We start from the raw sequence: 53,228 nt of genomic DNA, 5'->3' as shown, positions 1-53,228 counted from the left end.
CGGCTTGAAGAAAACCATTATGAATCCCCATAACAGGAAAGTCATGAGTATCCCCCCCATTTGATTTTGTTTTCCTCCGTCTCAAGGATAGAAATATTTCCGTAACTGCATGAATGCTATGTCAATAACGCCTGACAGACCAGGTTGGCAACGAGCTTGCATAGATTAATACTGAAACAAGACAGTAAATGACCCTGACCCAGGATAAACAAAGAAGGAGTCATGGATAAGCAGCCTGAAGACCGGAAACTATGTATCAATTGTGGCCGACCTCTGATCCGCCATAAAGGAGTCTGGCTTTGTGCCAAATGCAATCCCAGGGCAATTGATACTACCAATATCTTTGTAGATGATATTGAGACCAGCGAGCATGTCTTCATCGAATGCCCCGGGGCCACGATTTATGACTCCGAAACTGGTGAGGTAACCGAAGGCGTCAAGTGGATTGATGACGATGATGCCAGCCAGGGTTACGAGATAGTCGGAAAGGCTATCTACTCTCCGAACCACAAACCGCGCCGACGCATCAAGGTCGAGGCGGCTGGAAAGATTCGCCGCTGTCGGGCATGTCAGGATTACACGATCCGTTTACGTCGTCCAGAAGGACGTGATTTTTTCATTCCGTCGGTGAAACATCCTCGCCGGAGCAAGCTAAGGCCAATGAACCATGTATCGTATGAACCATAATTCAAGTTGCTCAGCAGTTGCACAGAATGGACCAAAGACTGGCTTGAATATGGAACTCAAAATCCAATCGATGATTGCCGGCTGCCGGGCTACCGACAACTCAAATGGGGGTTGCAGGTCGTCTCCTGCACCCTGGTTAAAAGATAGAATGATAACAGGATCAATAAGATCGGAACAGAACAAGATAAACGGGAGGTACTAAATCCATGAAGACAATTTACACCATCAGTCTGGTCGCAATTTTGATCGTACTGGGAACTGTGGCCGCTGCTGAGCAGACCGTTAAACTCGGTTTGATCTCCCCGCAATCTGGTTCCTACTCGGTTTACGGACAAGATCAGCAACGTGCTGCTGTGATGGCGGTCGAAGAAATCAATGCCGACGGTGGCATTCTGGGACACCAGGTTGAACTCATCATCATGGATTCAAAATCAAGAGCGGATGTGTCGGCCGAAAGTGTTTTTGAACTCATCAAGAATCAGAGGGTCGAGGCTGTCTTTGGCGGTGTCTCCGGCGAGGCTACCGGGATCGTATCCGATATCTGTCAACGTAGCGAAGTAGTCTTCATGGCTCCGGTTGCGTTTGCCAATACCGATGGCGGCAAGAAATCTCACCGTTATTCGTTTCAGGGTGGTTTCAACCCGAGGATGGCGGCCCGAGCTACAGCTGACTACATGAACCAAAATTTGTCCGGCCAGAAGCTCTGCTATCTCGTAACTGATCAAAGATGGGGATGGTCAACTGAGAGCAATCTCCGGAACTGGACCCAGACCAGGGATGAAGTCGATCATAAAAGATTTCTCATTCCTCCGGGGACCAACGGACCAGCCCTTGAAAACATCCTGGATCAAGTTCGTGCCTGTCAACCAAAGGCTCTGATTTTGGTCCAGTTGGGTGATGATCTGGTCGCGAGCCTCAAGATGATCTCAGCCAATGGCCTGAAAGATAAACTTGAGGTAGTTGCGCCAGTTGTCACTTTAGATCTGGCCGAAGCCGTCGGGGCCGATGCTATGGCGGGTGTTGTCGGTTGTACCGACTGGACCTGGTGTGTTCCCTACAAGTATAATCACCCTGAGGGCATCGGCTTTGTAGACCGCTTCTCTGAGCGTTTCGGTCGCTACCCGAGCAGTCTGGCGGCCAACGCCTATACCTGTCTCAAAGAATATCAGATTGCTGTCCAGCAGGTTGGTTCGTTCGATGCCCCGGCTGTGATTGAGAATCTTGAGGGACGCCAGTTCTCATCACTGAAGGATCAGCAGCAGTGGCGTAGTTGGGACCACCAGTGTGTGCAGTCGGTCTACGTTGTCCAGGGCAAGCCGAAGAATGAAGTGCTTGCCGATGGTTACCAGCTCGACTTCTTCAATATTCTGGACAAAGTGTCGGGACAATCCGTTGTTGCGACACGTGAGGAGTGGAACCTGCAGAGAGAGCGGGCTGGCCTATCGACCAGCCTTGAGCCACTCGAAGCGTATGCTGGGGAATAGGAACGACATCAAACGTTGAAATACAACGCGGCTCCTTCAGTTTGAAGGAGCCGTTTTCTTATTAATGGTGTTGCACTTCGTTTGTGAAGTTAGGGAATCCAGTCTTCGAATCCGGAACTGGATGCCGGATCAAGTCCGGCATGACAGATTGTGATTGGTGGGCGGTTGAACTTTGTTACCGGGTGCCCGGCTCAAACTTGGGCCGGTTCGGAGGGCGGCAGATGCCCTCGTCTGACCCTTTATAAAATTGCTTGCATGACAGTGTGCCGGCACTAGGCCCGTTTCTTCTGTAACAGAACGAATAAATGGCCGGACCCGGGACATGAGGCATCCTCCACTACTCGTGACCAGATTGGCTCGAATCCACAGTCTGCCAACATAGCCAAATTGGTCTCGACATCGTAATGACTCCAATACATCTTCACGCCCATATAGTCCTCGACAATGTCATCATCCAGATCATCCGCTCCCAAACACAGAAGAGCCAGCCCGGATGGCTTAAGGAGACGAAAGAACTGCCTAAAGATAGTCTTGTGTTCTTGCCGGGGCACATGGATGATCGCATAGTAAGAACAGATCGCGTCGAAGGTAGCATCCTGAAAACTAAGTTCAGTCATATCTTCGCAGACGAATTGGGCTTCGGGCACGAGTTGCTGCGCCAATTTGATTTGTGCTTCGGAGAAGTCAACACCCACTACTTCAAAGTGCTGACTCAGCAACCGGGTAATGGGTACGCCGGCACCGCAACCAGCATCGAGAATACGTGCACCTCGTGGCAGTCGCTGGACCAGCTCCTCAAGTAGTTGTACATCTCTGGAGTTCTTGGTACGAGCCGCAAGATACTCATTGGAGATAGTGTTGTACCCGGCTTTGACAATGTCTTTATTGATTTTCGTCATGCTCTTATCTCACTCGTACCAATGGCTGGGTGGCCCACAGCTTGCTGTAGGTTCCCTTAGCATCTCACCTTCCCCTAAACTCTACTATGTCTATATCCAGAAGTACATCTTTGTTGCCCTCGTAGCAGTTATAACTGGACCAACGCCAATCTGCCAGAGATGATACCAGACCTGCTCTCATTGGATTGCCATGACAGTACTTGATTTTCTCCTTAACTACTTCCGGCGTCCGACAATTGTGATCATAACAACGGCGCTGCCACAGTACCCGTTTCTTCCCTGACTGAATCGACGTTTGCTCCGAAAAAACTCTCCTCGCCGACAACGATTTCATTTCTCCGATTACTCGCCCAAGTTGTGTACCGTCCGGTGGCCACAGAACGAGATGCACATGATCAGGCATGATAACAAAGCCCAGAATACGGATATCGTATTTCTGTGCGACGCGGCGAAGTTCTTCCACCGCAATATCCCGTATGCGCGGAGTGGAAAGGCAGGGAAGATGGCGATAGCAACTGAAAGTCACAAAGCGGGCTGTACCGCCATCATCTATGTGACGCAGCTTAGTCATTGAGGTAATCTATGTATTTGCTGATCCCACCGCAAGCGGTGGGCCACCCAGCCTGATGCAATTGTCAGGAGGACAAGCCTCCTGACCTACCAAGCCTTGTCATGCCGGGCTTGATCCGGCATCTAGCAACATTAACTTTCTCCGCTTAGGGCAGCGTCACCGGCATGCCCATCATCGGCCAGATAACTCCCACGAACAGGGCCAGAACTACCGTTAGCAACACGCTGGCTGGAATACCGGCAGTGAAGAATTCACCGCTGGTAAACTGCTTGCTCTCGTAAGCAATGGCATTCGGTGCCGCACCTACCAGGAGAAGGAATGGCATTCCTGCCATAACCAGTGAGGAAAACAGTATGACTTCCGGTGATACACCGAGATAGGGAGCGATAACCAGTGCCACCGGTAAAGAAATGGCGATGGCGGCTACGTTCATTATGAAATTGGTCATCAACAGTACAAATATTGACACTCCCATGATGAACACAAAAGACGGGGCCGTCTCCAACAAGCCCAACCAGTTGATGGCCATCCAGCTTGCTGCACCTGTCTGCCACAGACAGAATCCGATGCTCATAGCACCACCAAACAGCAGGATGATGTTCCAGGGAATCAATTCCAGATCCTTAATAGATAGAATCCTGAAAACAAAAAAGAGTATCGTCGAAATCAGGATAATAGCGCTCTTGTTGAGGTTCTCAAGGCCGGGGATAAAGGAGCGACAACTTAGAGTAATGACCGTCAGACCAACAACCACCAAAGTAAGTATTTCGGGCCTGCTCATCGGTCCCAGTTTCTTGCTCAACGCAGATGCTCGTTCCCTCAGGCCGGGAATAGTACTGTGTTCCGGCTTGAAGAAAACCATTATGAATCCCCATAACAGGAAAGTCATGAGTATCCCCACCGGAGCCATGTAATACGACAATTCGAAGAACCCGACCTCGCGTCCCACGATGTCACGGAAAAATCCGATCGCTACTGCTCCACGTGCGGCACCCAGTAACGTGATAATACTGCCAGCCCCGGCCACAAAAGCCATTCCGATAAACAGGCCTTTGCCAAATTTGCTCGGTTTGTTGTCGGCATCATACAGAGCATAAATGGCCGCCAGCAGGGGATAGAGAGCCGCAGCCACGGCTGTGTGAGCCATGATGATTGTCAGCGCCGCCGTCATTACAAATGTTCCGAGGTAGATGCTGCTGGTTTTCTCACCAACCATCATGAGCATTTTATAGGCCATGCGATTAGTCAAGCCCGTCTTTGAAAAGGCCATACCAATGACAACAGAACCAAGAATAAACCACACCGATGGGTCCATGAAATCACCGAGGGCGCGTTTGGCCGAACTCAAGATTTCGTTGCCTTCTATGCCGATGACCGGGGGTCTGATGAGGAAAAGACACTGGGTGACGCCGATTAAAATACTCGTTACGCCGATTGGTACTACTTCAAAAACCCACCAGGTAGCCGCCAATAGGAAAAGTCCAAGCGCCGCTTTGCCCTGCGAAGACAGCTGAAAAACCTCTCCCGCCGGGTCAATTACATCCGGCCAGGGAGGCGAGAAATTGACGCCGCAGAAAAGGCCAACCCCGAGCAGCATCAGACCGATTCTCTTCCAGTCTATCCCTCGCTTCTTGCCTGCCATAAAAACATCATGCGGCATCGGTCCCAGGTCGCCGTTCTTTCCACCGGTGTCGCCTGGCATCAGATATCTTCTAATCATTCTCTATTCCTGTCAATTCTTCCAATTGAGAATCCACCCCTTACTAGAGGAGAATGTTGGCTATTTCGTGAAAAACATCGACACTGCGCACTACTCCGACGACCCTCCCGTCTTCTAAGACGGGAATCAGGTTGAGATCACGCTCTATCATCACATGAATAACCTTGACCAGGTGGTCGTCACTTGCTACTGAAGCTCCTATGGGTTGCATCACTTCGCTGATCACTATCTCAGCCTGCTTCTGCATCGTATGAGATAGTGTACCAGAGGAGACCTCAGCCAGGTTGGGGTCAACGTCCAGCTCCAGCGGAGAACGCTCAGAATGGACCGACAAATGATGAAGGAAATTGGGTTCCAGACCGCTAAGAATGTCACGCCGACGGACGACTCCCAGCAGGCGGTATTTCTCGTCGAAGACAAGTAAGGCTCGCGGTAGAGAGCTACGTCCGTTGATCTCCAGGACAGATTTCTCAAGTTCAGCAACAGCCTGTCGCAGAGTGAACCAATGGGGGATATGCGGATACTTGTTCAGGGGAATCATGATGTCCCCGGCACGTTTTGCAGCCATTCACAACTCCGGGTTTGAAGTACAATTCGTACTCAACTGCACCTACGCGACTGGTAGCCGATTATTAAACTTCGTCTACCGGCGCGTCTCTGTTTGAGCATATTAGGTAAGGGCTGTCGCTTCGTTTGTCAACCAACTATTGACCAGGCCGGCAGATTGGTGAAAACTACGTATCATCCACACATTGTTTGATACCGTTTCTTACTACTTGATCAACCCGTCCACCCACTTCGACAGCAGAGCTTCATCGGGTAATGTCCCATAGCCGACTATCCCCACAATATTAGTACGTGCCAGTCCGGCGACGATCTGACCAGCCTGAGGATGTTCAAAAGACAGCCCATGCCCACCTTCGAATCTGATCGTGGTAGACACTTCATACAGGTTGCCGATGTCCATGGCATAGCTACGCAGTGATATATACTGCTTACCGCTTGGGTCCGGCGCCAGGAAAACGGTGATAGTATCGCCTCCGGACAAGTAGTCGATTGTGTAGACGCTGTTGAAATTAGGAATACCGAGGTAGTTGTACGGATAATAATGAGCCGAGGCAGCTATCCGGTTGCGGTACGGAAAAACAATGAAGAACGGTGGCGTTTCGGGGATTGACTCAATGTTTCGGTCGATCAGCCAGGCCAGAGTAGTAATTGCAATGCTGTCTGCTACCTGCTTAGTTGACAGGGTAATGAAATATTCGAAGTGAGTGAAATAGCGGGTACTACCAACGACATACGATTCTGCTCCCGGCGGTGTAAGCAATACTCCATGAGGCCTGTGGCTGGCATAGAGACCATAGGCGTCCTGCAATTCGGCACACTGAGCGATTTGCACATCAACGGACACTCCGCCCACATCAAATGTGGTTACGGCCACCCCAACACAATTGTACGAAATATAATGATCTGACATTTCCCCCAGGAATTCAGGCATTTCGCCGAGCCGCATGACCTGTATTGATTCTGTGCGTTTGACATTGATCGAATCTACTGCATCGGGAAATAACGCGTCGGCATCAAAGGGCCAATCAGCCAGAGTTTGCAGATTGGGACCAGCTTCTTTGATAGGCGGTGCACTGCTGCTTTCCTTATCATCACAGGAAAGCAGCGCTGCAGCGAATATTGTGCATGTAAGGAGAAGGACTATCTTCAAATGACATATAGAACGAGACTGGCCGTAATTAGCCATAGCATCACCGTGAGCAATATTGGTTTGTCGCTTATCAGCACTTGTGTAGGCGAGCCGCCTTGATCTTCCCGGTGGATGAGATACAGATACCGAAACAGGCCATAGATCACAAACGGAATTGTCACAAACAGGTTGTCGGTGCCAAGCTTGACTGAGACCTCGGTTGAGAAACTGTACAGCATATAAATCACTATGATAGCCGCAGTCACAACCGCGATGAACTGGTCCAGCAAAGCAGAGGAATACATGCTGAGTGTTTTCCTGTGGGCGGCGGAGTCTTCGAGCCAAACCAACTCGTATCGCCGCTTGCCCAAGCCTAGAAAGAGAGCCAGCAACAGCGTGTTTATCAGCATCCAGGTTGAAGCGGGGACATCTATGGCAAACGCTCCGGCATACGCCCGTACAACAAAGCTCATCGCCACTGCCAAAACGTCAACAATGATCAGGTTCTTGAGGTGCAGGGAGTACAGTACATTGAGCGTAAGAAATACAATGGCAGAGTAAAAGAATGCCAGATTCATGAACCAGGCACTGACCAGTCCCGCCACTGCCAGAAATAAGGTCAAAACAATGGCCGTTCCGGGAGTAACCCGGCCAGCGGCCAACGGTCGATTTTTTTTGCGTGGATGTTTCTGGTCCCGTTCGATATCAATCAGATCGTTGAATGTATATACAGCCGATGATAACAGGCAGTAGATGGCGATTGCCAGGAGTGTAAGGCCAACTTTCTCGGGATGGTTGAGTTCTCCGGCAAACACCAGCGCCAGCACCATGATACCGTTTTTCAGCCACTGCGCAGGTCGGATCAGTCTGAGAATATCGAATAGCATGTCGAAGAATACTAAACCTCTTCCTGACACTCAAGTGTTAATCGCCAAAAGGAAGGGCGCGTTCAATGTCAGTATGGAAAACATTAAAAAACTCAATGGCTTTATCTGTGGCCGCATCAATGTCACCGTCCTTGACCGGTACAGTGAGACGCACAAAAGCGGCATCGGTCGGTCGTAGCAGAAGCGAATTTTTCATCAGATCAAACTTAATCCCAAACTCTTCGCGAATACTGCCGCTGCGAGTCTCGAACCAGTAGAACATCAACTGTCGACTGGTCTGGGTTCGGATACTAACGCGGTTTACGCTCTTCGTTCGGCCATCAGGGAGAGGAAGCGAGAAAACTTCCAGCCGGTCAATCTTCCACCCCCCACCCGGCAGGCAATGCTTTGGCGAATGAATCTGGCTACCGTATTTCTGAGATTCAAAGTAAGCAATGAACAACCAGTAAACTGTGCCCTCGGCATCAACGTACCGTCTTAGCGTAGTAGTATCAGCCTTAAGAACGTCATAGCTGAGTTCAGAGAAACGCTGTTCCTCACCAGTGTACTCACCGGAATTGTAAGCCAGGACTCCGAAATCGGCTGGTCGATCAGGTTTCTGCTCACTGAGACGCAGGAAGTTTCCAATGGCTCCACCCAGAACAATTATAACCATAGATATCAACGCTGCCGTCTTCACTTGAACACCCTCCTGAGAATAGCCCCGAACAGGAAAAGCAGAGTGAAGGCGACCACAAAAACCAGCAGCCCCATAATCGAATGGAAAGGCTCTTCGGTTATTTGCCCAGAGACCATAACCACTATAATTGATGTTACCAATACCCGAAATACGTTGCCTACCACGGCGATGGGGATAGTGGAAAGAAAAAGTAGGGTCTTGGCTGTGAAGCGTTTCTGACTGGAATAGGCATAGATTGCTCCCAGAGCCAATAGAGAAACCAGTGATCTGATCCCCGAACATGCTTCGGCAACTTCCAGAGTGTGTCCGGTGACGTGGATGATGTTCCCTTGACGAATAGCATTCATGCCGAGTACGTTAAGAGTGTCGACGGCAACCTTGGTGGCCAGAGCCTGCATGGGAAAGGTGGCAGCGTAGTAGATCACATAAGGAAGTGGTATCATGAACAATAGAAAGAAGAAGGCGAACCAGGTGGTCCGAATGACCTGGGAACCAAAAAGGTAGAGCGTCAGGCCAAGAAGAGCCATGACAAAGGAAAAACGCAGAGTAAAATATTCCGCAGCACCATTGGCAACCACAAACATGATCATGGCCAGCGCCAGTAATACCAGACCGCGCCAATCAGATGTTCGGGGAAGTGTTTTCAGGACGTCTCTTTTCTGCCAAATCAATGTGGCAGAGACGATTGGGATCAGAAAGCCGTGGGAGTAGTTGGGGTCATTCCACCAATCGTTAACCAGGTCGATCAAGGCTGGTATATAAACGATAATGAGTCCAGTCAGAGGAATCAGACTCCAGCGATAGGAAGTGTCTGCGGTGATTGTATTACTCTTTGGTTCCATAATTTTATTAAGATACAGTATTATTCTTTGAGGCACATCCTTTATAATATGTAATCGGCGTTTGAAGTGATGGTATTGAGTTGGGATGTTACATTGCCTCGGCGATTCTCCAGCAAATGCTGGAAGATAAATTGTTTTCCTACACCTTACTATTGACTATAATGTTCCGCAATGAGACACAGACAACAAAAAGGACCACGCCCGCACTTCCTGATACTGCTGAACAGACAGGCGACGAATTTCAGCGAAGACACAGTCCAGTGTCTGACTGAGACTATCCGGTCTGAGGACGGACTATACACCATTGAGGAACCTCGCTCGGCGGGAGAACTGGTGCGTATGACCGAAGTCATCTGTGGCGTTCGGCGCAGTCATCGTCGGCTTCCATCCTATATGACACGCCGTGGAAAAGTAACGGCTCTGGTGGCGGCTGGTGGCGATGGCACGGCCAACAAGGTTGCCGGGGTAGCTCTGGCGGCAGGGTTACCGATGGGAGTTCTCCCGATGGGCAGGTATAACGACATAGCTCGATCGCTGGATCCATCACTGGACATAGACCGGATCTCCACTGCTATTGCGAAGCGCAAGTATCGACAGATTGACACCATACATGTTGATGGGAATCTGGTCGTCGGATCCCTGTCTATGGGTCTCCTGGCTCAGTTGCGAGAGGAACTCACCGACAGAAATGGCCCCCGATTTGCTTTTCGTTGGAAGTCTCTCGGAACCAGGGTAGCCGAAGCGGTCAAGCTACGGCGCTTGATTCTGAAACTGGATGCCTTCCGCTTTGAAATCCGACCGACAGTTTTGAATATCAACCTGTTGCGGTATACTATGGGGCTTGATATTTCTCCGGCTTCTATCCTGGACGATCAACAGGCCGAGGTAATTTTCGATGTCGAATGCGATGACCGAGATTTGGGGAATTATGTGCGCCAGGTGTATAAAGGTAAATACCTGTATGGGAATGAAGTGCGCCTGTTTCGGGGGTCGGTTATTCATCTGCATTCAGTACGCCAGCAACAGGTCTTGATTGACGGCGAGAAAGTTCATCTGTCGACCAACGAAGTGGAAATGCAGGTAAGCAACCAGAGCCTGAAGATATTCTGCTGAGAAAAAGATGCGATTACTGGTTTTATTTCTTTTGACTCTTCTACCCGCAGTGGGATTCGGCGCTACCAACGGCGAGGTTTCCTCGAATACTACTGAAAATGAAGTTGTGTTTGATTCCACCGGGATTGACAGCGCTTTGACACGCGACACTGCCAGTGTTGAGGAGGTACCCGCCAGAGATACAGTTCTGTTTCACCTCGGGCCGCAGTTGACCGCCTATACACTGGCATCCGACTCAATCAACTTAGAGGATCGATTGACTCAGAATCCAACTAAGGCTTTGTTCAAGTCAATGGTGCTACCCGGTTGGGGGCAGTATGGAAACAGGAGCTACTTCAAAGCGGCGCTGTGTGTTGGGCTGGAGGTCTGGTTGATCAGTTCGGCGATCAAGTATGGTTCAGAGGCGTCCGATTTCTATGCGAGCTATGAAGCCGATACCACTGTAGCCGGTCGCAATTCATTCTATGATCTCTATTTAAACCGCAAAGACAGCCGCAATAAATACACCTGGTTTGTATTTATTGTCTCGTTCTTGTCAATGTTCGATGCTTATGTTGATGCCCACCTATCAGGCTTCCCCGACAAACAACGTCTTGGCAATATAGATTTGGAAGTGAGACCGGATTTCGAAGGTGGTATCAAAGCCGCCCTGACTATGCCATTCTAATCATTGAGGATAAACTGACGCAGATCAAGACCGTACTGCTCAGGCTCAATCCGGCGAATGATCCGTCGCTGTTCATTTTCAGTCAGCCTTAGATCGGCCCACTCGGGTTCAGCTAATAATCCCTCGCGGTTGCCTACTATCTGCACCGACGGGCATTCCGCGCAATCATCGTTGTTCGTCAGCACCAACGCAATTTCATCAGTGCTGAGTAGCACCAGCGTTCCGGGAGGATACGACCCGATGACATCCTGAAAAACGTTCAGCAGGAGTGGATCGAACTTAGGTTGCATTTGGTAGCGCATCTTCTTCAGTACCCCGTCGGGAGCGATGGTTCTCTTGATGTATATCCTACCTGAAGTCATTGCATCGAAAGTATCTGCGATGGAGATTATTCTGGAGAAGAGTCCGGGCTGATTATTTTTGTATTTCAATTGTGGATAGCCGGTGAAATTAAGATTGATATGATGTTCAAAGGCACTGCGTGCTGCACGCACCGAATGTGTATCGAGCTTCAGGCCACGGAGCATAGTCTTGGCTCCCAGAATGGGATGCTGTTGTATTTGCATCCAGTCGTTTTCGTCGAAGGCATCCGGCTTGCGGATGAGGTCCTGTGAAAGCTTGACCTTGCCGATGTCATGAAACAACGCCGCATACCCCAATTGGGACAGGCGGGGACGGTCCATACCCAACGTGACACCCAGGGCCAGAGCATACACGCAGACGTTGGTAGAATGAGCATAGGTATAGTCATCGAAATCACGAATGGCGGTTAGTTCAATAAGTGACGAAAAGTCCTCCTCGATAAGATCAGCCAATGAGTGTACAACCCGTCGTATCCGGGTAATGTTCATCTCGCGGCTCTTGGTGGCGCAGACGACGACATCTTCCACCGCTGCTACAGCTCGGAAAAACGTCCTTCGGGCGGCAACACGGAGTTGTTGCCGACGTTCTCGATCATCCTCCGGCTCATCTGGCTCTGATTCGTGCAAAGCGAGCAGTTCAATATTGCCCCCACCCGGGTGCTCAATGTCGAGGGCTGTCTGGCCCGGAGCAAGCGATTCTCTTGTAAACGTTGTAACCCGCGACAGAAAATGTACCAATTCGTCGGTGGAGGTTCCGACACGCGTTCTCACTCCACCAATACCCAAACCATACCATTCCTTCACGACGTCCCTCGCCACGGCCTGCCCCAGCCGTTCCTGGCGCACCAGTTTCTCATTCACAAACAGATGTTCATCGATTACTTTTATCGCGATCTCGCCGGTCGAGCCGGCCATCTCGTCTACCAGCTCCACGAACTTGCGGCACTGATCGTGAAATGTTGGGTGATCCGAACCAACGATGCGGATATTCTTGTAGAGAGCGAAGAGCAGACTGACAAGTCCCTGGTCCTTCTCGCTGGCGAAGGCTCGTCCCGATTCAGCCAATGAAGCTGCAGTTGTCATCAGCGATCCTCCTCGACAAGCTCTGTCCGGACTTGCAGGGCAAGCTGGGCTCGACGTCGGATGTCCGGGCGCCAGCTGGAAAGCAACCGCTGGAGTTGTTTCTCTGCTTTCTCGCTTTTGTTATGTGACAGGGCTTCAAAAGCGGCTTGCCGATTGAATGATTTGATCTGTAGTCGAAAGGGATTGAGCGGGCGAATCAATTTGAGTAGGAGATGAACGGCTCGCTCACCACCCAAACGGGAATATGTCTTCATCAAACTTCCTTGGTCGTGTTGGTCGATGAGTAGAAAATCGGGATCTTCGATAATCTCGGCAATGGTATCGAAGGCTTCCTCCGCCTTTTGGGATGTAAGCGTGTCGATTGCCTTGTGTCTGATTTCGGGGTCGGCATCAAAAACCGCCTGACCGAGCAATTCGAATGCCATAGGATGGTTGGTCTGGTACAATTGGCTTACCAGTTCCAGTCTGACCCGCCGTTCCTCGTGTCCTGCGGCATGTTGCAATATTCGAATCGATTGTTCGTTCCCAATCCTGGCCAGAATTGCGACCGTATTGCGCACGACGTACCACCGCTTGTCATAGACTCCTTTGGCCAGCAGGTTTGGTCTTTCGCGGCCTTTCTGAGCCAGGTAATCACATAGAGCCTCTCTGTGGTGGCGATGGTCGCATTCACCCAGGAGATCGGCAATAGAGCTCAGTGCTTCCCAATTAAAGCAATTCAGAATTGACAGCAAAGAGTTCCTGTCCACGTCTTTGTTCTTGTTGAGGGTTTCGCCCAGCAACGCCATGCTCTCACGGCTTCCCATTGTAACCCGAGCGTCTTTGAGACGATTGCTGTGGGCTGATTGTTCAGACTCAAGCTTCTCTTCCAGTTCTGTCAGATACTTGAGAAGATCGCTTGCCGAGGTCAGCAAGTTGGCCTGAACAAGTTCGATAAGCACCTTTTCACATATCATGATCGTCTCGCTGAATCTGGTCAATTCCGAATCCTGAAGTAACATTTCCTTGAGCAACTCGACAACTGATGTAGCGTAGTCAAACCTGGCATCCTCAGCCAGAAGCTTTTCGATTTCGCGCTCCTCAGCCCTGGAGAATTCCGCCTCGGTATTGAAGTCAAATAGCGACGGTATCGCGGGGCCAGTCTCCTCGGGTCCCGAAAGTCCAATCATATTGAGGACGTCCTCATCCTCCGCAGTATTCTCTTCCGGAATGCCGGAGTCAGTGAAGATGTTCTCATAGGGAGCCACGGCAGGGAAGGCATCGTCAGGAATATCTGGCCGCGACCATCGCCCCATCTCCATCATCTCCAGTGACGTGCTGTCAAAAGACAACAGGTCGTAGTCCTCAATGGTCTCGAAGGAGAACCCTGGCAGATCAGCTTGCCAGAGCAATTCGGCCATGTCCTCGCTATCATTCTCTCGATTGAGGTGTATCTTGAAGATAGAAAGCAACTTCAGAACCGTACCTATTTCGAGTTCGGACTCGAATGTGAAATTCTGAATACCGTTTTGGAAAAATAGGTTGGTTAACCCATCCTCCCCCTGAACATTTTGCAGGATAGGCTCGTCGTCCACCAGTAGGCTGTCCTTCTCGACTCCTACTGCCAAGGCACCATGATCGTAGACAAACTCAGATAACCGTTCTGCAAACGACTGCCTCAAGGATTGTGGTAGGGTGTTATCCTCCGGGTACATCGAGACAACCTTGATGACCTTCAGGAAATCCTTGAGGATCGCTTTTAGTTCGGCGTTCTGCTCAGTATTCGTAAGAATCGTCATAATCCTCTGACCTATATGCTATTTCTTTCTTTTCGGCAGATTCCACCCTGGAGTGAATCTTATCAGAAAAAAAGCCCGACCATCAGGTCGGGCTTATCTCGTATCAGAGGCAGTGAAGCTTAGAGCAATTCGATCTTATCGCGGTTTTTCCGAACCGATCGAGTAGCATTGCGGGCATCGAAAACGCCTCGCGCGTGATCAACTATCCACTGGTAGTTATAAGACGAATGGTGTGTCAGAATAACCGTGAGATCCGCTTTCTTGACCAGTGCTGCCGTTAATCTGACAGACTTGCGAGAGGTGTTGTTCCACGCTATCTCAGGCACGTGCGGATCGTTATAGACCACCTTGGCCCCACTCTTTTCCAACAGCGTGATGACATCAAGAGCCGGAGATTCTCGCACATCCTTGATGTCTGGCTTATATGCCACGCCCAGTACCAGAATATTGGATTTGTTGAGAGCTTTGGCAAAGCGCTGGTTCATCATTGAGGCAATACGTTGGGTCACCCATTCCGGCATCCCGGAGTTGATATCGCCGGCCAACTCAATAAACCGTGCGTAGTAGTTGAGCGACTTGAGTTTCCATGACAAATAATGGGGGTCGATAGGAATACAATGTCCACCCAGACCTGGGCCGGGATAGAACGGCATAAATCCGAACGGCTTGGTAGCGGCGGCGTCAATGATCTCCCACACATCCAGTTTGAGCCGGTCGCACATCAGGGCCACTTCGTTGACCAGTCCGATATTCACCGAACGAAACGTATTTTCGAGCAATTTGACCATCTCTGCCGCCTGGGTAGAGGAGACAGAATGAATATTGGGCATAGTCTGTTCATAGAATATCTTGGCAGCTTTGGTGCAATTGGGTGTTGTTCCACCTACTACTCGTGGAGTATTCTTAGTAGTATAACGAGGGTTTCCGGGATCGACCCGCTCCGGCGAAAAAGCCAGAAAGAAATCTCTGCCTACCTTTTTGCCGCCATCCTGCAACAAAGGCAGGATAAGATCCTCAGTTGTGCCGGGGTAGGTAGTTGATTCCAGCACCACCAGAGCACCCTTCTTCAGGTTTGCCTTGACGCTTCTTACAGCCGACAGAATGTAACTAACGTCGGGATCCTTGGTTTTCGACAGGGGGGTGGGTACACAGATAGATATAGTGTCCATTTTGGAAATCTGCTTGAAATCTGTGGTAGCCTTGAAACGACCAGATGAAACCTCCCGCTTGACTGTATCGTGTCGGATATCATCAATATCAGACCTTCCATCGTTGAGCAGCTTGACCTTTGATTTTGATATATCAAAGCCGGTAACTCTAAAGCCACCATGAGCCAACTCCATAGAGAGGGGTAAACCGACATAACCCAACCCTACAACACCAACTTGTGCTGAATGGTTTTGCAGTTTCTTGATCAGCCTCTGATAGGCATCAACATTTCCTTTTGTCTTCCTGGCCATCCTTGTTCTCCTGCCATCTCAGTGGCTAACTGGAGGATAATCTTGTGATCCAATATTCGAAGGTGTTACGCAAAGTCGTCTTGATACTATATCGGGGGTTGTAACCCAGCTCTTGAATTGCTCGCTTATTATTGCCGCGCAGAACCGGAATATCACTCTTACGGAGACGTGACCGATCCGTAACAACACGGACCTTTTTTGAAGTCAGGCCCAGTAGCATATTTAGTACCGTTTGAATCGTGATAGCCCTTCCCGAACTCAACTGGTAGCATCTTCCGGAACGGCCTTTCTCCGCCAGTAAGCGATAACCCACTGCAATATCTCGTACATCACTAAAATCCCGGCGAGCACCGAGGTCGCCCACCGCCATACGCGGCTTCCGTAGTCCGAGTTCAATGGCCGCAATCTGACGCGCAAAATCTGGTACAACAAAGCTCTCCGCCTGACGCGGGCCGCAATGATTGAAAGATCGAGAAATCGTTACTGGTACGTTGCGTTGACGGGCGTAATACCGGCACAACTGCTCGGCAGCCGTTTTTGAGATACCGTAAGGTGACACCGGATTGAGAGGGTCATTTTCGGTCAGGGTTCGATTCCTCGGTGAAAACGAACCATAACAATCGGCAGAACTAACAAAAACCATTTTCCTGAGCCGAGGAAGCGCCTCTGCGCCCTGCAAAATGCTCAGTGTTCCCTCGACATTAACGCGATAGGTCAATCGTTCCTGTAAGAATGATTTCCCTACCGAAGCCATTGCGGCGAGATGAAATATGTAGTCAGGTTTGAATTTCACTAGCGTCTGTCGGGTACGGTCGGGGTTAAGAATGTCAAGCCGGACCAAATCCAGGTCTCTCTTTATGGAAGAGATATTCGCCGTTGGTTCGCCTTTCATCAAAGCTCCGCCTACGCGATAGCCCTTAGCCAATAGCTCCTCAGCTAAGAATGAACCGGCGAATCCACCAATCCCGGTTATAAAGGCTCGTCGTACCGGCAAAGGTTTACCCAGCTTCCGACAAACGTTTGAAATCGGAATCGACCATCATTTTGACCAATCCCTCAAATGACACTGACAATTCCCAACCGAGTTCCTTCCGGGCCAAGGACGAGTCACCCAGCAGCAGATCGACTTCGGCCGGACGAACGAAGCGCGGATCAACTACTACATAATCTTTATAGTCCAGGTCAAGATGTCCGAACGCTAGCCGGACGAATTCCTCAACCGAATGCGTCTCACCGCTGGAAATGACATAATCCTTAGGTTTGGATTGCTGAAGCATCAACCACATGGCTCGTACATAGTCGCCGGCATAGCCCCAGTCGCGTTTGGCGTCCAGGTTTCCCAGGGCCAGTTTGTCGGTCAATCCGAGCTTAATCTTGGCTGCGCCGTCGGTGATCTTGCGGGTAACAAACTCAAGTCCCCGGCGTGGGGATTCGTGGTTGAACAGGATCCCCGATGAAGCATGGAGGTCATAGCTCTCGCGGTAATTGACCGTAATCCAGTGACCATAAACTTTGGCGACTCCATAGGGTGACCGAGGGTAGAACGCCGTTTCCTCAGTTTGAGGCACTTCACGCACCTTGCCAAACATTTCTGATGATGATGCCTGATAGAAACGGATGCTGGGGTTCACATGGCGAATAGCTTCGAGCACTCTGGTAACTCCAAGTGCGTCAAACTCCGCCGTCAGTAGCGGCTGATCCCAACTGGTAGGAACAAACGACTGGGCGGCCAGGTTGTAGATTTCGTCGGGTTTATATTCCTCCAGAATCCTGATGATTGACAACTGGTCGAGCAAGTCCGCCTGTGCGAATGTGATCTTGTCCTTGATATGTTCTATTCGTTCAAAGGATTCGGTCGAGGCACGACGAACCATCCCAATCACTTGGTATCCCTGTTCCAGAAGAAGTTCAGCTAAGTACGATCCATCTTGCCCGGTGATACCGGTAATAAGAGCCTTCATAGAAAACACGCTTTCTCAAGTAATAGTGGTAACAGTATCGGTTCATTCCGAAACGGCACTGCCAATAATCATAACCCAAAATATAGGTTCGCCAAACGAACCGGTCAAACACAATTGGTCCGGCTTTAACGTTGGTTATACACTGCGCCGCACATCTGGTTGATCAGTATATTCTTATGGTTTCCGAATCGTTACCGTTGTATATTCGCATGGTAGACATGAGATTATTGATAGTATGCTTTTTTCGGGCCGTAGATAAAATCCGAAAACACGTTGGAGGTTTATTGAGACAGCTCATTTCCATATTGATAGCCATTTCCCTGCCATTTGCGGCATGGGCCATCGAACCAAAAGGCAAAGGATACCAAGTGACTGATACCCAACAGAGTGCTGACTCGCTGCTCAACGAAGCGGACGCTACGTTCAAAGCCCGCGACTACAAGGCTGCCCAAAAACTCTATCAGAAGACGTTCGATGTTTCGCAAAAGGAATTCAACGTCTCAGTAGAAACTGAGGCTCTGGCCCAGATGGCTCGGATGAATCTGATCCAGGGGAACAAGGACGAAGGGCGCACCTGGCTCGTCAAAGCTGAAGAAAAGGCGCGGCAGTCTGACCCTATGGGTTGGTCGCGGTACCTCGGGGTACGCGGTCGGTTTGAATGGCAGGACGATGATCTCAAAGCAGCGCGAGCTACATTCGAACAGATGTTTGACTTCTGCAATGCCAGTGCGCTATGGGGACGGGCTGTTGATGCCGCCCACATGATAGCTATCGTGGCCGAAACACCAGAGGAGCAGATCGAGTGGGGACGCAAGGGAATCGAAGCGGCCGAGGCAGCCGACAACGAATCATGGTTGGGACCGCTGTGGAACAACCTGGCCGGAACCTACTGGGACATCAAGAAATTTGACACTGCCCTGACCTGTTACGTGAAGGCGCGAGAATACCACTGGCGATTTTCGGGCGAAATAGCCAAGCTGTTCGCCGATTATCATGTGGGCATGACACATCGTCATCTTGGAAACTACGACGAAGCCCGCCAGTGGCTGCGCCCGGTATTGGCCTGGGCCGAACGCCTTGAAAACCACGGAGCAATCGGGCAGGCATGTGAAGACCTTGGCGAAGCGGACATTGCTGAGGGGAAAAAGGACTCCGGGCTACAAATGCTCAAACGTGCCCGCGAAGAATACAAGCTTGAGGGCTACGATAAATCCTGGCCTGAAATCTGGGAGAATATCAATAAGCGCATTGCTGAAGCGGAAAAGTAACACTCGACGGAAGGCCTGTTGATGGCAGATAGAAGCAGCGAGACGACCAGCGCAGCCTTAGTTCCGATCCTGTATGCGGTCGTTGTGGTCTCCCTGTTTGTGGCTTCGTTTTTCCCTGAGTATCGTATCTGGGGCATCAGTCATTGGGCCTATTTCCCACTGTGGGTTCGGCTGGCGCTGCTTGGGTTGGGAATTCTGGCCGGGATACTAATCCTCAGGTGGCCATTTGGACATGTGGGGACCGCAGACAGCGGCATCGCTACTGATCGCAAGAGATTCATGGCAGTGGCAGTTCTGCTGCTGGGTGTCTATGGTTTATCATTCTATGTCTTCCGGGCGCAGACTCATTTCCTCGGGGACGGTTACCTGTTGCTGGGGTTGCTCGAATCGGGTAACCTGATTGTCAAGCTGAGCAATATCGGCGAAACCATAATCCACACATCGGTGTTCTCACTTCTGCCAGAAACGATGCGAGAACGATCTCTGGTCACCTACCAGACGCTATCGATCATAGCCGGTCTGGTTTTACTCATATGCAGCGTGTGGGGTGCCATGCTTATTGCAAAAAACATATTCTTCCGCCTGCTGTTGTTGCTCGGCCTGATTTCATCAGGGTATATGCTCCTGTTTTTCGGATATGTTGAGCACTACTCGTTCTTTACGGTCTCCGTTATGTTATTCTGTCTCATTGGTATTGCAGTTTGTAAGTTGCGACTCAACCGATGGACAATCCTTCTTCCGCTAGCGATGGCAATTTGGTTGCATTTTTTCGGGATATTCCTGATTCCCGCCGCCGGGTACTTGCTCTTTCTGAAAACCCCGTTTGCCTCCTATGTGATCCGTACGAGAAGGGCCACCAGAGTGCTCGCCGTTGCTCTGACTGTGGTTTTCGCACTTATGGCTCTATGGTATGCCTGTTCTCAAAGTTACTATGCCCTTTTTGCCTTGGTATCACCGATCGCGACCCGGTTTACGGTTGAAGGCTATACTCTATTTTCGCTGAATCATCTGGCCGATTTTGCCAACCTTGTCTTTCTCCTGCTCCCTGGGCTTCCTCTGATGGTAGCTGTATCTGCCAGGCGGTCGGTGTGGAAGAAGCTAACGGAACCGTGGTTCCGCTTTCTGATGATCGCAACAGTCTGTTGTCTGGGAGCGGTCTTCATGTTTGACCCCAAATTGGGGATGCCCCGTGACTGGGATCTGTTCTCCTTTGCCGGCATACCTCTCACCGTTATGGTGTACTGGTTGCTGTTGTCTGGCCCCGACCCTCACAGACATGATCTCAAAGCAGCGGCGTTGTCTGTGGTTCTTGGTCTGTTGGTCCTTGTTCCCAGAGTCGCCGCCGGAGTTGTACCCGAGATGGCCATCAGCCATCTTCGAGATTACATGCAGCTGGATCATACCAAGAGCCGAGCGGTAACGCAGGTTTTGGGTGAGTACTATGAATCAGTCCATAATATCCCCGCTGCCTACGAAGAGTATGATCGCTACTTCCGGGAATACCCTGAGGAGAGTATTGGTCTACAAGCCAAAGATCTGGCTATGGAGGGCCGTTTTGAAGAAGCTGTCGATCTCAATGAACAGGCGATCCGTCTTAATCCGATGTACTCGGGTGGCTACGCCAATCTTGGACATTGCCTTAACAAGCTGGGACACTATGATAGTGCTCTCGTTGTACTGAGGATTGCCGACGGGTTGAATCCGTATCAATCTGCAATCCTCAGCAATCTGTGTTTTGCCATGGTTCAACTCAGGCAATACAGGGAGGCCGAGTGTTATTGCCGGAATGCCATGTTATACGATTCCACTCAGCTGTTGCCTATGGTGGGTATCACTCGAGTGTACCTGGTGCAGCAGCGGACTGTTGAATACGTTAGGATGTTACTGCGACTTATGGCCCGACCGGAGCCGCCTCTGGGCTCAGCGGTGGAATTGGTGGACTATTATCTGTACACCGGGGACTTCTCTAAAGCGCTGGATATCCATCGACTTCACATACAGCCTGCTGCCGACAGTATCTACGTTCGCCGGATCAAGGCCACCTTGCGGAGTCTGGTGGAGACAGGCGAGGCAGATTGATCCCTACGGAACTTCGCCTAATCCTCCGGAAACTCCATTGACAAATCTTTCATTCCTCTTACCTTGAGTCGCAACATGACTGATTCGATTCAACATACGCGTACCGAGAAACTCCTGCTTGAGGCGGCTCGGACATTTAACACTACCCTAGAATACGAGGAACTCATCACTCGTGTTCTGCGGTTGGTCATGACCGCCGTTGGGGCAGAGGCGGCTCTCGTTTTTCGTGTAGATCACGATCGAACCGATATGAAAATTCGTCTCCTCAAACGGGGACAGGATAAGCTATGTGTTTTCCGACAGGAGTTGGGCAGCGGAGTAGTAGGCTGGGTAGCCAACTTTAGAAAGCCAATGCTGATCAACGATGCGACCAGTGATACACGGGTCGATCCGGAAATCGAAACTCGCGGTGAAATTAAGATCAACTCGCTGGTGAGTGTGCCGCTTATTGGCAAAGGTCAGATGATCGGGGTCATTGAGGCCATCAACAAAAGCGAGGGGGAGTTTACAGCCGTCGATCAGGACATTTTGATTGGTCTCACTAACCAGATTGCGGTAGCTATTGACAACGCCCATCTCTATCGCGAAATGAAACGAGAAGCTTTCGAAAAAAACCTGCTTTTCGAGATTGGTATCAAGCTATCCCATTCTCTCAATCTGGATGAAGTACTTCAGGAAATAATACGATCACTCAATAAGGCAGTCGACTTCGATGCCGGCGGCGTGTTCCTGGTCGATCCCGAGCGAGGGGAGATCGGGTCAATCATGACTGAAGGCTACCAGCCCGGCAAGGATTCCGAGTTGGCCCTCAAGATCGGTCAGGGTGTCATTGGCCAGGTGGTGACGACCGGCGAACCGGTTATTGTAGGCGATGTTTCTAAGGATGAGCGTTACATCCCGGCGCGTGCGCGAACCAACAGCGAGATTGTCGTGCCGATGGTTCTGGGGACCAACGGTCCTGACGGCAAAGTCATTGGAGTACTTAATCTCGAATCGGACAAACTGCGAGCTTTCAACCGACGCCAGTTGGCGCTGATCCAGGTCTTTGCTTCTCAGGCGGCTATTTCTGTTGAGCGAGCCCGACTCCATGAGGAAATTCTCAGCGGCAAAAAGATCGAGGAACAACTCAATGTCGCACGCGAGATTCAACGCACTTTCCTACCTCGCGCCAACCCCAATTTGCCGGGATATGATATTGACGGCATCAACATTTCTTCCGGTCAGGTGGGCGGAGACTACTACGACTTTATCACTATCCTGGACACTCAAACCGGGATCGCCATCGGCGATGTTTCCGGTAAAGGAGTTCCGGCCTCGCTGATCATGGCCTCGTTTCGGGCTTCGCTGATCGCCGAGATTCGCAACAACTACGCCATACGTGCCATAGCCCATAAAGTCAACAATCTTCTGTATGAATCAATCACCTCGGGCAATTTTGTTACAGCTATCTACAGTGTTCTGGACTCACGCAATCACATCCTGACTTTCTGCAACTGCGGCCATGATCTCCCTATTCTTTTGCGCGCGGATGGAAAAGTGGAATTCCTGCGAGAAGGTGGACCGGTCCTTGGTGTTTCCCAGGATGCCAAGTACGAAGAACGGCCCGTTTTTCTCAACCCCGGAGAGATTGTTGTTTTCTACACCGATGGCGTGACCGAGGTGTTTGATCGTAGCGGAGAACAGTTTGGCCTTGACCGATTGATCGAACTTATCAAGGCCAATCGCAACAAGCCGGCCGAGGAAATACAAACAATCACTTACAAGGCTGTCAAGGCTTTCGCTGCTCCCGATCACATCTTTGATGACTTCACGATGGTTGTTCTCAAGCGCAATGAATAAGATTCTCCTTTGATTTTGTGCCTAATCTATTATTTTGAACTGAAGTAAAATAAACAGTGTTTACGCGGAGATTCCAATAATGAAGAGACTCTTTCCGATTCTGGTTCTGTTCTCGGTCGTTCTCTACATCGGCTGCGGTGGAGATGATGACAACGGCGGCGGCACTGGTCCTACCACCACCATCCCTAGCCTTCAGGTGAATACAACGGTAACCGCCGATCTGACCGGTAATGCTCTGGCGGCTGCATGGAATACAGTCGATTCCCTGATTGTTGATGTTTCCGGTAGCAAGCCACCATCCAAAGTTGTGCCATCTCAGGCCCTGGTTTACACTCCTGAAGTGACCGTAAAGGCTGTACAGCGCGATGATACTCTATTCCTGTGGCTGCGGTGGACGGATACAACGCATTCGGTATGGCCCAGCGTCTATACCATCAACTCGGCTGTCCCTCTTCGTTTCAATGAAAGGTCGCCCTTGGACGAAGGTGCGGAAGATCAGATGTATGTGATGTTTGATGGGGCCCCCGGTGGCAATTGGGATGTCTGGAATTGGCGAGTAGTAACGACCGGGGGAGCTCATTTTGCTGAAGGAGCCAGTTGGAGCGGCAGTGCTTTAACTAACGATGCAAAAGGAACCGGAGCATCGTTTGTGATCGCCAGAGAGAATCAACCGATTGCCGGAGACGATCCAACCTATGCTCACGAAGATACAAGCGATTTCCATGGATACTTGCTTTTCGACACGGCCAAGATCAGTAGAAGCGATACTATTATTACTGCTGATGAAGATACGGTTTTCTGGCATGAGACAAGTAAATGGGAAATCGGTCAGAAAATACCGGGATTCTATATTGACAACTCCATTAACGCTCCCGGGATTACCGAGGGAAACCTTGGCAGTCGCTGGGATATCCGCACGGTCTCACATTACGATTCCTCGTCTACCCAGTATACGCTCGTCCTTCATCGGAAACTGGATACGGACTACAACGAAGATATTGATCTCTCTGCTGTAGATTCGGTCAAAGTTCGGTTAGGTATTCTAAATGACGAGAGATATCTGATAACCGGTAGTGCCAACCGTGGCTTCTCTGAAGAATTCTGGATCAAGTTCTAAGACCGCTTTGCAGTGCATTCTGCTAAGATTATCTACGTCAAAAGACGCATAAAGAGGTCAGTTCGCTACTGCGGACTGACCTTCTCTTTTTCAGTGCTATAATCGTCAAGAGAAACTGTACGCAACGAAAAAACCGCTGCGAATATCACAGCGGCCTCTCGGTAGATTTTTTGTTGGCAGTGGTTATTCGTAAACGGAAATGCGTTTACCGCTGCGGCCAACCCGTTCAAACTTCACGACGCCGGTGATCTTAGCGAACAAAGTATTGTCCGAGCCTAATCCGACATTGTATCCAGGCTTAAGTCTTGTGCCGCACTGGCGGACAATGATCGATCCCGCTGGAACCGCCTGGCCATCAAAGACTTTGACCCCGCGACGCTGGGCATTTGAATCACGGCCGTTCTTGGAAGAACCGACACCTTTTTTGTGTGCCATAACGAACCTCTAAAGAAACTCATTTGTTTTCGTTTTCAGTCTGGGTCTACACCCACCAACTGTTATCGGCCAGTGACAGCACGACAACAGCCTTATATGATACACAAATTGTCACCGAGCGCAAGCGAAATCTACAAGTGAATATTCTACCGAAAGTTATGTGCATTGAGCAAAATCCTGCCCAACAGCAGCAAAACCTCACTCCCGACTATCCGAAATATACCTTGCACCGCGATTCTGATCGGTTATATTTTTTGTGAATTAACAGAATTGGCCCTGTTCAGTTTTTGAGCAGCAGGCCGATAGAAACAGGAGAGATGTTATATAGTGAATTGGCCAATACTTATGACCGGTGCCGAGGGCGCCGGCGGTGGCGGTGGGATGTTTACGCTGGTATGGTTCGGACTCATTTTTGTCCTGATGTACCTGCTGTTGATCCGACCCCAAAGAAAGAAGCAGAAGGCGCATGAGACCCTGCTTCAAGAGTTAAAGAAAGGTGACAAGGTGGTAACCAGCGGCGGTATGTTTGGAACCATATTCGCCATCGATGAAGAGCGCGGACGAGTCGTCATAAAAATCGGCGAAACCAAGTTCGAGTTCCTCAAATCGTCGATTGCCGCCCGAGTAGACACCTGAGGTAGTTTAAGGAGTTACTGTGGCCGAGCGACCGATCGTCATTTACGGCGACCCGGTATTGCGGAAAGTCTGCGATCCGGTTGACGAGATCAACCAGGAAATCAAAGACCTGGTGTCGGATTTGACCGACGCCCTGAAAAAAGCTCGAGGTCTGGGGCTGTCAGCGCCTCAGATCGGTGTATTGAAGCGTGTATTCATTGTGGATTTAACAACGATTGACATTACCGCTTCCCTCAAAATTTTTATTAACCCGGAAATTGTGGAAGTCAGCGAAGAAGAGGCTGAATATGAAGAAGGATGTTTGTCTTTTCCGGGATTGTATCAGAAGATTTTCCGCCCTGCCAAGGTGAAAGTGCGGGCGACGGATCTTGAAGGCAACCAGTTTGAAATGGAAGCCGAAGGCATGAGTGCCAGGGCCATACAGCATGAGTATGACCATCTTGAGGGAACCCTGTTTATTGATCGTATGTCGTCTTTGGCCCGGACGATGGCAAAGGGCCGCCTGAGAAAACTCAAAGAAGTTTCCTGAGGATCGCTTCACACTTCCGCATCGGCTGTTTCCGTCCCACTACGGACGCTCAGCATCACAGTAGACATACCCAATGAGACTTGTTTTCATGGGCACGCCGGGGTTTGCCTGCAAACCACTGGCCTGTCTGGCAGAAAGTAAACACGAGCTTGTGGCTGTGGTCACCGGTCCTGATGAACCAACATCGCGAGGTCGAAAAACGCTCCCGACAGCCGTTTGTTGCGAAGCGATTGAGCACGGATTGCCGGTGTTCAAACCTGCAAAGCTCAAGAGCAGAAAGCTGAGGGAGTCGCTGGCAGAATTGCGACCGGACTTGTTTGTAGTGGTGGCCTTCAAGATTCTGCCGCAGAAGCTCTATACGCTGCCGCGTCTGGGCTCGATCAATATTCATGGTTCCCTGTTGCCCAAATATCGCGGTGCCGCCCCGATCAATTGGGCCTTGATTAACGGTGAAAAGGAAACCGGCTTGACCAGTTTTGTCCTCAACGATACTGTGGACACTGGAGACATCATTCTGCAGGAAAGAGTGGCGATTGAGCCGGACGACAACTTTGATTCCCTTTATGCTCGGATGTCGGACCGATGTGGGCCATTCCTGCTCCAGACACTCGATATGCTGGACAAGGGCGACTTCGTGCCGGTGATACAGGATCATTCGCTGGCCAGTCCTGCGCCAAAGATCACCCCCGAAAACGCCATGATCGATTTCGGATTTCCCGCCCACAATGTCACCAATTTTGTGCGTGGGTTGTCATCGGTGCCGGGTGCTTATACTTTTTTCCGCGGTAGACGGATGAAGGTGCTGGAGTGTTCAAGCACCGACATGAGTATGATCGACGAGAAGGGCTCGTCAGAGAGGCCGGGGTCGATCATTAAACACAAGAGAAAGCTGCTGGTTCGGTGCGCCGGATCGGTGGTTGAGATATCAAAAATTATGCCCCAGGGCAAGAAAACGATGGATGGTACGTCGTTTGTCAATGGCTACCATCCCGCAGAAGGGGAATGTTTCGGCGAGTTGCCGGAACAGATAGAAAGCAAATTATGAAAAAAGAGATTCTAATCAACTCAACCGACTATGAGCGACGAGTCGCCATGATCGAGGATGACCTCCTGGTTGAGTTACAAGTTGAACGCCCAGACAGCGACCGTATGGTCGGTGATATTTACAAAGGCATTATCAAAACCGTTCTGCCCGGAATGGGCGCCGCCTTTGTCGATATCGGACTGCCAAGAGCGGCTTACCTTCACTCGTCCGACATAGGCAAAGACTACGGTTCTTCCTACGATCCTGACGGTGAAGAAGAGGCTCCTGCCGAAATCGTGCGCAAACGCAAACGGGAGCGAATCGAAGCTGTCCTGAAGAGAAACCAGGAGCTTCTGGTTCAGGTCATAAAAGAACCAATCTCCACCAAAGGCCCCCGGATTACATCGGAGATATCTATTCCCGGTCGCTATACCGTCCTGGTGCCGAATGATGACCATATCCGAATGTCCAAGAAAATCACCAACTGGGGTGAACGCCGTCGGCTGAAAAAAGCTGCCGCGCCGGACAGACCGGAAGGATTTGGCCTGATTATCCGCACTGAAGCTGAGGGCAAGGAGGAGCGTGAATTACGGGCTGATATCAAGCGCGGTCTTAAGCTCTGGGCCAAGCTCAAGAAAAAAGCCGATAGTTCTTCCGCTCCCGCTCTGATCCATAAAGAAGCCGATATTGTGGTATCGATGATACGCGATGTGTTCACCGACGACGTCGAGCGTGTTCTGATCGACAACAAAGCGGATTACAAAAGAGTCATCAGCTTCACCCGCCAGGTAATGCCCCATCTCAAGGACAGGGTTGAGTTATACAAAGGTGCTCAGCCGCTGTTTGATATGTACGATCTGGAAACCGAGATCGACCGCATGATGGACAATAAAGTCTGGATCAAACGCGGAGCATATCTGATTATTGACCAGACTGAGGCGATGGTAACTATTGACGTCAATACCGGTCGCTACACGGGTGGTAGAGACCAGGAGACGACGATTTTTCAGACCAATATCGACGCCGCCCGAGAGATCGCGCGTCAGATTCGTCTGCGCGACATTGGAGGTTTGATTGTCTGTGATTTCATTGATATGTATAGTCGGGAGAACCGGCGCAAGCTACACGAAGAATTCCAGAAGTACTTCCAGCCGGATCGAGCCAAGGGTGCGATAAACCCGGTTACCGAATTCGGGCTGGTAGAAATGACTCGGGAACGTGTACGCCCTTCGCATATGCAGGCTCTCTCCGATCCCTGTCCTACTTGTGGTGGTCGGGGGCGTATTGTCTCGAAAGAAACCCTGGCGACCAAGATCGAACGCTGGTTCCTGCGAGCAAAAGCTGGGGCCAAATACCATCGTTTCAACCTCGTCGTCAGTCCGCATCTGGCCGAGGCAATGGTTGACAACGGCACCAATCGTATCGAGCGCGTTATGAAAATAAACAAATTCAAGATCAATGTCGTGCGCGATACCACTATCCCGGTCCAGGAATACCGTGTTTTCGACGCGGAAACAAATCAGAATATCACGGAAGAATACCTCAGCTAAGTATCACACCGGGAGTGGCTCACGCTGCTCCCGGTATTTCCACGCTACGGCGTTTCAGTGGGCGTCAGACGCCCTCGTCTGCCCCATTTGTTCCCGGTCACTCCACGCTACGGCGTCCTTCGCATAAAGCAAAAAAGAGACCCTTGCCCCCACAAAAGAGTGGCGTTTCGACCCCGAATGTTGCTATATTGTGACTGGGATGAATTCGAAGAATCAATTACAACGGGAGATTGAGGTCAAACTCGATCTCGAATCGTTCACCAATTACCTGAAATTCGTCGGGTTTATCGGGCAGTTGGACAATGAGGTGCGTCAGGTCAACTGCTTCTTTGATACCGAAGATGGTGTCTTGTCGGGCAGTGGTTGGGCGTTGCGAGTACGGACCGAAGCCCAGACCGGGCTGGTCACACTCAAAGGTGACAATTCAGGGTCGGACAAAGTCGCGATCAGGGATGAAATAGAAGCGTCGATTCCGTTTGAAATTGCCGGCGATGTGATAGCTCTCAAACACGACATCCTTGATCTCGATATTGCTCCGATTGTTTATGTCAAAGAGAAATTCGGACAGATCAGCCTGGCTCGACTGGTACGGTTTGAGAATCATCGTCAGCGTAAAGAGTTCCAGTTGGGTGATCATACGTACACGCTTGAAGTAGACACTACGACTTATTCTGATGGTTCGGTAGGTTATGAACTTGAGGTCGAGTTACCGGATGAAGACCGCCTTGATGGTGTGCTCAATGATCTCCGCCGCATGTTTTCTTCTTTGTCGATTCCGTTTACACACCAGACCACCTCCAAATTCGCCAGGGCGCTGAAAAGGGTGGGGGAGTTTTAGCAGGGGGTGTTGGTGGCCCACAGCTTGCTGTGGGATCAGTGAGCATATAGACTGTCTTGATGAATAGAATTTTGTAGGTCAAGCGGCCTGCCTCTTGATTATCTCGACGATGTTGTCAATGTCAAGTGGACAGGCGGCTTGACCCACATGACTAAAAGAAATAGTGTCGGTCGCATATTACAGGGGCAGAAAACGATGAGTCTTGGTCTACATAGAGATTGCGTAAAGCGACTTTCAGAGAAGATAGCAGATTTGCTCGCACAGGTGAAAGTTAAGAATCGGGTGTTTCTTGACTGGGAGTCTGCCGTAACTTTGATTCGGGCTGAGTCAATAATGCCTAAGAGCGGCGACTTGACAAGGGTGTTGGAAGAATACGTGGGTGAGACACCTCTCTTCAGTTTTCTCTATAATCATCTATCAGAGCGGCTTGCCAAGACCCAAGAATACGACTCGAGCTCACTATCGTTATTGCTACAAGAGCTAAAGGGATATGAAGATCTCACAGCAATCGCACAACGGTTGGTCTCCGATTTTGAGTCATTACCTTGGGATTATTGTCTGACGATAAAGTTCGATAATCGTTTTGGTGATTTCTTTGCGCGTACATTAAAGGAGTATTCGCTCGGAGATTCTGTCCGATTAGTAAGCCCGGATGACACCTTTGAGAGAGATTTTCCCCTCGGCGATGATGTAGGGACAAACGATGCTCCGTCCCTTGGTGACCTTGTTGGCATCCCTGGGACAGGTCCCCGAAAGTGGGATCAATCATCTACCTATATTCAAGTAAGTGTAGATGGTTTCATGGGATCATTCCTGACGACTGGAGCGATCTCTAGGGCTACCTCTCTGTTGAAGGCTTTCTGTGGAATGGGGATTGCCTTGCAGTTGTTCGAGGTGAAACATACCTATCGACTTGCTCCAACCAAATTACGGTATACTATTCATCATTCTGAAACTGGCATATGGGTAATGGATCGGAGCGGTGTACTGGAGGCGACCGTATCGGATACTTATCGTGACTTGTGTTTTCGATATGCTGGTGAAGATGAACAACTTGACAGCAAATGGGTCGAATGGGTAAAGGGGAGGTTAGACAAAATAAAATGCGCATTTGAGAACCCGGAAAGAGCTCGGAAGCTCTTGCTGGCGAGCCAGTGGCTCTTTGATAGTTTGGGCGGGACTAACGAACTACTATCATTCGTACAGGCTATGGTAGTACTGGAAATTCTACTCGGCAGCAAAACAGATTCCGAAGCAACGGGCCTCGGTGCCCTGCTAAGGAATCGCTGCGCCTACCTGATTAGCAAAACTCACCAGCAGCGAGAGGATATTCAGGTTATGTTTAAGGATATCTACGATGTTCGGTCTAAAATTGTGCATTCCGGCAAGAGCAACCTGAATATGCGCGAACGAGAATTATTCACTCATCTGCAGAGGATGTGTCGAAGGGTTATTCAGGAGGAAGTTGAACTATTGGTGGGGGATGAACGGAAGAACAAGTAATCTAGATACTTCACCTCCTACATTGGGATCGGCATAAACACCTAGGATGTAGGTTATCACTGAAAAAACAGGCTTGCCTGTCCACACTTCCCCTACAGCTTCACCCTTGTTTCTTTCCCCATCCCCTTCGGTATGACACAAGCACCAAACAGACAAAAACCAATTCATATCCAAAAGCAATACGAAAAGTGCCCCATATTCACTACAATTTCACCGCTTGAAACTATAAGCAAATTCGTCTTACGCACCCAATGCCAGGGAGTTACACCATAACACAAAACGCATATTACCAAACAAAGCCATTTTGAGCCAAGCACCTAATTATGAATTATGTAGCGGCAGACGAGGGCGTCTGCCGCCCATGAGATCCGGCCCAAACACCTATGAAAGGGCACCCATGAAACGTAACAAGGAATAGTGTTAGCATGATTGAGCCGGGCACTCGATGGGAAAGCCGCAAGCAAACAGGCAGAGGTGTTAAGATAAGCATAAAAAAAGGCCGGACAGAGCCGGCCCAAAGTCAGCCTGTTTTAATCCGCTGACCTGATGTCGTGCGAGGATGTTGTCCTCTTAACCAGAACAGTATCAAATTATGTGCCGGCAGCGTAAGTGGCAGTCTATCACCAACATAAGGTTCAACGTTTGTGTCGAACGTATGGGTTGTACCCCATACTTTTTTGGACAAATTCTCCTTTCCTGTTTTGGAAGAGAAGACAAAATCAGGCAGAGTCGGTTTCAAACTTGATTCCTCAAACGACGCCTGATAGCTTCGGCCCAAGAATATGAAACATACTTTGTCCGAAAGGAATTAGCATGTCTGATTTCCAATTCATCCACGCCCGGCAGATTCTCGACAGTCGCGGCACTCCCACTGTGGAGGTGGACGTAATCCTCTCCGACGGTTCTCTGGGGCGGGCAGCGGTCCCCTCGGGAGCATCAACCGGAGCCCATGAAGCGGTAGAGCTTCGCGACGGGAACAAGAAGTTCTTTTTCGGCAAAGGTGTGACCAAAGCGGTCGCAAATGTAAATGAGAAGATTGGGCCAGCGTTGATGAGAGACGATATTGATCCGTTTGACCAAGTGTCGTTGGACAACTTTCTCATCGATCTCGACGGCACCGAGAATAAAAGCAAGATGGGCGCGAATGCCATGCTGGGTGTGTCGCTGGCTACTGCCAAAGCGGCCTCTGAATCACGCGGAAGATTCCTCTACGAATATATCGGGGGCTGCAATTGCAAGATTCTCCCGGTGCCTATGATGAACATCATTAACGGCGGTAAACATGCCGACAACAACGTCGATCTACAGGAGTTCATGGTCATGCCGGTCGGGGCGAAGTCTTTCAGCCAGGCGTTGCAGATGGGTGTCGAGATATTTGGTCATCTCAAAAAAGTCCTGGCCGCCAAAGGATACAACACTGCTGTTGGAGATGAAGGCGGTTTTGCACCCGACCTCAAGTCGAACGAAGAAGCGCTTGAAGTCATCATGAAGGCTATTGGCAAGTCTGGCTACGAACCCGGAAGTCAGATTCGAATTGCTCTTGACCCGGCCTCGACCGAGTTCTATGACGCTAAGACCAAAAAGTACGTCCTGGCCGCTGAAGGCAAGAAGCTGGATTCGTCGGCGATGGTGAAGTTCTATGCTGATCTCTGTAAGAAGTATCCCATAATCTCTATCGAAGACGGTCTGGCCGAAGACGACTGGGATGGTTGGGCGGAAATGACAGCCGAAATGGGAGACAAAATACAGATCGTCGGTGACGATTTGTTTGTCACCAATCCCAAACGACTGGTCCGCGGTATCGCAGAGAAAAGCGCGAATTCGATTCTTATCAAACTGAACCAGATCGGTACTCTTACCGAAACTCTGGACACCATCGACATGGCGCATAAGGCCGGGTTCACGGCCATTGTATCGCATCGATCGGGCGAAACCGAAGACGCGACTATCGCCGATGTCGTAGTGGCCTCAGGAGCCGGACAGATCAAAACCGGTTCGCTTTGTCGTTCGGATCGAATCGCCAAATACAATCAGCTGCTTCGGATCGAAGAACAGATCGGCTGTGTAGCGGTCTTTCCGGGTCTGAAAGCTTTCGGAAGTCTGGCGATATAGAAGGCAACCGGTATCGATATTTTCGACCGTGAAAATTGGGTTGGATTGAAATGGCCACTCTGTAACATGAGTGGCTGTTTTCTATGTTTGAATATTGGTAAACATCCCGCCCGCCGGTCAGGTTGCAAGCAAGCAACCAGGGCTTTCAGGGCTTGTACGCAAGCACAAACCAGCGCACTCTGAAATTGACTTTGCATCAACATAGCCAGATATTGCGACATGTTCGTGGATTATGTCAAAATTGAGGTGGCAGCCGGCAACGGCGGTCATGGATGCGTCTCTTTCCATACCGAAAAGTTTGTCCCCAAGGGTGGTCCCGATGGGGGTGATGGTGGTCGGGGGGGAGATATCGTTGTTGTGGCCGATCCGCAATTGACCACCCTGCTCGACTTCCGGTACAAGCGAAAGTACAAAGCCATCAACGGCAAACCCGGATCGGGCGGACTAAAAACAGGCAAATCCGGACAACATACCGTACTGAGATTGCCGGTCGGGACGCTCGTCAAGAATCTCGAAACCGATGAGCTGATACTTGACCTCGACGAACCGGGAATGCAGGTTGTGCTGGCCAAAGGCGGCAAAGGCGGTCTCGGCAACGACCACTTCAAGTCACCCACCAACCAGGCACCGCGTAAAGCGACCAATGGCAAACCGGGTCAGGCGTTCCATCTCGGATTGGAACTCAAGCTGTTGGCCGATGTTGGTCTGGTAGGACTGCCCAACGCTGGTAAGTCTACGATTCTCGCTTCTTTTTCGGCGGCCCGTCCTAAGATTGCCGATTATCCGTTTACAACCCTGGTACCCAATCTTGGCATTGTCAGGTTGCGCGAGTTCAAGTCGTTTGTGATGGCTGATATTCCGGGATTGATCGAAGGGGCATCTGATGGAAAAGGATTGGGGCATCAGTTTCTCAAACATATCCAGCGAACACGCCTCATTGTATATATCATTGATATCAATGATGAATCTATCGAGGAAACACTTGAATTGCTCAAGCAGGAACTGAGAAGTTTCGACCCGGCCCTGCTCCGGCGTCCTTCGATAGTCGTTATCACAAAATCGGATACAGTCAGCGACGAGGACCTAAAAGAGATTTGCAACGAGTGGCCGAATGACTATATTCCATTATCGGCCGTTGCACGAAAGGGAGCCGACCGGTTTCTTCAAACGATAGAGCGAGCCCTTGATGGACAGTAAGCGGCAACAACGACTAATCGAAACCATTGGGTTGCTGTCGATTCCCGGTGTAGGACGCGGGCGTTTCGGTAAACTGATCCGTGTCTTCGGATCGGTATCAGAGGTGCGCAAGGCATCATTTACCAATCTCTGCTCTGTAAATGGAATATCCCGCTCACTGGCGGAAGTGATTGCGGCACAATTTGACGAAAGCAAGGCAGCCGAGATTGCAAAACGGGTAGAGCGCCTGGGATGGTCGGTACTGTTTCCAGATGATGATACCTATCCACACGCCCTGAGCACTATCGCTTCCGCACCCCCTTTGCTGTTTCGCAAGGGTCTACCGGCCAAACCTGATGACCACATGATAGCAATTGTCGGTACCCGCCATCCGAGCGAGAATGGACGTTTGTTCGCCTTCAATTTCGCCAAACGGCTGGCTGCCGACGGTATTGTGATCATTTCGGGCATGGCTGAAGGTATCGACACCGCTGCTCACATGGGGGCAATCGAAGCCGGAGGGCGTACGGTAGCAATCTGGGGGAGCTCGTTGGATCATGTATACCCGACCACCAACAAGCAGCTGGCTATGGATATTGCTACCTCCGGTGCCACCTACTCCGAGTACTTCCCAGGTACCCGTCCTGACCGTGCTCACTTTCCCGAGCGCAACCGGATCATATCGGGTTTCTCCGAAGGAGTCGTCGTCGTGGAGGCGGGACGGAAATCCGGTGCCCTGATTACGGCTACCCTTGCGCTGGAGCAGAACCGAGAGGTTTTCGCTGTCCCTGGTTCACCGGGAGTAGGCACCAGCATTGGAACCAACGAACTCATCAAGAAAGGCGCGTCCTTGATCACCTCCGTGGATGACATCTATAGCGAATTGCCAACTCTGCGCGGTGAAGTAGTGGCGCGACAATTCAAGACGCTGCCGGACTTGACCGAACCCGAACGCAGGATTATGGAGTTGGTTACATCCGATCCTATTCAAATTGACCAGATTTCCCGGACGGCACAGATACCCATTGAAGAAATAACCCAATATCTTCTGGCGTTGGAGCTGAAGGGAGTCATTCGGGAACTGTCGGGAAAGCGCTTTGTCCTGGCCGAAGAGTTCGCATGCTAAAGAAGACTGCTACCATTGTTAATCGCCTTGGTCTGCACGCCCGCCCCTCAGCGGCTCTGGTCAGCACTGCCTCGCGGTATGAAGCGACCGTTTTTCTGACCAGAGATCATCATTCAGTCAACGGCAAATCGATCATGGGGGTTATGACTCTCGCGGCCGAATTGGGCTCGGAGCTGATAATCGAAGTCGATGGACCTGACGAAGAGGAAGCGATGCAAGCGATTTTAGATGTGATCGCATCCGGCTTCGGCGAAATGGACTGATATTCCCCTTGCCTTTCTTTTGACCCTTCGGTTATACTGCATGGCTGTGAAAATGTTAGTGAAAGCTTGGAGTGCGATAGGATATGAGCGGCAAGAGAAAGGTCATAGAAGGAGTGTCGATTTCCAGCGGTATCGTGCTGGGGACATCCTTTGTAGTATTGCCGGGTGATTTTCATGTCACAAAAACACCTGTCCCAGTCTCCCGAGTAACCGCCGAGACCGACGCTCTTGACCAAGCCATCGAAGCAACTATCGAAGAGCTACGCCAGATGCGGGCATCGGCCCTGCGCAAGGCAGGTGGCCCGGTGGCGAAAATCTTTGATGCCCAATTGCTTATCGCTGGCGACTACGAATTCCTAAAATCAGTCAAGAATCGTATCCGCTCCGATAAACGTAATGCCGCATTTGTATACAACCAGGCGATCAGCGAAGCCACTGCCCCGTTGAAGCAATCATCCGATCACTATTTGAGTCAGATGGCTATCGATATCGAGGCGGTTGCAAGTAAAGTACTTTCGCACCTTTGCGGTAGTGAAACAAAGCTAAGGAAACTCCCGCCCAACACAATCGTTGTCAGCCGGGTTATTACTCCCAACGATATCATAGCATATCGTGAGATGAAAGCCGTAGGATTCGTCGCCGGTGAAGGAGGCACGGATTCGCACATGGCCCTTATTGCTCGGTCGTTCACCCTACCGGTCGTATTGGCACGAGACGACCTGAAAGCGATCCCCAACAGTTGTCGTTTGATTGTTGATGGTACTTCCGGCGAGATTATTGTCTCTCCGACCAGTGAAGAATGGAGCGAATATCAGCGGCGTCGCAAACGTCAGGGACCAACCCTTCTGAAACGAATCAGAAAACTCAAGGTATTTCCTCCGGTAACCACCGACGGTCGTGAGATCGGCATCGCCGCCAACCTGAGCTTACCCGGACCGGCCGACGACCTTCTGGCCGAACAACAGATTCCGGTTGGTTTGTATCGGACGGAGTTTCTCTGTTTGGCCCATCGCAAGATGCCAGACGAGGAGACACAGTACCAGTATTATAGTGCCATTGCCCAGAAATTTGCACCAGCGCCGGTAACACTGCGCGTTTTTGACCTCGGATATGACAAACTTTCGCCAGAATCAAATTGGCCGACTGAGGACAATCCGGCTCTGGGCTGGCGTGGCATTCGCGCTTTACTGGATATGAGCACCGTTTTCAAGACTCAGATACGGGCCATACTGCGTGCCTCCACGCGCCGCAATCTCAGGATTATGCTGCCGATGATATCAGATCGCTCTGAGATTGACCGGGCCAGGAGGCTTATCTCTCAAGTCAGGCTCGGGTTGCGCCGCAAAGGTATCGATCATGACTCTGACATAAAGATTGGTATCATGATAGAGGTTCCTTCGGCGGCGATGACAGCTGCGACACTTATCAAGAGAGCAGATTTTGTTTCGCTTGGAACCAACGACCTGACCCAGTATGTCCTGGCTGCCGATCGTGGGAACCGCCGCGTCGCCGGTCTGTACAACCCCCTCCATCCGGCTGTGCTGAGCATGGTTCGAATGGTAGTGGATGCCTGTCACGATGATGGTGTCCCGGTAGCAGTGTGTGGCGAGTTGGCTGGAGAAATATTGGCCGTACCGCTTCTGATAGGGATGGGAATTGATACCCTCTCCATGAGTCCCAACCGTATCGTAGATGTTTGTCGGACAATAAAAACAATCGACTCAACCGTTATGCGTCATATGACCAGATCAATACTTGCGGCCGAGTCACCAAACGCGCTGATGGATCGTCTTTACGATCTGGAAGCGGCACAAAATAATAGACAAATCAAGACATAGAATACATATGAGGATTGATACATTGAGTATTCTCGACGACGTTGATCAGATCAGGGCGATGGATCCGAGTAATATGTACAATAGCATCTTCGACTTTGCCGAGCAGATGGCTGACGCTCTTAAGATCGGCAAAATGTGGAAAGTGGACCCGGTTGATTTCTACGGGATCAAAAACATAGTAGTGGTCGGCATGGGTGGCTCCGCCATTGGTTCGGAAATCCTGCGCAGCTTCCTCGCTTCCAAGCTCATGGTGCCCTTTGATATTTGCCGGAACTATGTGCTCCCGGAATATGTCGATGATGAAAGCCTGGTTATTGCCTCCTCCTACAGTGGCAACACTGAAGAAACTCTGGCAGCGATTGAGGATGCGATCGAACGCAAAGCTATGCTGGCGACCATAACGACCGGTGGTATGCTCGCGGACCTGGCCAAGCTCAATGAAATCCCTATGGCCAAATTACAGACTGGTTTCCAACCACGCGCCGCCCTGGGATACTCGATCGTTCCGATGTTGATATTCTTTGAGAAAATAGGCCTGGTGAAGGACATGATCAAGGAAGTCGAGCATACCATCACCGCCCTTCAGGAATATCGCGAGAAATACATCGAGGACAACGACACTACAACCAACCCGGCCAAGCTCCTGGCAGAAAAGTTGTGTGGCAAGATTCCAATTATATACTCCGGACCGACTATCACCGATGCGGTGGCCTTACGCTGGAAAGGGCAGTTTTGTGAAAATTCCAAGACGCTAGCCTATATCAATCAATTCGCCGAACTCAACCACAATGAATTGGTGGCCTGGTCGGACAACATCGCACCGCACAAGGATCATCTGGTCGTAATCCTGCTCCGTGATATGAATGATCATCCACAGATCAGAGCTCGGATGAACATCGTCAAAGACATAATCCTGCAACAGGAAGTAGAAGTTATTGATGTTCATTCGCGTGGCGAACGGCTACTGGAACGAATACTGAGCCTTGTCCAGTTAGGTGATTTCACTTCGTACTATCTGGCCATTATCAACAAAGTCGATCCCACGCCGGTAGCTGTTATCGAAGCCCTCAAACAGGCGCTCAGGAACAGCCATTAGCAGGCGTTGCTTGCTTTTTGACAATCTGTGTAGCCGGCTCAAATTCGTTTGGGCCGGCACGCATCGCCTGCTTTCTGGCTAACGCGCAGAGCTGCTTCCCTAACTGGATGAAAAAACAGGTACCGACTGTCGAGACCGAAGAAGATTTCGACCTCAGAACATCAAATCGCGGAGTACCTGGGAACAAAGGGATGAGGTGTATGTTGGATAATTTATGGTGCTAAGACCTGAAACACGGATTGAAGACTACATTCAGGACCACCCCGATCTGGTAGGTTTCTTGATCCAGCACAACCTTCCCTGTGTCGTGTGTGGGGAACCATTCTGGGGCACCCTGGCTGAACTGGCCGACCAGAAAGGGTGGGATGAAAACCGCCTTATGGATCTGATAAGTGATTTCAACAAGTTACTCCCTTAACCACTATCCAGCAACCTACGTGCTTGTTTGGGGAGTCGATCACTAGCAGGGAAGTTGACCGGTCTGTTGAGTGAACTATCTGGCTATCGAATCGATGAAACCGTCGCAGCCGCTAATCCAGATCGAGTTTGAGTCTCATGATTTCAATGCGAGTGTCAAGACGCCTCGCATCTTCGCCCTCATAACCGTTTAGTTCTTTAGTTCGCTCATAGTAAAACAGGGCGGAGTCGTATTGTTGTTTTTGTTCAAAGACGGAGGCAATACCATATATTGCGCGATCAAATCCGATGGAATACTCAATTGTCTGGCGGTAATAATTGAGTGCGTCGTTCAGGTGACCTTCAGACTGAGCAATCCGTCCCAGATTATAATTAAATATTGGATGGGTCGGATTCACCTCCATGCCACGCAAGTAAATCTGTTTTGCTTCCTGAGGGCGATTGTGCCACAGGTGAGTTTGGCCCAGTTCATCGTAAACCATTAAGTTATCCGGCAGGATATCCAAAGCTTTCTCGAGTTCCATAACACCGGGTCCATACTTGCCGTGCTGAAGTAACGTCTGACCCACCAGTGAATGAAACTGAGAGCGATTGCCAGTCGAATCGACTTGGCCTCCCCAGTTTAGAACAACTACAAGTAAACCAAAAAGACCGATACCCCCCCAAAAACGTCGTCTGTTTCGAACGGCCATTGATCCCAACCGACCTATCGCATAAACAGCAAACATGACAGCTACGGGGATGACCGGCTGCCGAAACCTGGCACAAACAAAAAAAGCGCTGATTACCAATGCATACAAACCTATGGCATGAATCGGGACCACGATATTTTTCCGATTCCTATAACCGAGAACACCACCTACGAGTGCTAATGGGAACAACAATCCGGAAGGGAAATTAATCAAGAATGACCAAAGCGTGATGGACATGTAAGAGCTATATTGCCGGGCATAGTAGAGAGGACGGTTGTTAAATATCTCAGAACCGTGCCAAAACATATAGAATTTCTTGGCCATGAGTGTCAGCCACCTCAGAGGTTCATGGAATATGTCCTGGTATGCACTGGTGTACCAGTAGCTTGAGACTTCCCCCTGAGAAAGTTCACGGCCGATCTGAAACTCGGCCTCATCAAGGGACGAAGTCCAGATGTTGTCGTTATAATCACCAATCCGAAGGTTTGGTCCCGGAGCACGAACCGTCAAGCCATCACTGGAGGCCGAATTGCCGATGTAGAAATTGATTCCCCCCTGAGTTGAAATAGGTACGAATTCCCCGCCGACGAAGTAGTTGAAAGCAGTGACCGGCAGAACCGGAATCAGCATCGCGAGCACCAATAGAAAGCTGCGACGAACAGTGCGTTTAAGTCCGGTTCGACCGAACTGTATTATGGACACCAGTGGATACACGATTACAAGCGGGATAATAGTCGGGCGGGTAATGGCTCCGATTCCCAAAACCAGTCCAGCAAGCACAACGTATTTAAGATCGTTGTCCGTCACCGCCCGGACAAGAAGGTATACAGTCAAGGTAAAGAGCAGAACAAATAACGATGTTATAAGGGGTTCCCCCTCGTAATATACAAGTGTGGGGTAGGCGACTACAACCAGGGCCGAGTACAAAGCAATGGTCGAGCCAAACAGGTGTCTAGCGAGGAAGTAACTGGTAAATCCCGTGAGCAAACCAATACCACCCTGCCATGCAATTACCGTCCAGGATGAAATACCTGATATGTGGTACCACAGAGCCAGAAGATGCGGATAGAGAGGTGCTCGGAAAAACGCAGTGGAGGTGGTATCACCGGACAGTATACTGGTTGCCCACGTGTGCAACACAAGACAGTCGGCGGAGTAAGCGCCCATGAAACCACTTGCCTCAAGTCCCCGGGCGTATGCTATTCGAATTAAAACACCGGCACCTGCGATCAGCAACAGGTGCAGTCCGGTTGGATACCAAGCATGAGAAGAAACAGTATTACACACTTTGCCAATCGACTTCAAGTAAGATCGCATAGTCGCAACATCCCTGACCAGAAGAAACCTGTTTCCTGTCAGTAATAAAGGTCGATTTCTTAACCGGACAAGGAAAAAGGGTTCACTGTTGCACCGCCCGGATTCTATCCTCGCCGATTAGTGGATCAGTTGCCATTGTGCGATCCGCCTCTCTTAATGTCCCTTCGTGCCCGTGAAGGAGGGATCGGTACACTCAGTTGCCTGGGAATGGGAATACTCGTAAAGAGATGAAACAAGCTGCTCATTTGTTCGTCCAATTATGTGTGGAAGCGAATAATTCACAGAGTAGTACACTTCCGATGTGTCAGAAATTTCAAGCGAATAACTATAGAGTCAAGTGCTCGGAGGATTAAGGATGGATAACATCACAAGGCGGAAATTCATTAGGATGGGGGCTCAGGGTGTTGCATTGGCGACAATCCCTGCAATCTTCAGGATCAATCCCGCTATGGCTTTTTCACCAGGTCTCAGTGAGAGCTCAGATCTTGACGATTACATGCGCCATTTTGGAGTTGATAGAGACTTGATCCGAAAGACAATGGGTCTCGCTCTTGAAAACGGCGGAGACTATTGCGATCTCTTCTTCCAGCATTCATCCAGCAGCTATGTCGCTCTGGAAGACGACATTGTCAATCGGTCGTATACGAATGTCGATTTTGGAGTTGGCATCCGAGTTGTTAAGGGAGACCAGACCGGGTATTCATTTACCGAGGAAATCACTCCCGAAGCGATGAAACTGGCAGCCAAGACAGCGGCCAGTATTTCTGCGGGAACTGCACCGGGAACTATTGCCAGCCTTGCTCTGTATCCGACTCCCGATTACTACCCAATCAAGACGAAATGGGAAGATGTCGGTATCGACCAGCGTATCCCGGCGGTCAACCGGATCAATGCTGCCATGCATGCTGCCGATAAACGGGTGATCAAAACCAGTGTCAGTTTCTCCGATAATAACTCCTACATTATGGTGGCAACTTCCGATGGTCGTATTGCCTGTGACTATCAACCGATGCTTCGAGTTTCCGGCTACTGTACTGCAGAGCAGGATGGGAAAAGAGAGAGCAACGGATTCGATCTGGCTGGCCGACGTGGTATTGAGTTTGTGACCAACGAATCTCTGGATCGAATTGGCTCTGAGGCGGTCAATCGCACAGTCAATCTTTTTGATGCGGTTATGCCCGAAGCAGGCGAAATGCCAGTTGTACTGGCAGCCGGAAGCTCCGGGATTTTATTGCATGAAGCCATTGGTCACGGGATGGAAGCAGACTTCAATCGCAAAGGGACGTCCATCTTCGCTGATAAGATCGGCAAGCCGGTAGCCGAGAAATTCGTTTCCATTGTGGATAACGGTAAGAATGCCAATGTTCGAGGATCAATCAATATTGATGATGAAGGTCAGGACAGTCAGGAGACATATCTCGTGAGGGACGGCATTCTCGAAAGCTACCTGCATGACAGAATCAGCGCCAAGTTCTACGGAGTCAAACCTACCGGGAGTGGGCGACGCCAATCCTTCCGCTTTGCACCGATACCGCGTATGCGCAATACCTACATGACGGACGGTCCTCACGAGGTCAAAGAAATAATCGGCAATGTCAAGAAAGGCATCTTTGTCTCACAGTTCACTAATGGTCAGGTAGATATCGGAGCAGGCGATTTCACTTTTTATGTGAAGTCAGGAAACTTGATTGAAGATGGGAAGATAACGAAGCCCATCAAAGACATCAATCTGATAGGCAACGGTCCAAACTGCCTGAAAAAAGTAACTATGGTCGCCAACGATATGGCCATGGCTGAAGGCGGCTGGACCTGTGGTAAGGGTGGTCAGGGAGTGCCGGTATCGATGGGACTTCCCACGATTCTGGTGTCATCAATAACGGTTGGCGGTATTTCGTGAGCAGCCAGACCATGACCTGGACAATAACCGATAGAACTGACACAAGGAATTGAGATATGGATACAAAAGGCAGATTGGAACTGGCTCACTGGGTAGCGAAAACGGCCAGAGCCGTTGGTGCCGCAGATGCGGCTGTAGACATTTACCGGTCTCGCAGTGTTGAAGTTGAATTTCGCGATGGGCAGCTCGATTTGGTTAAGGAATCGACCCAGAACTCGCTCAATATCGATGTTTATGTCGATGACAGGTTCTCGGGACATTCGACCAATGACCTTCGCCGTGATTCACTGGGTAGCTTTATCAAGAAGGCCGTGGCAATGACCAAGTACCTCGGGAAGGATGTATTCCGCAAACTTCCCGATCCGAAGTACTATAAGGATATCAAGGCGATAGATCTGAAGCTGGTTGATGATAGCTATGACAGTGTCGAGGCTGCTCAGAGAGTCAAGATGGCGAGGAACTTACAAGAACTGACAGCAGGCAAAAGCGACAAGATCATATCTTCCACCGCAGGATACTATGATGGCGACAATGAATCCATCAAGGTTCACAGTAACGGTTTTGAGGGTATCACACAGAGCACTGTGTTCTCAGTTGGCGTCCAGGTGACAATCGACGACGGTAATGGCGGCCGTCCAACCGATTGGGACTACGCTACTACGCGTTTCCTGAGTAATATACCTGATGCTGAAACGCAGGCTCAGGCTGCGGTTGACAGAGTGGTGGCGAAAGTTGGGCAAGCCAAGATCGAGTCCGGTCAGATGGATATGGTTGTGGTCAATCGGGCCGCCGGTAATCCGTTGTATGCGCTCTATGGACCGATGGGAGGGAGAGCCTTGCAGCAGAAACGCTCATTCCTCGAAGGAAAGCTGGGTGAGAAGATCGCTTCTGATCAGCTTACTGTGATTGATGATCCCTTTATCGAGCGTGGGTTGGGATCAAGGCATTACAATGGTGAGGGTATGGCAGCTCGAAAGCGCACTCTGATCGAAAAAGGTGTCCTTAAGGAGTTCCTTATCGATTGCTACTACGGTCGCAAGCTTGGAGTCGATCCGACTGGCGGTTCGACATCCAATGTTATCTTCACCTACGGCGACAAGTCGCTGGATGACTTGATTGCGGGAGTTTCCAAGGGCATCCTTGTCACCAGTTTCATTGGTGGCAACACGAACGGTACCACCGGAGATTTCTCGTGGGGTCTGATCGGTATGCTGATTGAAGACGGAAAAATCGTCAAACCGGTCAACGAAATGAACATTTCCGGTAATCTCGAAGGATTGTGGGGAAATCTCGTTGCCGTTGGCAATGATCCTTATCTGTACTCTTCTCTGAGACGTCCATCATTTCATTTTAAGGATGTTCAGTTCGCCGGTCTATAACCTAAGGTACGATTGCATTAAAATGAGAGTCTGCCTCGCTCCCGATACACATTTCGGGACGGGGCGGTTTCTTTTTCCCAAGCTACTACAATTCACGAACATTCAAAGAATCACTCCCCCACGCGCATGAGAAGCATGTACCCAATTCAAAGCGCTATCACTCTAATTCCGTTTGAAAACAGACGGCACGATTTCACTTGCCATCGTCGCCTGCTTCCCTAATTTGACCAGATGATGACCGTAGCTCAGGCGACCGTAAGATCAACCGCGAGGTTCAGTATGATTGTGAAGACCACAACACGAAGGATGATTCCGTCATGACCAACGAATTACGCTTTGATATTGCCGTTCAGCGTATCGCATACAAGGGAATGCAGAAAGAATACCCGGCCAGCAAAGACCGGATTATCGAGTTCAACCATCGTCATCGACCTGTGTTCGATCTCTACGACGTATCACTTCTTGAATCCAATGTCCTGTTGCTTGACGACAAGATCAACAGGGCTTCCAATCTGGGAGCGCTTCGTAATCGCAAGGTACGCGAGTCGGCCATATTTTCGGCAGCGCTCTCGGCCGTAGCAGTTGGTGTTCACGGTCGCGGAAGTCTCAACGACATACCCGAAGATCAACGCACCAAACAAGTAATCAACGAACTTAAGCGGGTCAACGACCGTACTGCAGCACAGGTTATGTCGGAAGTCCTGCAGGTGACCACCGAGACGTTACCAATAGGCGAAGAAGTATTAATCGAATCGACAATAACCGAAGGCGTGCGGGCCAAGCCTGGCAAAGAGGTTGGCGGCAATCCGACTATTGCTGTGGGGGCGTTGTTTGGAAAGGCTCACCACCGAGCAACCTATGGTGGGGATATGCCGAAAAACGTCTCTCTCCTTTCTATGGGTAATGACGTAATCGATGGAACTACCAAGTCGGTCAAAGGACTGCATTCGAGCCTGACAGCAATGTTCCTGATCGAGTCGCAAGTCAAACGCCATCTACCGGACATCTATGTTCAGAGGTGGATGAGCGGTGCTCATTTTGACGAGTTCAATCCTCGGGAAGCATCGGTCATTGATGCTGCCAAGATTATCGCCGACTCCTACGGACATTCTGACCTGAATCAACTTAGTTCTTTTTTCATTGATCGCAAACGTCACCACCCTGCAATGGATGCCCTCAACGATGCTGGCGTGGCTATCCCATATGATACCGATGGTGACCTTTTCCCTTCGCTTGTTCTGGGGCTGGACGGAGTAGATTTCCCCAATGGTCGCTGCCTCAATGCTATGATCGGCGAAGTTGGCGGCTCGGCAGAATGGGCCGTCGGGGTATTGCCGCTGGTGTGGCGGGGCGGACAGGCGCTGGGAATGATCACCAGTCATTCATCCCTGACTCGAAGGGGCGCCACGGCCGAGGAACTCTGGAACGATCGATTCCACTACACTGAAGAAGAACTGATAATGATCCAGGATGCACGTTTCCAGCAGAAGCCTTACTTCACCATCCATGACATTATCGAGAATCCATATTCTGGCGGAATAAGTGCTTTCGGATCCATCACCGATAGCTACTACCTCCCCTTCCTCAAGGGTGTGAAAGCCGACGAAGAAGCCGGAACGATTACTGTTACGGTATTGGTCATCAACTCTTTGGGCGTGACCGAATGTTGGCAGTTAAAGTTTAAGTGCAATAAAGGGCTCAAGCACACCATGAATAAATTGTGCTCCCCAAAAGTGGACATAAGTGCGTTGAGGGGGAAACAGCTTGAAGCGGCTATCGGACGAATGCTTGATGATAAAGCTCAGCGAGATCGGTATCGTATCTTCTTCAACAACGAGTATTACCCGGCTTCGGTCCCAATCAGGGATAAACTGGCTCTACTAGGCGGTGCGCTTGATGGACTGATTGAACGTGGCGCTTTGGCCGAAGTTGATCGCGAGATTGTGGACATCACCCGCCGCTTGGCGCCGGAATGGTGGGTCGACCCGGCGTCATAGTTGAAGAGTCTGGGGCTCGACCGAGCGGTAACTGTAGAAAAGTGACAGACTGACAGGGCGAACGAATCCAGTCGGAAGGCATGAAATAGACATTGTTTTATTCAGTTGTTTGGCTATATTGCCAAATAGCCGAAAGGTGGAAACAAGGAGATTTAATGGTTGATAGAAGGACACAGGCTCTGTTCGAGGCGCGGGCGGCCGTGATCAAAGCGATGGCCCACGCCACGAGACTTATCATCATCGACGAACTGGCCCGCCATGATCGTTGCGTACAGGAACTGACTGACATAATCGGCGCAGACGCATCAACCGTTTCCCGTCATCTTTCCATTCTCAGGGCAGTGGGCATAGTGGAGAGTGAAAAGAAAGGTCTGCAAGTATTCTACTCGCTTCGGGTACCGTGCGTGATGGATTTCTTTAAGTGCGTCGAATCGGTTATCAAATCCAACGTCGTGCAACAGGTACAACTACTGAAGAGTAAGGATTGATTGTGAATTTCAGGAACGAGTGGAAAGGCCTAATTCTCATTACAGGTGTGTTCCTTATCTTCTACTATCTGCCCTTCGACAGTGAACACCTTCAGCGGTCTCTTGGCGAAGCTCTTCTGCTGACGCAATGGTACGCTCGCGAACATGTTTTACTTTGTCTGATTCCTGCCTTCTTTATAGCCGGTGCCATAGGCACTTTTGTCAGACACGAGTCTGTGATGAAATATCTGGGTGACAGGGCCAACCGTATCGTGGCTTATGGGGTAGCTTCCGTTTCAGGGTCAGTTCTGGCGGTATGCTCCTGCACGATTCTACCCCTCTTTGCCGGGATCTATCGCATGGGCGCAGGATTGGGACCAGCGACGGCGTTTCTCTACGCCGGACCGGCGATCAATGTGCTGGCAATAATCCTGACCGCTCGTATTCTGGGACTTGAGCTGGGTATCGCACGAGCAGTTGGAGCTGTAGTATTCAGTATTGTCATTGGATTACTGATGCAATTGATCTTCCGCTCTGAAGAGGAATCAAAGATTCAAGCTCAGGAAGCTGAGTCCGAGGAAGATGTCCCACGCCCGTTGTGGCAGACGGCATCGTATTTTGCGGCGATGATTGCTATTCTGGTTTTCGCTACCTGGAGTGAACCGGACCGACAAGTCAGTTTTTGGTACAATGTTTATTCATTTAAGTGGGTGGCAACCGGTTTATGCTCTACTCTGCTGGGCGTGATGCTGGTATTATGGTTCCGATTGAGATGGTGGCTGGTTACTGGTGTGGGTGTTATAACCGCCGGCGTTGGCTTTTCACCAGCCGGACCGGTAGCTGCTTATGCAGTAGCAGTAGTTGGCCTTTCAGTAATAACCGCAACCAGCAAGGGAGAGGGCGAGGATTGGTTTTCTCAGACGTGGGGATTTGCCAAACAGATTCTGCCATTGTTGTTCTTCGGTGTCCTGATGGCAGGATTGTTGCTGGGTCGGCCTGATCAAGAGGGATTGATTCCCTCGGAATGGATCAGCCAGTCAGTAGGAGGGAATTCGCTGGGAGCCAACCTGTTTGCATCGGTGATAGGAGCCTTCATGTACTTTGCTACGCTGACCGAGGTGCCGATCCTCCAGGGCTTACTTGGTAGTGGGATGGGTAAAGGGCCGGCGTTGGCGTTGCTTCTGGCCGGGCCGGCGCTGTCGTTACCGAACATGCTCGTGATACGGTCTGTAATGGGAACGAAGAAAACAGTCGTGTTTGTTGTACTGGTCATTACTATGGCTACCATTAGTGGTATGATATTCGGAACATTATTATAAGGCGAGATGGAGTATGAAAAAGATCGAAATCCTTGGCACCGGCTGTCCCAAGTGTGACAAGCTCAAGTGTCAGGTTGACGAAGTGGCAGCAGAAATGGGGCTTGACTGTCAGGTAGAGAAGGTTAGTGACATTAAGAAAATCATGGCTTACGGTGTGATGATGACTCCAGCTCTGGTGGTCGATGGGGTCGTCAAGGTAACGGGCAAAGTACCCTCGGTCGAAGAACTCAAAGATATGCTGGTCTGAAAAGGCTGATAAGTAGAGAGGAATCATTTCAATTATGAACGGCAAGAATATTCTTACAATCATTCTGTTGCTCTTTGTTGCTGCTTCGGTAGCCTGGCTCGTATCTGGTAAGGGTAGCATAGAGCAGACGACGCCATTAGAAGAATTGGCTACAACTTCTGCCGAAGATGGCTTCGTTGCCTACTATCTCCACGGCATGCGTCGATGCGCCACCTGCGAGAAGCTCGAGTCGTATTCGATCAAGGCGGTCCAATCCGGGTTTGCTAAGGAGCTTGAGTCGGGGCAACTTCAATGGCGGGTACTCAATTATGATTTACCGGAGAATGAACATTTCCTTAGCAACTATGACATCACTCACCAATCAGTAGTGATTACTTTAGTGGAAACTGACTCGGTCATACGTTGGAGAAACCTGGACAAAATCTGGGACCTTGTCGGCGACGAAGAGGCATTTATGGCCTATGTCCAGACAGAGATATCAGACTTCATAGGGGAGCGTTGATGGACACCCTGCTCTTGGGGATATTTTCTGCTTTGTGGCTGGGCATTATGACTTCCATCTCTCCCTGTCCTCTGGCCACTAATATTGCCGCCATATCATTTGTTGGCCGCCGCGTAGGGAATCCACGCCTTGTTCTAGTGGCCGGAATGCTCTATACTGCCGGTAGAACCCTAGCCTATGTGTTATTGGGTTCCCTGACCGTAAGCAGCCTGTTATCGGCTCCGGCGATTTCTCATTTCCTCCAGCTTCATTTGAACAAATTCCTGGGGCCGCTTCTTATTCTGGTCGGGATGTTTCTGCTGGAGATGCTGAGATTTGGATTTTCTCGAGCTCTGGTTGGGGAAGGAGTACAGAAAAGAGCCGAGACATGGGGAATCTGGGGTGCGGGCCTGTTGGGTCTACTATTCGCTCTCTCATTTTGTCCGGTGTCAGCGGCGCTCTTTTTTGGAAGTCTAATTCCGTTGGGAATAAAGCACCATTCAGGATTGCTGATTCCAGCTATCTACGGGATAGGCACTGGTTTGCCGGTTCTTTTCTTCGCTTTTCTCATGGCCGTAGGGACGAAGTATGTGGGGGCAGCGTTTGACCGACTAACGATCATCGAACGTTGGACCAGACGTATCACCGGAGTAATTTTCGTTGTAGTGGGGATCTACTACTCAGCAGTGTATATTTTTGGCGTTCAGTTTTGACAGCCAGAGTCGAACGTACGGGCGTGCTTCGTCCGAGATTAGCGACAGTCGGTGAGAATTGTCCTGGTGATGGAGCCTGGTTCGATACTATCAGACACCCAGCTCAGTCCTATTTCCTCCCAATCGGAGGTTGTTGACGCATCGATATAACGCTCACCGTCGAAGATTCCGGACTGAACCGCGATTCGTTTGAATTGCATTGAGAGGGCAGGACTACTCAGGATCACTGCTGACCGTTCCATACCTTTCCTGCAATAGAGGCTCTGTCCTCGTTGGAAGAATTTCTGTACTACTTGCGAGGCGGGCTGCATTTTCCGCATATCGACAAACACTGCGAAGTTTCCCTCCTGACTGGAGAGAATCTGTTCGGATTCCTTCAGCCATTGATCCATTTCATCTTTATGCAGTTCCCCTGCGAAAATAAGTTTGTAGCCGTAGTCCTTCTTCTCAATGTTGTACACTCGTTATTCCTTTCCTTCAAAAAGCGACCGCTAATTCAATATTTCGGTCGATTAGAGATCAATGATTAGGGGGTGTGCAAAAATGAAACTCCCAAGTTGGCTGAAAGAACCTAGTAGCAGGATAAATACGTATTATTCCGCACATTGTAATACCATCAAACGCGCCAGCAGGCAGATAATTGTCGTCGATTGATCTGGACCATAAGTTGAATGCTCTTGACAAAAAGCTTAGAAAAGGGGATTCTTGGATATGCCAGACGGTTTATCAATGCTAAATGCTCTATAACCCATGCACATTGTTGACTACACAATAATCGTCCTTTACCTGATTGTTCTGCTGTACATCGGAGTGCTCAGGCGACGAAAGGACAAATCTGCCAGCGATCTGATCGTCGGTGGGCGGATGCTCACTCTGCCCGCTTTTGTTGCCAGCCTCGTATCAACCTGGTATGGTGGTATACTCGGTGTTGGCGAATACTCGTTCAGACACGGTGTGTCTAATTGGCTCGTATTTGGAGTACCCTATTACCTTGCGGCGTTAATGTTTGCGCTGTTCCTGGCGCGGAAAGCACGGCAATCGGAGCTGCTCACAATCCCCGACCGTCTCGCACAGACCTATGATACCAAGACAGCCATCGCCGGATCGGTCGTTATCTATCTGATGACCGTGCCGGCGGCGTACATTCTGATGCTTGGCGTGCTCGGGGAGTTTCTCTTCGGTTGGCCGTTCTGGGTGGGGGTGTTATTGGGAACGCTGTTCTCGATAATCTATGTGTTCATTGGTGGTTTTCGCGCTGTTGTGAGAACAGACCTGTTGCAGTTCGGTCTGATGTTTGTCGGGTTTGCGGTTCTTGTGATTACCGTGGTCTCGACCTACGGTGGACTCTCTTTTCTTCAGGCCAATGTGCCAGCCAATCACTTCACCTGGCATGGCGGTAACTCCGGCTGGTATATCGCAATCTGGTATGTGATCGCGCTGGCGACGCTTATTGAACCGGCGTTCTATCAACGATGCTATGCCGCTCGCAACGCTAATACCGCCCGGACGGGCATTTTCATTTCTATTGGTTGTTGGATGGTGTTTGATTTCATGACCACATCCTGCGGTTTGTATGCTCGTGCATTGTTGCCGGATTTGTCTGATCCGTTGGGATCATACCCGGCGCTGGCCATGATGGTTTTACCGGTCGGATTGTTGGGTCTGTTTGCGTTGTCATTACTGGCAACGGTGATGTCCACAGTTGATTCGTATTCGTTCATTGCCGCTTCGACATTTGGCAATGACATAGTAGGACGACTTCGGAAAATGTCGGAGGAAGGAATTATCCGATGGACCCGGCTTGGTTTGGTTTTTTCGGCGATGCTGGCGGTGGGGGTAGCGCTGTTCTTTCGTTCAGTCGTGGATATCTGGCACACCTTCGGATCGATTGGAACCCCTGCGTTGTTAGTGCCGGTCTTTTCCTCGTTCGTAGGTAGCCGAAGGCTCCCAGCTATGTGGGCGTTTATTTCGATTCTAACAAGTGGATCGCTCTCAGCGGTGTGGTTGGCGGCGAAGTATTTTCGAGAAGATGGCTCCTATTGGTTCGGGGTGGAACCGATCTTTCCGGGGTTGATTCTTTCGATAGTGTTGTTTCTGACGCTGGCGAAAGATCGGAGTATGCCTTGACATTTATGCTCTTGGATAATATTATAAATTATATAGCGTAGGGTTTTGCTGCATTCCCACGATCTCCAGTTGGGAACAAAATCGTGTTTGTGCAGTCATTACTTCATTACGTGAAACAGGATGTGGGCGACATTTGAAAAATAGTTAACAGTTAATGAGGAGTAACAACGATAGGGCGACACATAGTTCTTTCGATTGCACTTTTGGTAATATTGTTTTCCTTGTCGATTGCCGATGATCATCTGGCCAACAAGGAAAGGGCGCCCTATCCAGACCTGGCACAAGTTGAGGTTGTACCCTATTCAGACGAATATCTACGCTCAACCAGAGACCCGTAGAGAACTGCACGAATTCCGCTCGGCCAGGATCGAGGGGCATTATCCGGACCCGGCAACAAAGTCGGCAATCAGTTGGCCAGGTTAGCCTATTTAAGCATTAGCATCTTTCTGGTGAAATCATAGTCACCAGCCTGCATACGGTAGAAGTAGATACCGCTTGCAACACGTGTTCCGGTCTCATCTGCTCCGTCCCAGACGGTAGTGTACAACCCCCGTTCCACAGGTTCATCAATCAATGATTTCACTCTCTTCCCCAAGAGATCATACACCGCAATCTCAACGTGGCAGCCGACCAAAACCGAATACTCGATTGTTGTCGATGGGTTGAATGGATTCGGGTAATTCTGAGCCAGCGCAAATGAGTATGGAAGAGAAGGCGATTCTTCATCCAACAATGCCTCAAAAGTCTCGAGGAGGGACATCTTGGCTCCACCTTCAGGGCAATCTGCTAAAGCCTTGTATATTTGTTCGACGAAACGCTCATCCAACTTCTTGAGTGCCGGCATTAGGGATTCTTCAATTTCGTTCCTGCCAGCAACATCATGCGGTGTTTTTCCCCAGTTTGCAGAAACACAACAGATATCGTCGGCGTCAACATCCCCGTCGCCGTCCATGTCGGCGTAGGTTGCACGTAGCTCCTCCCAGGCGTGAGCTGCGTTCATGGTCCAAATAACTTCCGGATTCTGGTGGCGATCACAACCGGTCTCGGCCCAGAAGACTCCCAGACGAAGAATATCGCGTTCATCAACTATCCCGTTGTTGTCGGCATCACCCGGATAGACAACTGGACCGAAATGCGCCCACACCGTGTCATCTGTCCCCATTGAGTAGCCATTGAGATCCATCACGTCTGCGTCAATTATCAAACCAATCCTGTCGAGGGGAGTGAACATACCATCAGATGGGACGACCCTGAAGAAATCCTGATTGTCCTGGTAGAGGTAGATGGGCATTGGTTCACCTAGTCTGCTAATCATACTGACTCGATTCACCAACGAACTGGTACTTACATTCTCATTGAACCAGACCTCAAGTGTGTCGGTCACAAGATTTTCACGGCAATCACCTGGAGGGGTTGGTCCCTGGGTGTCCGCGTCTTTGATAACCTGGAGAAGGCTGTTAACAACATCAAGGCCAAATGACGTATCGATATCGTCGATTCCATCAGAGGCTCCTATCTGCACAACATAGCTTTGGTCGACATCGGAATAGTCCGGTATGAACACAAAGTCGGTTTGATTGACCTGGTCGACAAGATAAGCTCCTTCGGGACATTGAAGACACTCAAAAGTAACATCATCGCCGTCAAGGTCGTGACAAGATATTGTGAGAACGCATTCCTGTCCTTCAGTAACAATCGTGTCTCGAGGGACCTGGGAAAACTGTGGCGGCTGATTGACAGCTACTACAGTAAAAATGGCCTGGTCGGAATCAGACAACTCACCTGGATCAGTCGCTGTGAAAGTGATCGTTTCGGATCCGTTCCAGTTGGCGCTCGGCGCCGTAATGGTCGCTACCC

The 53,228-nt window shown here is 50.2% G+C and carries 47 protein-coding genes; 30 read left to right on the top strand and 17 right to left on the bottom strand.

Annotated elements, in window-relative coordinates:
- Window positions 1-222: 222 nt before the first annotated feature.
- Together KOO62_00650 and KOO62_00645 are read left to right on the top strand one after the other, a co-directional pair.
- Window positions 223-687, top strand: coding sequence for a hypothetical protein (locus KOO62_00650; protein ID MBU8932492.1), 465 nt, complete (start codon window positions 223-225; stop codon window positions 685-687).
- A gap of 206 nt (window positions 688-893) precedes the next feature.
- Complete coding sequence (locus tag KOO62_00645) at window positions 894-2,171, top strand: ABC transporter substrate-binding protein (GenBank protein ID MBU8932491.1); 1,278 nt, start codon at window positions 894-896, stop codon at window positions 2,169-2,171.
- Window positions 2,172-2,443: 272 nt separating this feature from the next.
- Here KOO62_00645 and KOO62_00640 read toward each other — a convergent pair whose 3' ends face one another.
- From KOO62_00640 to xrt, 8 genes are all read right to left on the bottom strand, one after another.
- Window positions 2,444-3,070, bottom strand: a complete 627-nt coding sequence (locus tag KOO62_00640; GenBank protein MBU8932490.1) for a class I SAM-dependent methyltransferase — start codon at window positions 3,068-3,070, stop codon at window positions 2,444-2,446.
- A 64-nt stretch (window positions 3,071-3,134) separates the two neighbouring features.
- The gene (locus KOO62_00635; protein ID MBU8932489.1) at window positions 3,135-3,641 is read right to left on the bottom strand and encodes a transposase; all 507 of its coding nucleotides are present in this window, start codon (window positions 3,639-3,641) and stop codon (window positions 3,135-3,137) included.
- A 145-nt stretch (window positions 3,642-3,786) separates the two neighbouring features.
- Window positions 3,787-5,283 carry an SLC13 family permease gene (locus KOO62_00630; GenBank protein MBU8932488.1) on the bottom strand — a complete coding sequence of 499 codons (1,497 nt, stop codon included), beginning with the start codon at window positions 5,281-5,283 and terminating at the stop codon, window positions 3,787-3,789.
- 121 nt (window positions 5,284-5,404) lie between these two features.
- Entirely contained in the window at window positions 5,405-5,929 is a 525-nt protein-coding gene (locus tag KOO62_00625) for a CBS domain-containing protein (GenBank protein MBU8932487.1), read from the bottom strand.
- Window positions 5,930-6,133: 204 nt separating this feature from the next.
- Complete coding sequence (locus KOO62_00620; GenBank protein ID MBU8932486.1) at window positions 6,134-7,078, bottom strand: hypothetical protein; 945 nt, start codon at window positions 7,076-7,078, stop codon at window positions 6,134-6,136.
- On the bottom strand, window positions 7,075-7,944 hold the full coding sequence (locus tag KOO62_00615) for a decaprenyl-phosphate phosphoribosyltransferase (protein ID MBU8932485.1): 870 nt from the start codon (window positions 7,942-7,944) through the stop codon (window positions 7,075-7,077). Before KOO62_00615 ends, KOO62_00620 begins: the two co-directional genes overlap by 4 nt.
- A gap of 37 nt (window positions 7,945-7,981) precedes the next feature.
- Window positions 7,982-8,623 carry an EpsI family protein gene (locus KOO62_00610; protein MBU8932484.1) on the bottom strand — a complete coding sequence of 214 codons (642 nt, stop codon included), beginning with the start codon at window positions 8,621-8,623 and terminating at the stop codon, window positions 7,982-7,984.
- Complete coding sequence (xrt, locus tag KOO62_00605) at window positions 8,620-9,465, bottom strand: exosortase (GenBank protein ID MBU8932483.1); 846 nt, start codon at window positions 9,463-9,465, stop codon at window positions 8,620-8,622. The genes KOO62_00610 and xrt overlap by 4 nt, the downstream gene beginning before the upstream one ends.
- Before the next feature lie 171 nt (window positions 9,466-9,636).
- On the opposite strand from xrt, the gene KOO62_00600 reads away from it, so the two are divergent.
- Window positions 9,637-10,578: a hypothetical protein gene (locus KOO62_00600; protein ID MBU8932482.1), complete on the top strand. Its 942-nt coding sequence runs from the start codon at window positions 9,637-9,639 to the stop codon at window positions 10,576-10,578.
- 7 nt (window positions 10,579-10,585) lie between these two features.
- Window positions 10,586-11,245, top strand: a complete 660-nt coding sequence (locus KOO62_00595) for a hypothetical protein (GenBank protein MBU8932481.1) — start codon at window positions 10,586-10,588, stop codon at window positions 11,243-11,245.
- On the opposite strand, the gene KOO62_00590 is transcribed toward KOO62_00595, so the two are convergent.
- The 5 genes from KOO62_00590 to gmd all read right to left on the bottom strand — a co-directional run bounded on the left by KOO62_00590 (window position 11,242) and on the right by gmd (window position 17,889).
- On the bottom strand, window positions 11,242-12,690 hold the full coding sequence (locus KOO62_00590) for an HD domain-containing protein (protein MBU8932480.1): 1,449 nt from the start codon (window positions 12,688-12,690) through the stop codon (window positions 11,242-11,244). The genes KOO62_00595 and KOO62_00590 overlap by 4 nt on opposite strands.
- The gene (locus tag KOO62_00585) at window positions 12,690-14,468 is read right to left on the bottom strand and encodes a HEAT repeat domain-containing protein (GenBank protein ID MBU8932479.1); all 1,779 of its coding nucleotides are present in this window, start codon (window positions 14,466-14,468) and stop codon (window positions 12,690-12,692) included. The genes KOO62_00590 and KOO62_00585 overlap by 1 nt, the downstream gene beginning before the upstream one ends.
- Before the next feature lie 119 nt (window positions 14,469-14,587).
- Complete coding sequence (locus KOO62_00580; protein MBU8932478.1) at window positions 14,588-15,928, bottom strand: nucleotide sugar dehydrogenase; 1,341 nt, start codon at window positions 15,926-15,928, stop codon at window positions 14,588-14,590.
- A gap of 25 nt (window positions 15,929-15,953) precedes the next feature.
- A complete protein-coding gene (locus tag KOO62_00575; GenBank protein MBU8932477.1) occupies window positions 15,954-16,922 on the bottom strand; it encodes a GDP-mannose 4,6-dehydratase in 969 nt (322 codons plus the stop codon).
- A gap of 4 nt (window positions 16,923-16,926) precedes the next feature.
- Window positions 16,927-17,889 carry a GDP-mannose 4,6-dehydratase gene (gmd, locus tag KOO62_00570; GenBank protein ID MBU8932476.1) on the bottom strand — a complete coding sequence of 321 codons (963 nt, stop codon included), beginning with the start codon at window positions 17,887-17,889 and terminating at the stop codon, window positions 16,927-16,929.
- A 284-nt stretch (window positions 17,890-18,173) separates the two neighbouring features.
- Here gmd and KOO62_00565 point away from each other — a divergent pair, with 284 nt between their 5' ends.
- From KOO62_00565 to KOO62_00550, 4 genes are all read left to right on the top strand, one after another.
- On the top strand, window positions 18,174-19,157 hold the full coding sequence (locus KOO62_00565) for a tetratricopeptide repeat protein (GenBank protein MBU8932475.1): 984 nt from the start codon (window positions 18,174-18,176) through the stop codon (window positions 19,155-19,157).
- A gap of 21 nt (window positions 19,158-19,178) precedes the next feature.
- A complete protein-coding gene (locus tag KOO62_00560) occupies window positions 19,179-21,236 on the top strand; it encodes a hypothetical protein (protein ID MBU8932474.1) in 2,058 nt (685 codons plus the stop codon).
- 75 nt (window positions 21,237-21,311) lie between these two features.
- The gene (locus KOO62_00555) at window positions 21,312-23,075 is read left to right on the top strand and encodes a SpoIIE family protein phosphatase (GenBank protein MBU8932473.1); all 1,764 of its coding nucleotides are present in this window, start codon (window positions 21,312-21,314) and stop codon (window positions 23,073-23,075) included.
- A 79-nt stretch (window positions 23,076-23,154) separates the two neighbouring features.
- A complete protein-coding gene (locus KOO62_00550; GenBank protein MBU8932472.1) occupies window positions 23,155-24,192 on the top strand; it encodes a hypothetical protein in 1,038 nt (345 codons plus the stop codon).
- Between the two features lie 183 nt (window positions 24,193-24,375).
- Here the strand turns inward: KOO62_00550 and rpmA are convergent, their stop codons facing one another.
- Window positions 24,376-24,627 carry a 50S ribosomal protein L27 gene (gene rpmA, locus KOO62_00545; protein MBU8932471.1) on the bottom strand — a complete coding sequence of 84 codons (252 nt, stop codon included), beginning with the start codon at window positions 24,625-24,627 and terminating at the stop codon, window positions 24,376-24,378.
- 345 nt (window positions 24,628-24,972) lie between these two features.
- On the opposite strand from rpmA, the gene yajC reads away from it, so the two are divergent.
- The 13 genes from yajC to KOO62_00480 all read left to right on the top strand — a co-directional run bounded on the left by yajC (window position 24,973) and on the right by KOO62_00480 (window position 38,736).
- Window positions 24,973-25,263: a preprotein translocase subunit YajC gene (gene yajC, locus KOO62_00540; protein MBU8932470.1), complete on the top strand. Its 291-nt coding sequence runs from the start codon at window positions 24,973-24,975 to the stop codon at window positions 25,261-25,263.
- 19 nt (window positions 25,264-25,282) lie between these two features.
- A complete protein-coding gene (def, locus tag KOO62_00535; GenBank protein MBU8932469.1) occupies window positions 25,283-25,792 on the top strand; it encodes a peptide deformylase in 510 nt (169 codons plus the stop codon).
- A gap of 73 nt (window positions 25,793-25,865) precedes the next feature.
- A complete protein-coding gene (fmt, locus tag KOO62_00530; GenBank protein MBU8932468.1) occupies window positions 25,866-26,837 on the top strand; it encodes a methionyl-tRNA formyltransferase in 972 nt (323 codons plus the stop codon).
- The gene (locus KOO62_00525) at window positions 26,834-28,366 is read left to right on the top strand and encodes an Rne/Rng family ribonuclease (protein ID MBU8932467.1); all 1,533 of its coding nucleotides are present in this window, start codon (window positions 26,834-26,836) and stop codon (window positions 28,364-28,366) included. Before fmt ends, KOO62_00525 begins: the two co-directional genes overlap by 4 nt.
- 199 nt (window positions 28,367-28,565) lie before the next feature.
- Window positions 28,566-29,204 carry a CYTH domain-containing protein gene (locus tag KOO62_00520; GenBank protein ID MBU8932466.1) on the top strand — a complete coding sequence of 213 codons (639 nt, stop codon included), beginning with the start codon at window positions 28,566-28,568 and terminating at the stop codon, window positions 29,202-29,204.
- 147 nt (window positions 29,205-29,351) lie between these two features.
- On the top strand, window positions 29,352-30,707 hold the full coding sequence (locus KOO62_00515; GenBank protein MBU8932465.1) for a hypothetical protein: 1,356 nt from the start codon (window positions 29,352-29,354) through the stop codon (window positions 30,705-30,707).
- A gap of 813 nt (window positions 30,708-31,520) precedes the next feature.
- On the top strand, window positions 31,521-32,819 hold the full coding sequence (eno, locus tag KOO62_00510; GenBank protein MBU8932464.1) for a phosphopyruvate hydratase: 1,299 nt from the start codon (window positions 31,521-31,523) through the stop codon (window positions 32,817-32,819).
- 219 nt (window positions 32,820-33,038) lie between these two features.
- Entirely contained in the window at window positions 33,039-34,016 is a 978-nt protein-coding gene (gene obgE / locus KOO62_00505; GenBank protein MBU8932463.1) for a GTPase ObgE, read from the top strand.
- On the top strand, window positions 34,006-35,121 hold the full coding sequence (dprA, locus tag KOO62_00500) for a DNA-processing protein DprA (GenBank protein MBU8932462.1): 1,116 nt from the start codon (window positions 34,006-34,008) through the stop codon (window positions 35,119-35,121). Before obgE ends, dprA begins: the two co-directional genes overlap by 11 nt.
- Entirely contained in the window at window positions 35,115-35,384 is a 270-nt protein-coding gene (locus KOO62_00495; GenBank protein MBU8932461.1) for an HPr family phosphocarrier protein, read from the top strand. The genes dprA and KOO62_00495 overlap by 7 nt, the downstream gene beginning before the upstream one ends.
- Window positions 35,385-35,467: 83 nt before the next feature.
- Entirely contained in the window at window positions 35,468-37,222 is a 1,755-nt protein-coding gene (ptsP, locus tag KOO62_00490; GenBank protein MBU8932460.1) for a phosphoenolpyruvate--protein phosphotransferase, read from the top strand.
- A gap of 22 nt (window positions 37,223-37,244) precedes the next feature.
- On the top strand, window positions 37,245-38,318 hold the full coding sequence (locus tag KOO62_00485; GenBank protein ID MBU8932459.1) for a bifunctional phosphoglucose/phosphomannose isomerase: 1,074 nt from the start codon (window positions 37,245-37,247) through the stop codon (window positions 38,316-38,318).
- Between the two features lie 214 nt (window positions 38,319-38,532).
- On the top strand, window positions 38,533-38,736 hold the full coding sequence (locus tag KOO62_00480) for a hypothetical protein (protein MBU8932458.1): 204 nt from the start codon (window positions 38,533-38,535) through the stop codon (window positions 38,734-38,736).
- A 112-nt stretch (window positions 38,737-38,848) separates the two neighbouring features.
- Here KOO62_00480 and KOO62_00475 read toward each other — a convergent pair whose 3' ends face one another.
- Window positions 38,849-40,744 carry a glycosyltransferase family 39 protein gene (locus tag KOO62_00475; GenBank protein ID MBU8932457.1) on the bottom strand — a complete coding sequence of 632 codons (1,896 nt, stop codon included), beginning with the start codon at window positions 40,742-40,744 and terminating at the stop codon, window positions 38,849-38,851.
- 355 nt (window positions 40,745-41,099) lie between these two features.
- On the opposite strand from KOO62_00475, the gene KOO62_00470 reads away from it, so the two are divergent.
- From KOO62_00470 to KOO62_00435, 8 genes are all read left to right on the top strand, one after another.
- A complete protein-coding gene (locus tag KOO62_00470; protein MBU8932456.1) occupies window positions 41,100-42,641 on the top strand; it encodes a TldD/PmbA family protein in 1,542 nt (513 codons plus the stop codon).
- Window positions 42,642-42,697: 56 nt separating this feature from the next.
- A complete protein-coding gene (locus KOO62_00465) occupies window positions 42,698-44,020 on the top strand; it encodes a TldD/PmbA family protein (protein MBU8932455.1) in 1,323 nt (440 codons plus the stop codon).
- A 317-nt stretch (window positions 44,021-44,337) separates the two neighbouring features.
- Window positions 44,338-46,017: a fructose-bisphosphatase class II gene (locus tag KOO62_00460; protein MBU8932454.1), complete on the top strand. Its 1,680-nt coding sequence runs from the start codon at window positions 44,338-44,340 to the stop codon at window positions 46,015-46,017.
- 155 nt (window positions 46,018-46,172) lie between these two features.
- A complete protein-coding gene (locus tag KOO62_00455; protein MBU8932453.1) occupies window positions 46,173-46,505 on the top strand; it encodes a metalloregulator ArsR/SmtB family transcription factor in 333 nt (110 codons plus the stop codon).
- A gap of 2 nt (window positions 46,506-46,507) precedes the next feature.
- A complete protein-coding gene (locus KOO62_00450) occupies window positions 46,508-47,803 on the top strand; it encodes a permease (GenBank protein MBU8932452.1) in 1,296 nt (431 codons plus the stop codon).
- Window positions 47,804-47,816: 13 nt separating this feature from the next.
- Entirely contained in the window at window positions 47,817-48,050 is a 234-nt protein-coding gene (locus KOO62_00445) for a TM0996/MTH895 family glutaredoxin-like protein (protein MBU8932451.1), read from the top strand.
- A gap of 34 nt (window positions 48,051-48,084) precedes the next feature.
- Window positions 48,085-48,552: a hypothetical protein gene (locus KOO62_00440; GenBank protein ID MBU8932450.1), complete on the top strand. Its 468-nt coding sequence runs from the start codon at window positions 48,085-48,087 to the stop codon at window positions 48,550-48,552.
- A complete protein-coding gene (locus tag KOO62_00435; protein ID MBU8932449.1) occupies window positions 48,552-49,244 on the top strand; it encodes a sulfite exporter TauE/SafE family protein in 693 nt (230 codons plus the stop codon). Before KOO62_00440 ends, KOO62_00435 begins: the two co-directional genes overlap by 1 nt.
- Window positions 49,245-49,282: 38 nt before the next feature.
- Here KOO62_00435 and KOO62_00430 read toward each other — a convergent pair whose 3' ends face one another.
- Window positions 49,283-49,705, bottom strand: a complete 423-nt coding sequence (locus KOO62_00430) for a hypothetical protein (protein ID MBU8932448.1) — start codon at window positions 49,703-49,705, stop codon at window positions 49,283-49,285.
- A gap of 289 nt (window positions 49,706-49,994) precedes the next feature.
- On the opposite strand from KOO62_00430, the gene KOO62_00425 reads away from it, so the two are divergent.
- Window positions 49,995-51,371, top strand: a complete 1,377-nt coding sequence (locus tag KOO62_00425) for a sodium:solute symporter family protein (protein MBU8932447.1) — start codon at window positions 49,995-49,997, stop codon at window positions 51,369-51,371.
- A 424-nt stretch (window positions 51,372-51,795) separates the two neighbouring features.
- Here the strand turns inward: KOO62_00425 and KOO62_00420 are convergent.
- The coding region (locus KOO62_00420; protein MBU8932446.1) for a T9SS type A sorting domain-containing protein at window positions 51,796-53,228 on the bottom strand (1,433 nt) is incomplete at its 5' end.

This window comes from Candidatus Zixiibacteriota bacterium (genome assembly GCA_019038695.1).
Classification (GTDB): Bacteria; Zixibacteria; MSB-5A5; order GN15; family FEB-12; genus B120-G9.
The sequence above is the reverse complement of the archived record's forward strand: the minus strand, read 5'-3'. Positions and strand labels throughout refer to the sequence as shown.

Coding starts and splice junctions, on each gene's coding strand:
- KOO62_00495 (MBU8932461.1), top strand. CDS start 35,115: ATGCTAAAGAAGACTGCTACCATTGTTAATCGCCTTGGTCTGCACGCC.
- KOO62_00580 (MBU8932478.1), bottom strand. CDS start 15,928: ATGGCCAGGAAGACAAAAGGAAATGTTGATGCCTATCAGAGGCTGATC.
- KOO62_00480 (MBU8932458.1), top strand. CDS start 38,533: ATGGTGCTAAGACCTGAAACACGGATTGAAGACTACATTCAGGACCAC.
- KOO62_00560 (MBU8932474.1), top strand. CDS start 19,179: ATGGCAGATAGAAGCAGCGAGACGACCAGCGCAGCCTTAGTTCCGATC.
- xrt (MBU8932483.1), bottom strand. CDS start 9,465: ATGGAACCAAAGAGTAATACAATCACCGCAGACACTTCCTATCGCTGG.
- KOO62_00590 (MBU8932480.1), bottom strand. CDS start 12,690: ATGACAACTGCAGCTTCATTGGCTGAATCGGGACGAGCCTTCGCCAGC.
- KOO62_00600 (MBU8932482.1), top strand. CDS start 9,637: ATGAGACACAGACAACAAAAAGGACCACGCCCGCACTTCCTGATACTG.
- fmt (MBU8932468.1), top strand. CDS start 25,866: ATGAGACTTGTTTTCATGGGCACGCCGGGGTTTGCCTGCAAACCACTG.
- rpmA (MBU8932471.1), bottom strand. CDS start 24,627: ATGGCACACAAAAAAGGTGTCGGTTCTTCCAAGAACGGCCGTGATTCA.
- KOO62_00445 (MBU8932451.1), top strand. CDS start 47,817: ATGAAAAAGATCGAAATCCTTGGCACCGGCTGTCCCAAGTGTGACAAG.
- gmd (MBU8932476.1), bottom strand. CDS start 17,889: ATGAAGGCTCTTATTACCGGTATCACCGGGCAAGATGGATCGTACTTA.
- KOO62_00515 (MBU8932465.1), top strand. CDS start 29,352: ATGACTAAAAGAAATAGTGTCGGTCGCATATTACAGGGGCAGAAAACG.
- KOO62_00640 (MBU8932490.1), bottom strand. CDS start 3,070: ATGACGAAAATCAATAAAGACATTGTCAAAGCCGGGTACAACACTATC.
- yajC (MBU8932470.1), top strand. CDS start 24,973: ATGACCGGTGCCGAGGGCGCCGGCGGTGGCGGTGGGATGTTTACGCTG.
- KOO62_00595 (MBU8932481.1), top strand. CDS start 10,586: ATGCGATTACTGGTTTTATTTCTTTTGACTCTTCTACCCGCAGTGGGA.
- KOO62_00465 (MBU8932455.1), top strand. CDS start 42,698: ATGGATACAAAAGGCAGATTGGAACTGGCTCACTGGGTAGCGAAAACG.
- KOO62_00520 (MBU8932466.1), top strand. CDS start 28,566: ATGAATTCGAAGAATCAATTACAACGGGAGATTGAGGTCAAACTCGAT.
- KOO62_00630 (MBU8932488.1), bottom strand. CDS start 5,283: ATGGCAGGCAAGAAGCGAGGGATAGACTGGAAGAGAATCGGTCTGATG.
- KOO62_00645 (MBU8932491.1), top strand. CDS start 894: ATGAAGACAATTTACACCATCAGTCTGGTCGCAATTTTGATCGTACTG.
- KOO62_00585 (MBU8932479.1), bottom strand. CDS start 14,468: ATGACGATTCTTACGAATACTGAGCAGAACGCCGAACTAAAAGCGATC.
- KOO62_00470 (MBU8932456.1), top strand. CDS start 41,100: ATGGATAACATCACAAGGCGGAAATTCATTAGGATGGGGGCTCAGGGT.
- KOO62_00625 (MBU8932487.1), bottom strand. CDS start 5,929: ATGGCTGCAAAACGTGCCGGGGACATCATGATTCCCCTGAACAAGTAT.
- KOO62_00550 (MBU8932472.1), top strand. CDS start 23,155: ATGAAGAGACTCTTTCCGATTCTGGTTCTGTTCTCGGTCGTTCTCTAC.
- obgE (MBU8932463.1), top strand. CDS start 33,039: ATGTTCGTGGATTATGTCAAAATTGAGGTGGCAGCCGGCAACGGCGGT.
- dprA (MBU8932462.1), top strand. CDS start 34,006: ATGGACAGTAAGCGGCAACAACGACTAATCGAAACCATTGGGTTGCTG.
- KOO62_00425 (MBU8932447.1), top strand. CDS start 49,995: ATGCACATTGTTGACTACACAATAATCGTCCTTTACCTGATTGTTCTG.
- KOO62_00650 (MBU8932492.1), top strand. CDS start 223: ATGGATAAGCAGCCTGAAGACCGGAAACTATGTATCAATTGTGGCCGA.
- eno (MBU8932464.1), top strand. CDS start 31,521: ATGTCTGATTTCCAATTCATCCACGCCCGGCAGATTCTCGACAGTCGC.
- KOO62_00555 (MBU8932473.1), top strand. CDS start 21,312: ATGACTGATTCGATTCAACATACGCGTACCGAGAAACTCCTGCTTGAG.
- KOO62_00440 (MBU8932450.1), top strand. CDS start 48,085: ATGAACGGCAAGAATATTCTTACAATCATTCTGTTGCTCTTTGTTGCT.
- KOO62_00635 (MBU8932489.1), bottom strand. CDS start 3,641: ATGACTAAGCTGCGTCACATAGATGATGGCGGTACAGCCCGCTTTGTG.
- KOO62_00460 (MBU8932454.1), top strand. CDS start 44,338: ATGACCAACGAATTACGCTTTGATATTGCCGTTCAGCGTATCGCATAC.
- KOO62_00525 (MBU8932467.1), top strand. CDS start 26,834: ATGAAAAAAGAGATTCTAATCAACTCAACCGACTATGAGCGACGAGTC.
- KOO62_00435 (MBU8932449.1), top strand. CDS start 48,552: ATGGACACCCTGCTCTTGGGGATATTTTCTGCTTTGTGGCTGGGCATT.
- KOO62_00615 (MBU8932485.1), bottom strand. CDS start 7,944: ATGCTATTCGATATTCTCAGACTGATCCGACCTGCGCAGTGGCTGAAA.
- KOO62_00455 (MBU8932453.1), top strand. CDS start 46,173: ATGGTTGATAGAAGGACACAGGCTCTGTTCGAGGCGCGGGCGGCCGTG.
- KOO62_00475 (MBU8932457.1), bottom strand. CDS start 40,744: ATGCGATCTTACTTGAAGTCGATTGGCAAAGTGTGTAATACTGTTTCT.
- ptsP (MBU8932460.1), top strand. CDS start 35,468: ATGAGCGGCAAGAGAAAGGTCATAGAAGGAGTGTCGATTTCCAGCGGT.